General features: G+C 49.6%; 59 protein-coding genes, 1 tRNA gene and 1 other RNA gene (1 of these 61 cut by a window edge). 21 read left to right on the forward strand and 40 right to left on the reverse strand.

The window, feature by feature from the left end:
- The 11 genes from rbfA to rlmE all read right to left on the reverse strand — a co-directional run.
- Window positions 1–316, reverse strand: partial view of a 30S ribosome-binding factor RbfA gene (rbfA, locus tag O9X78_RS11900; RefSeq protein WP_269619910.1) — the 5' portion only. Its footprint begins 71 nt before the window's first position; the window shows 316 of its 387 coding nt (coding positions 1–316); the start codon lies at window positions 314–316; its stop codon lies off the left edge, out of view.
- A gap of 28 nt (window positions 317–344) precedes the next feature.
- Window positions 345–3,131, reverse strand: coding sequence for a translation initiation factor IF-2 (gene infB / locus O9X78_RS11905; RefSeq protein WP_269619911.1), 2,787 nt, complete (start codon window positions 3,129–3,131; stop codon window positions 345–347).
- Between the two features lie 29 nt (window positions 3,132–3,160).
- Complete coding sequence (gene nusA / locus O9X78_RS11910) at window positions 3,161–4,663, reverse strand: transcription termination factor NusA (RefSeq protein ID WP_269619912.1); 1,503 nt, start codon at window positions 4,661–4,663, stop codon at window positions 3,161–3,163.
- Window positions 4,664–4,709: 46 nt separating this feature from the next.
- Window positions 4,710–5,165 (reverse strand): ribosome maturation factor RimP, encoded by a 456-nt coding sequence (gene rimP / locus O9X78_RS11915; RefSeq protein WP_269619913.1) that lies wholly within the window; start codon window positions 5,163–5,165, stop codon window positions 4,710–4,712.
- Window positions 5,166–5,484: 319 nt separating this feature from the next.
- Window positions 5,485–5,570 (reverse strand) — tRNA-Leu (locus tag O9X78_RS11920).
- 7 nt (window positions 5,571–5,577) lie between these two features.
- Window positions 5,578–5,958, reverse strand: coding sequence for a preprotein translocase subunit SecG (secG, locus tag O9X78_RS11925; protein WP_269619914.1), 381 nt, complete (start codon window positions 5,956–5,958; stop codon window positions 5,578–5,580).
- Window positions 5,958–6,713: a triose-phosphate isomerase gene (gene tpiA / locus O9X78_RS11930; RefSeq protein WP_269619915.1), complete on the reverse strand. Its 756-nt coding sequence runs from the start codon at window positions 6,711–6,713 to the stop codon at window positions 5,958–5,960. Before tpiA ends, secG begins: the two co-directional genes overlap by 1 nt.
- Window positions 6,714–6,785: 72 nt before the next feature.
- Window positions 6,786–8,120, reverse strand: coding sequence for a phosphoglucosamine mutase (glmM, locus tag O9X78_RS11935; protein ID WP_269619916.1), 1,335 nt, complete (start codon window positions 8,118–8,120; stop codon window positions 6,786–6,788).
- Window positions 8,113–8,994, reverse strand: coding sequence for a dihydropteroate synthase (folP, locus tag O9X78_RS11940; protein WP_269619917.1), 882 nt, complete (start codon window positions 8,992–8,994; stop codon window positions 8,113–8,115). The genes glmM and folP overlap by 8 nt, the downstream gene beginning before the upstream one ends.
- 7 nt (window positions 8,995–9,001) lie before the next feature.
- The gene (ftsH, locus tag O9X78_RS11945) at window positions 9,002–10,951 is read right to left on the reverse strand and encodes an ATP-dependent zinc metalloprotease FtsH (protein ID WP_269619969.1); all 1,950 of its coding nucleotides are present in this window, start codon (window positions 10,949–10,951) and stop codon (window positions 9,002–9,004) included.
- 111 nt (window positions 10,952–11,062) lie between these two features.
- Complete coding sequence (gene rlmE, locus O9X78_RS11950) at window positions 11,063–11,686, reverse strand: 23S rRNA (uridine(2552)-2'-O)-methyltransferase RlmE (protein WP_269619918.1); 624 nt, start codon at window positions 11,684–11,686, stop codon at window positions 11,063–11,065.
- A gap of 89 nt (window positions 11,687–11,775) precedes the next feature.
- On the opposite strand from rlmE, the gene yhbY reads away from it, so the two are divergent.
- Entirely contained in the window at window positions 11,776–12,084 is a 309-nt protein-coding gene (gene yhbY / locus O9X78_RS11955) for a ribosome assembly RNA-binding protein YhbY (RefSeq protein WP_269619919.1), read from the forward strand.
- Window positions 12,085–12,095: 11 nt separating this feature from the next.
- Here the strand turns inward: yhbY and greA are convergent, their stop codons facing one another.
- From greA to grpE, 8 genes are all read right to left on the reverse strand, one after another.
- On the reverse strand, window positions 12,096–12,578 hold the full coding sequence (gene greA, locus O9X78_RS11960) for a transcription elongation factor GreA (RefSeq protein ID WP_269619920.1): 483 nt from the start codon (window positions 12,576–12,578) through the stop codon (window positions 12,096–12,098).
- The gene (carB, locus tag O9X78_RS11965; RefSeq protein WP_269619921.1) at window positions 12,575–15,796 is read right to left on the reverse strand and encodes a carbamoyl-phosphate synthase large subunit; all 3,222 of its coding nucleotides are present in this window, start codon (window positions 15,794–15,796) and stop codon (window positions 12,575–12,577) included. Before carB ends, greA begins: the two co-directional genes overlap by 4 nt.
- Before the next feature lie 126 nt (window positions 15,797–15,922).
- Window positions 15,923–17,062, reverse strand: a complete 1,140-nt coding sequence (gene carA / locus O9X78_RS11970) for a glutamine-hydrolyzing carbamoyl-phosphate synthase small subunit (RefSeq protein WP_269619922.1) — start codon at window positions 17,060–17,062, stop codon at window positions 15,923–15,925.
- A gap of 295 nt (window positions 17,063–17,357) precedes the next feature.
- Window positions 17,358–18,164: a 4-hydroxy-tetrahydrodipicolinate reductase gene (dapB, locus tag O9X78_RS11975; protein ID WP_269619923.1), complete on the reverse strand. Its 807-nt coding sequence runs from the start codon at window positions 18,162–18,164 to the stop codon at window positions 17,358–17,360.
- Between the two features lie 23 nt (window positions 18,165–18,187).
- Window positions 18,188–19,585 (reverse strand): YihY/virulence factor BrkB family protein, encoded by a 1,398-nt coding sequence (locus O9X78_RS11980; RefSeq protein ID WP_269619924.1) that lies wholly within the window; start codon window positions 19,583–19,585, stop codon window positions 18,188–18,190.
- Between the two features lie 137 nt (window positions 19,586–19,722).
- A complete protein-coding gene (dnaJ, locus tag O9X78_RS11985) occupies window positions 19,723–20,850 on the reverse strand; it encodes a molecular chaperone DnaJ (protein WP_269619925.1) in 1,128 nt (375 codons plus the stop codon).
- A 188-nt stretch (window positions 20,851–21,038) separates the two neighbouring features.
- Entirely contained in the window at window positions 21,039–22,964 is a 1,926-nt protein-coding gene (gene dnaK, locus O9X78_RS11990; RefSeq protein WP_269619926.1) for a molecular chaperone DnaK, read from the reverse strand.
- Between the two features lie 121 nt (window positions 22,965–23,085).
- A complete protein-coding gene (grpE, locus tag O9X78_RS11995; protein ID WP_269619927.1) occupies window positions 23,086–23,649 on the reverse strand; it encodes a nucleotide exchange factor GrpE in 564 nt (187 codons plus the stop codon).
- Window positions 23,650–23,837: 188 nt separating this feature from the next.
- Between grpE and recN the strand changes: the two genes are divergently transcribed.
- Window positions 23,838–25,505 (forward strand): DNA repair protein RecN, encoded by a 1,668-nt coding sequence (gene recN / locus O9X78_RS12000; RefSeq protein WP_269619928.1) that lies wholly within the window; start codon window positions 23,838–23,840, stop codon window positions 25,503–25,505.
- A gap of 177 nt (window positions 25,506–25,682) precedes the next feature.
- Here the strand turns inward: recN and fur are convergent, their stop codons facing one another.
- Window positions 25,683–26,102 (reverse strand): ferric iron uptake transcriptional regulator, encoded by a 420-nt coding sequence (fur, locus tag O9X78_RS12005; RefSeq protein ID WP_269619929.1) that lies wholly within the window; start codon window positions 26,100–26,102, stop codon window positions 25,683–25,685.
- Between the two features lie 74 nt (window positions 26,103–26,176).
- Here fur and O9X78_RS12010 point away from each other — a divergent pair, with 74 nt between their 5' ends.
- Window positions 26,177–26,551: an outer membrane protein assembly factor BamE gene (locus tag O9X78_RS12010; RefSeq protein WP_269619930.1), complete on the forward strand. Its 375-nt coding sequence runs from the start codon at window positions 26,177–26,179 to the stop codon at window positions 26,549–26,551.
- On the opposite strand, the gene O9X78_RS12015 is transcribed toward O9X78_RS12010, so the two are convergent.
- From O9X78_RS12015 to O9X78_RS12025, 3 genes are read right to left on the reverse strand one after another with little or no spacing between them, the layout of a single operon-like run.
- The gene (locus O9X78_RS12015; RefSeq protein ID WP_332108528.1) at window positions 26,552–26,878 is read right to left on the reverse strand and encodes an RnfH family protein; all 327 of its coding nucleotides are present in this window, start codon (window positions 26,876–26,878) and stop codon (window positions 26,552–26,554) included.
- A complete protein-coding gene (locus O9X78_RS12020; RefSeq protein ID WP_269619931.1) occupies window positions 26,859–27,293 on the reverse strand; it encodes a type II toxin-antitoxin system RatA family toxin in 435 nt (144 codons plus the stop codon). Before O9X78_RS12020 ends, O9X78_RS12015 begins: the two co-directional genes overlap by 20 nt.
- 40 nt (window positions 27,294–27,333) lie before the next feature.
- Window positions 27,334–28,704 carry a sodium-dependent transporter gene (locus tag O9X78_RS12025; protein ID WP_269619932.1) on the reverse strand — a complete coding sequence of 457 codons (1,371 nt, stop codon included), beginning with the start codon at window positions 28,702–28,704 and terminating at the stop codon, window positions 27,334–27,336.
- 87 nt (window positions 28,705–28,791) lie between these two features.
- Between O9X78_RS12025 and smpB the strand changes: the two genes are divergently transcribed.
- Genes smpB through O9X78_RS12040 form a run of 3 tightly spaced genes read left to right on the forward strand, consistent with a single transcriptional unit; the run spans window position 28,792 to window position 30,446 of the window.
- Entirely contained in the window at window positions 28,792–29,268 is a 477-nt protein-coding gene (gene smpB / locus O9X78_RS12030) for an SsrA-binding protein SmpB (protein WP_269619933.1), read from the forward strand.
- A 23-nt stretch (window positions 29,269–29,291) separates the two neighbouring features.
- On the forward strand, window positions 29,292–29,789 hold the full coding sequence (locus O9X78_RS12035; RefSeq protein ID WP_269619934.1) for a SixA phosphatase family protein: 498 nt from the start codon (window positions 29,292–29,294) through the stop codon (window positions 29,787–29,789).
- 33 nt (window positions 29,790–29,822) lie between these two features.
- Window positions 29,823–30,446, forward strand: coding sequence for a class I SAM-dependent methyltransferase (locus O9X78_RS12040; RefSeq protein ID WP_269619935.1), 624 nt, complete (start codon window positions 29,823–29,825; stop codon window positions 30,444–30,446).
- An 8-nt stretch (window positions 30,447–30,454) separates the two neighbouring features.
- Here O9X78_RS12040 and ppk1 read toward each other — a convergent pair whose 3' ends face one another.
- Window positions 30,455–32,584 carry a polyphosphate kinase 1 gene (gene ppk1 / locus O9X78_RS12045; protein ID WP_269619936.1) on the reverse strand — a complete coding sequence of 710 codons (2,130 nt, stop codon included), beginning with the start codon at window positions 32,582–32,584 and terminating at the stop codon, window positions 30,455–30,457.
- Window positions 32,585–32,726: 142 nt separating this feature from the next.
- Between ppk1 and ppx the strand changes: the two genes are divergently transcribed.
- Together ppx and ssrA are read left to right on the forward strand one after the other, a co-directional pair.
- Window positions 32,727–34,226 (forward strand): exopolyphosphatase, encoded by a 1,500-nt coding sequence (ppx, locus tag O9X78_RS12050; protein ID WP_269619937.1) that lies wholly within the window; start codon window positions 32,727–32,729, stop codon window positions 34,224–34,226.
- A gap of 52 nt (window positions 34,227–34,278) precedes the next feature.
- Window positions 34,279–34,641: a transfer-messenger RNA gene (ssrA, locus tag O9X78_RS12055) on the forward strand.
- Between the two features lie 66 nt (window positions 34,642–34,707).
- Here the strand turns inward: ssrA and O9X78_RS12060 are convergent.
- From O9X78_RS12060 to O9X78_RS12135, 16 genes are all read right to left on the reverse strand, one after another.
- A complete protein-coding gene (locus O9X78_RS12060; protein WP_269619938.1) occupies window positions 34,708–35,007 on the reverse strand; it encodes a hypothetical protein in 300 nt (99 codons plus the stop codon).
- 500 nt (window positions 35,008–35,507) lie between these two features.
- Entirely contained in the window at window positions 35,508–35,708 is a 201-nt protein-coding gene (locus O9X78_RS12065; RefSeq protein WP_269619939.1) for a hypothetical protein, read from the reverse strand.
- The gene (locus tag O9X78_RS12070) at window positions 35,708–36,007 is read right to left on the reverse strand and encodes a hypothetical protein (RefSeq protein ID WP_269619940.1); all 300 of its coding nucleotides are present in this window, start codon (window positions 36,005–36,007) and stop codon (window positions 35,708–35,710) included. Before O9X78_RS12070 ends, O9X78_RS12065 begins: the two co-directional genes overlap by 1 nt.
- Complete coding sequence (locus tag O9X78_RS12075) at window positions 36,004–36,582, reverse strand: hypothetical protein (RefSeq protein ID WP_269619941.1); 579 nt, start codon at window positions 36,580–36,582, stop codon at window positions 36,004–36,006. Before O9X78_RS12075 ends, O9X78_RS12070 begins: the two co-directional genes overlap by 4 nt.
- A gap of 14 nt (window positions 36,583–36,596) precedes the next feature.
- The gene (locus tag O9X78_RS12080) at window positions 36,597–38,378 is read right to left on the reverse strand and encodes a hypothetical protein (RefSeq protein WP_269619942.1); all 1,782 of its coding nucleotides are present in this window, start codon (window positions 38,376–38,378) and stop codon (window positions 36,597–36,599) included.
- 1 nt (window position 38,379) lies between these two features.
- On the reverse strand, window positions 38,380–38,952 hold the full coding sequence (locus O9X78_RS12085) for a hypothetical protein (RefSeq protein ID WP_269619943.1): 573 nt from the start codon (window positions 38,950–38,952) through the stop codon (window positions 38,380–38,382).
- A gap of 3 nt (window positions 38,953–38,955) precedes the next feature.
- Window positions 38,956–39,318 carry a hypothetical protein gene (locus O9X78_RS12090; RefSeq protein ID WP_269619944.1) on the reverse strand — a complete coding sequence of 121 codons (363 nt, stop codon included), beginning with the start codon at window positions 39,316–39,318 and terminating at the stop codon, window positions 38,956–38,958.
- Between the two features lie 10 nt (window positions 39,319–39,328).
- Window positions 39,329–39,511 (reverse strand): hypothetical protein, encoded by a 183-nt coding sequence (locus O9X78_RS12095; RefSeq protein WP_269619945.1) that lies wholly within the window; start codon window positions 39,509–39,511, stop codon window positions 39,329–39,331.
- The gene (locus O9X78_RS12100; protein ID WP_269619946.1) at window positions 39,512–39,820 is read right to left on the reverse strand and encodes an LPXTG cell wall anchor domain-containing protein; all 309 of its coding nucleotides are present in this window, start codon (window positions 39,818–39,820) and stop codon (window positions 39,512–39,514) included.
- A gap of 67 nt (window positions 39,821–39,887) precedes the next feature.
- Complete coding sequence (locus O9X78_RS12105) at window positions 39,888–40,733, reverse strand: major capsid protein P2 (RefSeq protein ID WP_269619947.1); 846 nt, start codon at window positions 40,731–40,733, stop codon at window positions 39,888–39,890.
- Between the two features lie 278 nt (window positions 40,734–41,011).
- Window positions 41,012–41,701, reverse strand: coding sequence for a P-loop NTPase family protein (locus O9X78_RS12110; RefSeq protein ID WP_269619948.1), 690 nt, complete (start codon window positions 41,699–41,701; stop codon window positions 41,012–41,014).
- Window positions 41,702–41,705: 4 nt separating this feature from the next.
- On the reverse strand, window positions 41,706–42,101 hold the full coding sequence (locus O9X78_RS12115; protein ID WP_269619949.1) for a hypothetical protein: 396 nt from the start codon (window positions 42,099–42,101) through the stop codon (window positions 41,706–41,708).
- Window positions 42,102–42,103: 2 nt separating this feature from the next.
- Entirely contained in the window at window positions 42,104–42,460 is a 357-nt protein-coding gene (locus O9X78_RS12120) for a hypothetical protein (RefSeq protein ID WP_269619950.1), read from the reverse strand.
- Between the two features lie 163 nt (window positions 42,461–42,623).
- On the reverse strand, window positions 42,624–44,348 hold the full coding sequence (locus O9X78_RS12125) for a replication endonuclease (protein WP_269619951.1): 1,725 nt from the start codon (window positions 44,346–44,348) through the stop codon (window positions 42,624–42,626).
- A 261-nt stretch (window positions 44,349–44,609) separates the two neighbouring features.
- Window positions 44,610–44,984, reverse strand: coding sequence for a hypothetical protein (locus O9X78_RS12130; RefSeq protein ID WP_269619952.1), 375 nt, complete (start codon window positions 44,982–44,984; stop codon window positions 44,610–44,612).
- Between the two features lie 2 nt (window positions 44,985–44,986).
- Window positions 44,987–45,226, reverse strand: a complete 240-nt coding sequence (locus tag O9X78_RS12135; RefSeq protein ID WP_269619953.1) for a hypothetical protein — start codon at window positions 45,224–45,226, stop codon at window positions 44,987–44,989.
- A gap of 500 nt (window positions 45,227–45,726) precedes the next feature.
- Between O9X78_RS12135 and O9X78_RS12140 the strand changes: the two genes are divergently transcribed.
- The 13 genes from O9X78_RS12140 (at window position 45,727) to O9X78_RS12200 (ending at window position 55,987) form a co-directional block, all read left to right on the forward strand.
- The gene (locus O9X78_RS12140) at window positions 45,727–46,704 is read left to right on the forward strand and encodes a phage integrase (RefSeq protein ID WP_269619955.1); all 978 of its coding nucleotides are present in this window, start codon (window positions 45,727–45,729) and stop codon (window positions 46,702–46,704) included.
- A 302-nt stretch (window positions 46,705–47,006) separates the two neighbouring features.
- On the forward strand, window positions 47,007–48,224 hold the full coding sequence (locus O9X78_RS12145) for a tyrosine-type recombinase/integrase (RefSeq protein ID WP_269619956.1): 1,218 nt from the start codon (window positions 47,007–47,009) through the stop codon (window positions 48,222–48,224).
- Between the two features lie 107 nt (window positions 48,225–48,331).
- Window positions 48,332–49,207, forward strand: coding sequence for a hypothetical protein (locus O9X78_RS12150; RefSeq protein ID WP_269619957.1), 876 nt, complete (start codon window positions 48,332–48,334; stop codon window positions 49,205–49,207).
- A gap of 82 nt (window positions 49,208–49,289) precedes the next feature.
- Window positions 49,290–49,508: a helix-turn-helix transcriptional regulator gene (locus O9X78_RS12155; protein ID WP_269619958.1), complete on the forward strand. Its 219-nt coding sequence runs from the start codon at window positions 49,290–49,292 to the stop codon at window positions 49,506–49,508.
- A gap of 1 nt (window position 49,509) precedes the next feature.
- Complete coding sequence (locus O9X78_RS12160) at window positions 49,510–49,815, forward strand: helix-turn-helix domain-containing protein (RefSeq protein ID WP_269619959.1); 306 nt, start codon at window positions 49,510–49,512, stop codon at window positions 49,813–49,815.
- A complete protein-coding gene (locus O9X78_RS12165; protein ID WP_269619960.1) occupies window positions 49,815–49,997 on the forward strand; it encodes a hypothetical protein in 183 nt (60 codons plus the stop codon). The genes O9X78_RS12160 and O9X78_RS12165 overlap by 1 nt, the downstream gene beginning before the upstream one ends.
- Window positions 49,994–50,512, forward strand: coding sequence for a hypothetical protein (locus tag O9X78_RS12170; RefSeq protein ID WP_269619961.1), 519 nt, complete (start codon window positions 49,994–49,996; stop codon window positions 50,510–50,512). The genes O9X78_RS12165 and O9X78_RS12170 overlap by 4 nt, the downstream gene beginning before the upstream one ends.
- 293 nt (window positions 50,513–50,805) lie before the next feature.
- The gene (locus O9X78_RS12175; RefSeq protein WP_269619962.1) at window positions 50,806–51,384 is read left to right on the forward strand and encodes a hypothetical protein; all 579 of its coding nucleotides are present in this window, start codon (window positions 50,806–50,808) and stop codon (window positions 51,382–51,384) included.
- A gap of 481 nt (window positions 51,385–51,865) precedes the next feature.
- The gene (locus O9X78_RS12180) at window positions 51,866–52,660 is read left to right on the forward strand and encodes a PDZ domain-containing protein (RefSeq protein WP_269619963.1); all 795 of its coding nucleotides are present in this window, start codon (window positions 51,866–51,868) and stop codon (window positions 52,658–52,660) included.
- Between the two features lie 95 nt (window positions 52,661–52,755).
- Entirely contained in the window at window positions 52,756–53,280 is a 525-nt protein-coding gene (locus tag O9X78_RS12185; RefSeq protein ID WP_269619964.1) for a hypothetical protein, read from the forward strand.
- Between the two features lie 463 nt (window positions 53,281–53,743).
- On the forward strand, window positions 53,744–53,923 hold the full coding sequence (locus O9X78_RS12190; protein ID WP_269619965.1) for a hypothetical protein: 180 nt from the start codon (window positions 53,744–53,746) through the stop codon (window positions 53,921–53,923).
- A gap of 235 nt (window positions 53,924–54,158) precedes the next feature.
- Window positions 54,159–55,271, forward strand: a complete 1,113-nt coding sequence (gene fic, locus O9X78_RS12195) for a protein adenylyltransferase Fic (protein ID WP_269619966.1) — start codon at window positions 54,159–54,161, stop codon at window positions 55,269–55,271.
- Between the two features lie 284 nt (window positions 55,272–55,555).
- Entirely contained in the window at window positions 55,556–55,987 is a 432-nt protein-coding gene (locus O9X78_RS12200) for a hypothetical protein (protein ID WP_269619967.1), read from the forward strand.
- Window positions 55,988–56,036: the final 49 nt, after the last annotated feature.

Below are 56,036 nucleotides of genomic sequence, written 5' to 3' on the forward strand. Positions count from 1 at the left end.
GTTGGCCACGATTAACGCTGGTATCGTAATAAAATCGCAACTGCGGAGTAGTGCGAGCATTGTTGATCTTGGCGACTTGGCTTCGTAAAAAACCCGCGGCCTTATTCAACACATCGAGAGACTCTTTCGCCTCTTCAGGCGTATTTTTACCCATGACGGTGACGTAAATCTTAGCATGGCTCAAGTCACGACTGACCTGAGCGTCTATGACACTGACCATGCCAAGACGCGGGTCCCTAAGCTCCTTCTGGATAAACGTACCCAACTCTCGCTTTAAAAAATCCGCTATCCGCGCTGTACGGCTAAACTCTTTCAATTGACTCGCTACTCCGCAACGTCAGCCCCTAGAGGCTACGTGCAATTTCCTTCACTTCATACACTTCGATCTTGTCACCGGCGCGCACATCTTTGTAATTCTTAACGCCGATACCACACTCAAGGCCATTCTTAACCTCGGAGGCATCGTCTTTAAAGCGGCGCAAAGACTCTAGCTCACCTTCGTAGACAACAACATCGGCACGCAGAACACGAATACGCTTGCTGCGATAAACCGTACCCTCAATAACCATACAACCTGCAATGTCGCCAAACTTAGGTGAACGGAATACGTCACGCACTTCGGCAACACCGACAATTTCTTCACGCATTTCAGGGCTTAACATACCCGTCAAAGCGGCGGTTACATCGTCGATAACATCGTAAATAACGCTGTAATAACGAAGATCAACACCCTCGGTCTCAGCCAATCTACGCGAGCTAGCATCAGCCCGTACGTTAAAGCCGAACATTACTGCACCAGACGTCAACGCAAGATTCACGTCTGTCTCAGTAATACCACCAACACCCGCCGATACGATATTGACACGAACCTCGTCATTACCAATATCCATCAACGACGCCTGCAAGGCTTCTAAAGAACCGCGAACATCGGTTTTAAGAACGACATTCAGAATACGGCGCTCCGCTGATTCCATGCTTTCAAACATACGATCAAGCTTAGCTGCTTGTTGGCGTTTAATGCGCTGCTCACGGTCACGCACTTGGCGGAAATCTGCAACTTCACGAGCACGCTTGTCGTTTTCAACAACAACAAAGCTGTCACCCGCATCCGGTGTGCCATCAAGACCTAGTATTTCAACTGGAATTGACGGACCGGCTTCTTTAACAGGCTTGCCATTTTCATCAAGCATCGCACGAACACGGCCTGAACACTGACCGGCCAACACGATGTCGCCTTGACGTAAGGTACCGCTCTGAATCAACAGTGACGCAACCGCACCACGCCCCTTATCCAAGCGCGATTCGATAACCAAACCTTGAGCAGGTAAATCTGCCGCCGCTTTCAATTCAAGCAATTCTGCCTGAAGTAAAACTGCGTCTAATAATTTATCTATGCCTTCACCAGTATGCGCAGAAACGTGCACAAACTGAGTATCGCCACCCCATTCTTCAGAAATAACGTCTTTCGCAGACAGCTCATTCTTCACTCGGTCAGGGTCAGCGCCTTCTTTATCCATTTTATTGACGGCAACAACCAAGGGCACACCAGCCGCCTTCGCGTGGACAATTGCCTCTTCGGTCTGTGGCATCACACCGTCATCCGCAGCAACCACCAAGATCACGATATCGGTACTCTTAGCACCCCGTGCGCGCATCTGCGTAAACGCTGCGTGGCCCGGTGTATCAAGGAAGGTGATCATACCGTGACCGGTTTCAACGTGATAAGCACCAATGTGCTGGGTGATACCACCCGCCTCACCGCTGGCTACCTTCGTTTTACGAATATAGTCGAGCAGCGATGTCTTACCGTGGTCGACGTGACCCATAACGGTAACAACAGGAGCGCGCGAGATCATGGTACCCGCGCCACGAGAACCCAATGTTTCCTCTAGCGCTTCTTCTACCGCATCCTCGGAAACCAACTTAACCGTATGCCCCATTTCCTCAACGACCAATTGTGCCGTCTCTTGGTCGATAGGCTGATTGATGGTGACCATCATGCCCATTTTAATCATTTCTTTAATAACTTCCGCAGCCTTAACTTTCATTTGCTGAGCAAGTTCTGCCGCGGTGGTGGTCTCACCAATATTAACGGCATAGACAATTTTATCCGTCGGCGCTTGGAAGGCGTGACGCTGCGCATCATCTGGCAATTTCAAGGTCTTCTTCTTACGACGACCGCCGAAAGAACCTGCGCCATCTATATCATCACGCTTATTACCACGTGATTTGCCACCCTTACGACGCGGACGATCATCATCTGTGGCAGCTTCTGTTGGCGCTGCACGACGGTGATGACGTGGCGCTGGCTTTTCTGCAGCCTCATTACCACTGTCTTTGGACGCTGGTGCGGCCGCAGCAGGGGCAGGCGCCTTTGCCTTCACTTTACGCTTTTCTTCATCGCGTTTTTTGTCAGCCAAGACTTCAGCGCGACGCTCTTGAACACGCTTCTCTTCTTCTTTGCGACGCAAAATAGCGCGCTGACGAAGAACTTCCGGATCGACGTCTAATACGTCTTCGACCACTTCGCGGTATTCATCTGTTTTATTCGCTGGTGCAGCAGCAGGCACAACTGGCTCAGGCTCTTGCGCGATAACGGCCGGCTCTTCTTTAACTGGCTCAGGAGCCTTCTCTTCAACAACAGGCTCTGGCTCAGGCTCAGGCTCCGGTGCTTTCTCTTCAACAACAGGCTCAGGACTAACAGGCTCAACCTTAGGTTCAGGAGTAGCTTCAACAACTGCCTCTACCTCGGGCGCTGCGTCTACATCAGCTGTATCATTTAATTCTGCGCGCAAACGCTCCTCAGCAGCAGCTTCCGCCGCCATCTCCGCAGGATCGCGCTTGATATAAGTCCGCTTTTTACGAACTTCAATATTAACGGTTTTCTTACCCGCACCAGACCCGGTTTTGAGCGTACTTAAGGTCTTACGCTTCAAGGTAATCTTCTGTGGCGCCTCGGCTGATTCTCCGTGGCTCCGCTTTAAGAAAGTCAGCAGGGTTTGCTTGTCTTCATCAGACACAACTTGCCCAGCAGCGCTGTGCGACAGCCCTGCCTCTTTCATTTGCCTTAATAATCGTTCTACTGGCGCGCCAACGACTTCGGCAAGCTGGCTCACGGTAACTTCAGCCATTCATCATTCTCCTAAACGGTACGACTCGCTTACTTTGCAGTTTCGTCTTCGTCTGCAAACCACGGAGCACGGGCAGTCATTATTAACTCACCAGCCCGTTCTTCAGTCATATCTTCAATATCGAGAAGATCTTCAACAGCCTGTTCGGCTAGATCTTCCATCGTTACAATGCCGCGGCTGGCAAGGATAAAGGCAAGGTGTTTTTCCATGCCATCCATTGTCAATAAATCTTCAGCGGGCTCTGCGCTCTCTAACTTTTCTTCACTGGCTATCGCCTGGGTCAACAAGGCGTCTTTAGCGCGGGCTCGCAGCTCTTGCGCAATCTCCTCATCAAAACCTTCAATAGACATCATTTCTTCAAGTGGTACGTAGGCAACTTCTTCCAAAGTTGTAAATCCTTCATCCACCAACACTTCTGCAATGTCTTCACCCACATCGAGGGCGTCAACAAAAAAGCTTATTATCTGACCAGATTCTTGCTCGTGCTTAGCACCCATTTCTTCAATGCTCATCACATTGATGGTCCAGCCGGTTAGCTGACCTGCAAGCCGAACGTTCTGACCAGCCCGACCAATTGCCTGAGCAAGGTTATCGTCTGCAACACCAACATCCATTGTGTGAGTGTCTTCATCTACAACAATAGACTCGACTTCTGCAGGGGCCATGGCATTAATAACCAGCTGTGCCGGATTATCATCCCAAAGAATAATATCAACACGCTCATTGCCAAGCTCACCAGAAACCGCCTGCACACGCGAACCGCGCATACCAACACAGGCGCCCACTGGATCTATACGACCGTCATTCGTTTTTACAGCAATCTTAGCCCGCGAACCTGGATCACGAGCCGCCGCACGAATTTCGATAACATCTTCGGAAACTTCTGGCACTTCAATTTTGAAAAGTTCGATCAGCATTTCTGGGCATGCACGGCTAAGGAATAACTGCGGGCCGCGAGCCTCGGGACGAACATCAGCCAAGATGGCGCGAACGCGGTCGTTGATGCGAAACACTTCACGGCCAACCAACTCTTCGCGCGGCAACAAAGCCTCTGCGTTATTGCCGAGATCAACAATAATACTGTCGCGGGTTACTTTTTTAACCGTACCGTTAATGAGCTCGCCAACACGACTGCGATATTCATCAACGATTTGCGCACGCTCTGCTTCACGCACCTTCTGAACAATAACTTGTTTTGCAGTTTGTGCCGCAATACGACCAAAGCCGACATTCTCAACGATCTCTTCGTAAATGTCGCCCGCTTTTAAATCAGCGCTGTATTCATGCGCTTCTTCGATCGTTAATTGGGTACCCAGCAATGCCATTTCGTCGTCTGGCATAACTAACCAACTACGAAAAGTCTGATAGTCACCCGTGTGGCGATCAATCACGACACGAATTTCTGAGTCTTCGTCATAACGTTTTTTGGCGGCTGTTGCCAATGCCTGTTCAATCGCTTCAAAAATGATGGTCTTCGACACACCTTTTTCGTTCGATACGGCTTCAACTACCAGCAATATTTCTTTACTCATTATCCGCCTCTTTCCGCAGCCGGCTATCTGAAATCGTCACCCTCGATTAAAACCGAGGCACAACGTTCGCTTTATCAATTTGATCGTAAGGCAGCAAATAATCATGCTCCTCAACCATCAACACCACATCACCTTCCTCGATACCCATAAGACGACCGAGAAACTTACGACGCCCTTCAAAGGACGTGCGCAATCGAACACTAACATCACTGCCTACGTACTGCTCAAATTGAGCCAAGGTATACAGTGGTCTATCCATTCCCGGCGAAGAAACCTCAAGGTTATATTCACCAGTAATTGGATCTTCAACATCTAAAACACCGCTGATCTGATGACTCGCCTTTGCACAGTCATCAACGCCAATACCTTTTTCACTGTCTATGTAGACGCGCAACAAGGTATGGCGACCATGAGACTGATAATCTAAGCCCCAGAGTTCGTAGCCGAGCGCTTCCACACCCGGCCGTATCAATTCTTCTAACTTGACGTTCTTGTTGGACAAGTTCGCTACCCACCAATAAAAAATGGGCCCAAGGCCCACCAACGAAATTCTTTGACGCATACCTATTGGCTATACGAAAAAGCCCCTTTGGAAGGGGCTTCTAAAAACTTCTGATCTATATAAAAGCGAAGTCACCCTACGCTCAGAGTCGGCCACAAAAATACGCGATACCGCCCATATCAGGAGGCGCATTATAGTCGGCACCCACAACTAGGTCAAGCCAAACCCTTGGCAAGGAGCATAACACCCAGCTTATTTCAGGCAGGCATAAAAACAAAAAAAGGATAATTACTCATCGCAATTATCCTTTTCTATTTTTTGGTGCCGAAGGCGGGACTTGAACCCGCACGAGCTATGCTCACCACCCCCTCAAGATGGCGTGTCTACCAATTCCACCACTTCGGCTAATTTTTTACTCGGCGTCCGCCGGCATTTCACTTGTAACTGGCATCGCAGACTCAACCTCTCCCGCCTGCACAGGCATCGTCTCGTCGCCTACTGGCGCAACATCACGGCTTTCCTGCAATACCGGCACATCGATAATATCTTCATTAACGCCGCTGCGCTGCTTTGCAACATAGGCAAGCGACAAGCTAGTCACAAAAAACAGAGTAGCCAATACCGCTGTTGCCCGCGTTAGCGCGTTACCACTACCGGTGCTACCGAATAAAGTTTGGGATGCGCCCGAGCCAAACGAGGCCCCCATATCTGCGCCTTTACCTTGCTGAACCAGAATCAAACCAATAATAGAAAGACCAGCCAACACATGTACGATTAATATAATTTGTTCCATTACTCCGCCGCCCGACATATTGCGGAAAATTCCTGTGCATCAAGTGACGCACCACCAACTAAACCGCCATCAATATCCGCCTGAGCGAACAATTCACCTGCATTAGCAGCCTTAACACTGCCGCCGTACAGAATTCGCAAACCCTTCGCCAATTGCTCATCTTTCTTTGCAAAAAGAGCACGAATAAACGCGTGCACTTCTTGAGCTTGATCGGGGCTCGCCGTCTTACCAGTACCGATTGCCCAAACTGGCTCGTAAGCAATCACGATTAATCGCAACTGCTCAACACTTAAGGTCGAAAAAATCGGCTTAAGCTGGGCTGAAATAACTTCTAATGTTGCACCATCATCTCGCTGCGACTCGGTTTCACCGACGCACACCAATGGCAATAAACCTTGCAGTAAAGCCTGCTTTGCCTTTTGTGCAACCTGCTCGCTGGTTTCGCCATAAATAGCGCGACGCTCAGAGTGACCAACGATGACATAACGGCACCCGACATCAGCCAACATTGCAGCAGATACTTCGCCTGTAAATGCACCGTCACTAGGCTGATCGCATACATTCTGACTACCAACAGCAACAGGCGAACCTGACAAACCAGATAACACCTGCGGCAAATACACTGAGGGAGGAAACACTGCGATATCAACACCAGGCTCCGCAGGTAAGGACGTGTTTAATTCCGCCACCAACTTTCCAATGCTGGCGCTATCGCCATACATCTTCCAATTCCCTGCTACGAGATTACTCCGCATGCCATTTCCCTTAGCGCAAAATGGGCGCCAATCTTACATAAACTTATAAATACATACAAGAACCGCCACCACTTATGATGAAAGCTTTTGTACCTTGTCTGCTAGGCGCTGACATAAGTCCGCAACCTGCAGGGCATTCTCGCCCTCAACCATAACTCTCACCAAGGGCTCTGTACCTGAGGCGCGCAATAATACCCTGCCTCGCCCTGCTAATTCCAGCTCAACCTCGCCAACCGCGGCGCGTAATTCAGAATCATTTAAATCCATCGGTTTTTGTATGCGAATATTCTGCATAATCTGCGGAAATTTTCTCACCGGCCTGCGCAGTTCAAACAAACTTTTGCCACTTGCCACAACCGCCTGCACCACCTTTAGCGCGGCAACAATGCCATCACCCGTTGTACTGACATCACCACAAATGATATGGCCTGAATTTTCACCACCCAAGCTCCAGCCCAGAGCATTCATTCGCTCCTTAACGTAGCGATCGCCGACCTGCGCGCGCTCAAAAGAAACGCCCAGCGACTTTAATGCAAGCTCAAAACCAAGATTAGACATCAAGGTGCCAACCACACCATCACAAGACTCACCACGCCGCAGCTGCTCGGCAGCAATGATGTACAAGAGATCATCGCCATCTACTAATTCACCTGAAGCATCGGCAAACAGAACACGATCGCCGTCGCCGTCAAAGGCAATACCAAAATCAGCACACTCCTGCACAACCCGCGCCTGCATATCAGCGGGGTGAGTAGAACCAATATTCGCATTAATGTTAAGACCGTCAGGAGACGCGCCAATAACGATCACATTGGCACCCAGTTCAGTGAACACAGCTGGCGCGACGTGATAGGTTGCCCCATGAGCGCAATCGAGTACTATTTTTAAGCCTGCAAGCGAGAGTCCAGTCTGGCCCGTAGACTTACAATATTCAATGTAGCGACCGGCGGCGTCGTCAATGCGACGCACCTTACCCAATCTTGCGGACTCCACCGTAGTCATAGTCGCATCAATGGCTTCCTCAATAGCCATCTCTAATTCGTCAGGTAGTTTAGTCCCGTCGGCAGAAAAGAATTTTATACCATTATCGTAATACGGATTGTGGCTGGCACTAATCACAATGCCTGCGCGCGCCTGAAAGGTTCTCGTTAAATAGGCAATAGCAGGTGTCGGCATTGGCCCCAATAAAAGAACATCTACACCCGCCGCCACCAAACCGGCCTCTAAGGCAGATTCGAACATATAACCTGAAATTCGAGTATCTTTACCAATCAGCACTTTGCTGCGGCCTTCACGAGCGAACACCTGCCCCACCGCCCAGCCCAATTTAAGGACAAATTCCGGGGTGATTGCTCCCTCACCAACGCGACCGCGAACACCATCGGTACCAAAATACTTTCTAGCCATTATTACTTTTCTCAAACTTCACAGCGGTTGCGAGCTTTACCGCATCAACTGTTTCTTTAACATCGTGTACGCGAAGTATATGAACACCTCGCTCCACAGCCATTGCCGCCATCACGACACTCGCCGCCAATCTTTCTTCAACTGCACGCCCAGTAATAGCACCCAACATAGACTTGCGAGATACACCAACTAACAAAGGAAACCCCATCGCTGCGAAATCCGGCAGACGCCGAAACAGCTCAAAATTATGCGCGGTGGTTTTACCAAAGCCAAAACCGGGATCTAATAGTATTTGATCTTTTGAAAAGCCCGCAGCCAGACAAGCCGAGATTCGCTCCTGCAGAAAATTAGAAACTTCGTCAAAAATACTTTCATACTCTGGCTGTCGCTGCATCGAGTCGGGCTCGCCTTTCATATGCATCAGACATACCGGTAAGCCACTTGCGGCCGCCGCTGACATAGCGCCGAGTCTGGACAGCGCGCGCACATCGTTAATCATACCCGCACCCAACACCGCAGCCTCAACCATCACGCTGGGAGAGCTGGTATCCACTGATATGACAGTATCGAAACGCTCTGCAATAGCAGCAACCACAGGCAAGACTCGATCGCCCTCCTCTTGCACACTAACGGGGAGCGCACCCGGCCGCGTAGACTCACCACCAATGTCCACCAGCGTAGCACCCTGCTCACAAACCTCTTCGACCCGACGCAACACTTTTTCGAGCAATACGCCACCAGCGTGAAATTGACCGCCATCAGAAAAAGAATCAGGGGTAACATTGATAATCGCCATGACCTGAGGCGTACTCAAATCCAATAAGCGAACACCGCAGCGGAGCTGCGGTGAAGATAGGCTTGCGGTGAGATTCATACCAATCTCAGTGATCGCTCACCGAGCCGACGAAGGGATCTTCTGGACGATTTTTCTTGTCATCATTTGGCTCAGACTCCGGCTCCGCACCCGCCACTTTCGACTTGCGACCACCGGCAGTGTCGTCATCATCCCAACCCGCAGGCTTGCGCGGTTTACGACCTGCCATGATGTCGTCGATCTGTTTGGCATCAATGGTTTCATAGGTCATCAGCGCGTCAGCCATAACATCTAGTTTGCTGCGATGTTCTTCAAGGATTTTGCGCGCCGCCGCGTAACATTCATCGATAATACGACGCACTTCCTCATCTATCTGGCGAGCTGTTTCACCAGAGAAACTCTTGCCTTGCTGACCCGCAGACCGACCCAAGAACACTTCCTCTTCAGCGTCGTCATACATTAACGGCCCCATCTTGTCCGACAGCCCCCACTTGGTCACCATCTTGCGCGCTATATCTGTTGCACGCTGAATATCGTTAGAGGCACCCGTTGTTACGCCATCTGCACCAAGAGTCATTTCTTCCGCAATTCGACCGCCAAACAAAGAGCAAATTTGGCTGATAATATGTCGACGGCTCAGGCTGTAGCGATCTTCTTCTGGGAGGAACATTGTCACACCCAAGGCGCGGCCGCGAGGAATAATACTCACTTTATAGACCGGATCATGCTCTGGCATTTCGCGGCCTACAATTGCATGGCCCGCTTCATGATATGCCGTGTTCAGCTTTTCCTTGTCCGACATCACCATGGATTTACGCTCTGCGCCCATCATGATTTTGTCTTTCGCCAAATTAAACTGTTCCATACTAACAAGGCGCGAATTTCCACGCGCCGCAAACAGCGCTGCCTCGTTAGCCAAGTTGGCCAGATCTGCACCAGAGAAGCCGGGAGTACCACGCGCAATAATCGACGCCTCGACGTCATCACCCAAAGGCAATTTACGCATATGTACTTTTAGAATTTGTTCGCGACCGCGAATATCTGGCAAGCCAACCACAACCTGACGGTCAAAACGACCTGGACGTAATAACGCAGGATCGAGCACGTCTGGGCGGTTAGTTGCAGCAATAACGATTACGCCGTCATTTGCCTCAAAGCCGTCCATTTCAACCAATAGCTGGTTCAGTGTTTGTTCGCGCTCATCGTGACCACCACCCATACCGGCGCCGCGGTGACGACCCACTGCATCGATCTCATCTATAAAGATAATGCATGGCGCTTGCTTCTTGGCTTGCTCAAACATATCGCGAACCCGCGATGCGCCCACACCAACAAACATTTCAACAAAGTCAGAACCAGAAATTGAGAAGAACGGTACTTTGGCCTCACCCGCAATGGCTTTCGCCAGCAACGTTTTACCTGTACCAGGAGGACCAACCATCAACACGCCGCGGGGAATGCGACCGCCTAAGCGTTGGAATTTGCCCGGATCACGCAGGAACTCGACCAGCTCCTGAACATCCTCTTTAGCTTCATCAACACCCGCCACATCGGCAAAGGTGGTTTTAATTTGGTCTTCGCTTAACAGGCGCGCTTTGCTCTTACCAAAGGCCATCGGGCCGCCCTTGCCACCACCTGCACCACCCTGCATTTGACGCATAAAGAACATAAAAATGGCGAGAATAATCAAGATTGGGAAGCTAGCTACCAGCAACTGGGTCCACAAGCTCTGACGCTCAGGCTTTGTACCCTGAACCACAACATTATGCTGCAGCAAATCATCGATAAGTTTTGGATCATCCAGCAGAGGCCGCACGCTTTCGAAACGACTACTGTCATTACGCTCTCCACTGATCACTAAGCCGTCAATGACAACCTTGCGAACGCGCTCGTTCTGCACCTCAGTAATGAACTGAGAATAATTAAGTTGCTCAGTAGGCGACTGGACGCTGAAATTATTAAAAACAGTCAACAAGACCGCCGCAATAACCAGCCACAACAGTAAATTCTTTGCCATATCGTTCAAAAACCGATCCTCACGCTACACTTTTCGCAAAGCTTACAAAACGGGAATTAACCCGACATCTGCCCACTCTACTACATTAATTGGGCACCCTCTACGCAATAATTAGCTGCGAAGACCAGTGGCTACTAAGTACACTTCCCGTGATCTTGGCCTTGAAGCGGCCGGTTTACGGGTGACTACTTTACTAAAACGCTCACGAAGGAGGCGCATATACTCGTCGAAGCCCTCTCCCTGAAATATCTTGGTGACAAATCCACCGCCGGGCCTTAGAACTAAACCCGCCATATCCAACGCCAGCTCACAAAGGTACATAGATTGCGGCTGATCAACATCTCTCATACCACTCATATTGGGGGCCATATCTGAAATTACAAGATCTGCCTTCTGATTCCCCAAAAAAGCCATGAGCTCATTGAAGACCTCTTCGTCAGTAAAATCGCCCTGAATAAACTCAACCCCAGCAATGGTGTCCATTTCCAAGATATCAGATGCCAATACCTGACCATGATGACCAACTAGCATAGCGGCTACCTGAGACCAGCCACCAGGGGCACTACCGAGATCGACCACACTCATCCCAGGCTTAATTAGGCGATCTTTTTCCTGAATTTCCAATAACTTATAACAAGCGCGGGAGCGATATCCCTCTTTCTGAGCTAGTTTGACGTAGTGATCGTCAAAATGTTCCTTCATCCACGCGTTACTTGATGCTGTACGTTTAACCACACCCACCCCGTTAATAGTGAGAATTCATATTTCAGCGCAGAGGTGTTTCGAGTAAAATACGCGGCCACGCCTCTTTCGGTTTTTGTATTATGTCTAAGTTCAGCGCCAGCGATAAAAAACACCTACGCAGTATCGGTCACAAACTCAGTCCAGTTGTGATGATCGGCGACCGCGGCTTAAGCGAAGGCGTGATGACCGAAATAGAGCGCGCACTAGACGACCACGAGCTCATCAAAGTAAAAGTTAATATAGCTGAGCCGACCGAACGTCGTGCAATGATTGATCAATTTTGTGCCGCGCACAAGGCGCACTTGGTGCAGGCTATCGGCAAGATCGCATTGATTTACCGACCAGCCAAAAAACCTAACCCGAAGCTTTCTAACCTGCTTCGGGCCTAGGTACAACGCTCTTACTCGGCGAGGTGTTGCACCTTGTCGATTTCGTATTCGATAGTGCCGCCAGGCGCAGCAACCAAGGCGACATCGCCCTCTTCCTTACCAATAAGCGCACGTGCAATCGGTGAGGTAACCGAAATCTTGCCAATTTTCACGCTGGCCTCATCTTCGCCCACGATTCGGTAAGTGACCTCTTCATCTGTCTCGCAATTGATGAGAGTGACAGTCACCCCAAAAATGACTTTACCTGTGTATGGGATTTTAGAAATATCGATAACCCGCACACCGGCAAGCTTGCTTTCAATCTCTTGAATTCGGCCTTCGCAAAATCCCTGCTGCTCACGCGCCGCATGATATTCTGCGTTCTCTTTTAAATCGCCATGAGCACGTGCCTCCGCGATTGCCTGAGTAATACGCGGACGCTCAACAGATTTTAGATTCTTTAACTCATCCCGCAGCGCTTTTTCACCCGCAACAGTCATTGGCACTTGATTCATTGTATCATTCCCTCGTGTACGTCCTGTAAACGACGCACTGTTTTCTCTTCACCAAATGCTAAAGCCTGACAAATTGCTTCCGCACCAGCAAGTGTTGTGGTGTAACTCACCTTATTAACCAATGCACTTCGGCGAATCAGGGACGAATCGGCAATAGCCTGCTTACCTTCGGTGGTATTAATAATTAAGTCGACGTCGCCATTTTTAACCATATCGACGATATGTGGACGACCTTCCAATACTTTATTGACGCGCTGGCATTCGAGCCCCGCCGCAACGAGTACCTTGTGCGTACCGCGGGTAGCACAAAGGGTAAAGCCCTGCGCAACCAACTGCTTGGCAACTTCTATCGCGCCATCCTTGTCTGGATCTCGTACGCTAATAAAAGCGCGGCCGCTGGTCGGGAACACTTCGCCAGCACCTACTGCCGCTTTTGCAAAGGCTTCAGCAAAGGTTTCGCCCAAGCCCATTACTTCACCGGTGGATTTCATTTCTGGCCCGAGAATAGGGTCAACACCGGGAAATTTAGCGAAGGGGAATACCGCTTCTTTCACCGAGAAATACTTAGGCACAATCTCAGTGGTGAAGTTTTGCTCCGCCAAGCTGGTGCCAGCCATGCAACGCGCCGCAACTTTCGCCAAAGACACGCCAATGCATTTAGATACAAAAGGTACAGTACGCGACGCGCGAGGATTAACCTCTATCACATATATCTCGCCATCCTGCACTGCCAACTGCACGTTCATCAAACCAATAACGCCTAACTCTAGCGCCATCGCTTTCACAATCTCGCGCATGCGATCTTGCACCTCAGCACTCAAGGAATAAGGTGGCAAAGAACAGGCCGAGTCACCAGAGTGAACACCCGCCTGCTCTATGTGCTGCATGATGGCGCCAATCACAACCTGCTTACCGTCTGACACCGCGTCGAGATCCACCTCAACCGCCGCATTCAGGAAGTGATCTAATAGCACTGGCGATTCATTAGAAACACGCACCGCTTCGCGCATATAACGCTGCAATTCGTCTTCCTTATAAACGATCTCCATCGCACGACCACCCAATACATAGGACGGACGCACAACTAGTGGGTAGCCTATTTTTGCCGCTGCAACTAACGCCGCTTCTTCTGAACGCACGGTTGTATTTGGTGGCTGTTTTAATTCAAGCCGCTCGATCATTTGCTGAAAACGCTCGCGGTCTTCAGCGCGATCGATTGCGTCAGGCGATGTGCCGATAATTGGTACGCCAGCGGCCTCAAGATCACGGGCCAACTTCAGCGGAGTCTGACCGCCGAACTGCACGATAACGCCCTTGGGCTTTTCTTTGGCGACAATTTCCAAGACATCTTCTAGGGTAACCGGCTCGAAATACAAGCGGTCAGAAATATCGTAATCCGTCGATACGGTCTCGGGGTTACAGTTAACCATAATGGTCTCGTAACCATCTTCACGCATCGCTAGGGCCGCGTGCACGCAGCAGTAATCGAATTCAATACCTTGGCCAATACGGTTTGGGCCGCCGCCAATAACCAGAATTTTCTCACGATCTGAAGGCTGCGATTCACACTCTTCTTCATAGGTGGAATACATATACGCGGTCGATGTAGAAAACTCCGCCGCGCAGGTATCAACACGCTTGTAGACCGGATGAATATCTAGGCTATGACGCAAGGTGCGCAGTTGTTTTTCGCTTACTGCCAGCAATACGGCTAAACGCTGATCCGAAAATCCTTTGCGCTTCAAACGCCACATCAAATCTTTAGTGATATCGGTAAGCACTAGCGATTTCAGCGAGTTTTCAGTTTTGACAATGTCTTCAATCTGAACTAGAAACCACGGATCAATCCACGAATGCTCAAATACCTCATCAACCGTCATACCTGCACGGAAGGCATCAGCAACAAACCAAATGCGCTCTGGGCCGGGATTAGTCAGCTCAGCAATCAACACATCACGGGCATCATCACGATCAACATCAATTTGGTGTTCAAAACCTGCCGAACCTACTTCAAGACCACGTAGGGCTTTTTGCAAAGACTCCTGGAAGGTACGACCAATCGCCATCACCTCACCAACAGATTTCATCTGGGTATGCAGACGAGTTTGCGCCTCACCAAATTTTTCAAAGGTGAAACGCGGAATCTTGGTAACCACGTAGTCTATTGCAGGCTCGAAAGACGCAGGCGTTGCTCCGCCAGTAATATCGTTTTGCAACTCGTCTAAGGTGTAACCAATCGCCAATTTAGCCGCAACTCTCGCAATTGGGAAACCCGTCGCTTTAGACGCTAGCGCCGACGAACGACTCACCCGCGGGTTCATCTCGATAACCACTAAGCGGCCTGTGTGCGGTTCCATACCAAACTGCACATTGGAACCACCGGTTTCAACACCGATCTCGCGCAATACTGCGCAAGAGGCATTACGCATAATTTGATATTCTTTATCCGTCAACGTTTGCGCTGGCGCAACAGTGATCGAGTCACCAGTATGCACACCCATCGGATCAAAGTTCTCGATGGCGCAAACAATAATGCAGTTGTCGTTTTTATCACGCACAACTTCCATTTCGAACTCTTTCCAGCCAATCAAGCTCTCGTCGATTAGCAGCTCATTGGTTGGTGAAAGATCGAGACCGCGGGTACAAATTTCGATAAATTCTTCTTTATTATAGGCAATACCACCGCCGGAACCACCCATGGTGAAACTGGGGCGAATAATGGCTGGGAAGCCGATAGAATCCAGAACTTGCAGCGCCTCTTCCATACTGTGGGCAATTGCAGAGTTAGGTGTTTCCAAACCAATACGCTTCATTGCCCTATCGAATAACTGACGATCTTCAGCCATGTCGATGGAGGCTTTGGTGGCGCCGATCATTTCAACGCCGTACTTAGCGAGCACACCCTCGCGATCCAAATCCAAAGCGCAGTTCAGTGCGGTTTGCCCGCCCATCGTAGGAAGCAGAGCATCGGGACGCTCTTTCTCAATGATTTTAGCAACCGTTTCCCACACTACGGGCTCAATATAGGTCGCATCAGCCATTGATGGGTCGGTCATAATGGTCGCAGGGTTAGAGTTCACCAGAATTACTCGGTAACCTTCTTCCCGCAAGGCTTTACACGCCTGCGCACCGGAATAATCAAACTCGCAGGCCTGCCCAATAACAATGGGACCAGCGCCGAGGATAAGAATGCTTTGGATATCAGTTCTTTTTGGCATAAGTACTAATCATCTAACTCTGTGCTTCGTAATAAACAGTCTGCTACCGGAAGCTGAGCAACAGACACTAGCTGGGGTGTTCATTTTTCTCAGCCGCACAGGATCAAACGGCTGAGAGGTAACGCTTTATTTGGCCTGCTTAGCCGCCACAATCATGTCGATAAACTGATTAAACAGCGGCGCAATATCATGCGGGCCTGGGCTCGCTTCTGGGTGCCCCTGGAACCCGAAAGCTGGCGTATCTGTACGCTGAATACCTTGCAAAGACCCATCAAATAGCGACTTGTGACTCACCGCTAAATTGGCAGGCAATGAACCCTCATCAACCGCAAAACCGTGGTTTTGGCTGGTGATATGAACAACCTTAGTAGACAAGTCCTGCACTGGGTGGTTGGCACCGTGGTGGCCAAACTTCATTTTCACTGTCTTTGCGCCAGATGCCAGAGCCAATAATTGATGGCCAAGACAGATACCAAACACCGGCACGCCGGTAGCAACAATGTCTTTAATCGCGGCAATAGCGTAATCGCAGGGCTCCGGATCGCCGGGGCCATTGGATAGAAAAACGCCGTCGGGATTCATCGCCAATACCTCAGCGGCCGAGGTCTTTGCTGGCACAACCGTCAAGCGACATCCGCGGTCGGTGAGCATCCGCAAAATATTACGTTTAACACCGAAATCGAAGGCGACAACATTATGGGGTAGCTCTGCATCGCTAAAGGTTTTGTGACCCTTACCTAGCGCCCAACTACCTTCGCGCCATTTATAACTTTTGGCAGTGGTGACTTCTTTCGCTAAATCCATGCCCTTGAGCCCAGCAAATTCCTTTGCCATCGTCAGCGCCTTGGCTTCATCGATGTCACCAGCCATTAAGCAGCCACCCTGAGCACCTTTGTCGCGCAAAATACGCGTCAAGCGGCGAGTATCGATATCAGAAATACCAATAATGTTTCGGGCTTTTAGGTAATCAGACAGGCTTTGTTCACTGCGGAAACTCGATGCAAGCATCGGAAGATCGCGAATAACCAAGCCCGCAGACCAAATTTGGTCCGCTTCTTCGTCTTCGCTGTTCACACCGGTATTGCCGATATGGGGATAGGTTAATGTAACAATTTGGCGAGCATATGAGGGATCGGTCAAAATTTCCTGATACCCGGTCATCGCCGTATTAAATACGACCTCACCAACGGAATGCCCCTCGGCACCAATGGCGATGCCCCGAAAAATGCTGCCGTCTTCAAGGGCAAGTATGGCTGGAACCGTCAAGACTACCTCCTAGAGCAAACTTGCGGCCGAGAGCTACCGCCGACATACCCGCCGGAACGACAACCAAGGGACCACAGAGGAAAATACGCGTGCAAAAAAGCGAGATGAAGATTACCTCACCTCGCTTTCTGCGGGGCTGCGGAGCTTATTCAGCTCGGCACCCTAATCTGATGCGCGATTTTACGCGAAACTCCCCCCGCGCGTCCACCGCAATAAATACCGCTAATGTTGACTTTGCTGAGATTAATTCACATTTTCAGCGAATTCGGCGCGCAAAGAACTCGAACATGCAGAATTATTTTAAACCAAGTACATCCTGCATATCGTAGCGTCCAGCCTTCTGCGCACTCACCCACGCTGCCGCGCGCACCGCGCCACGGGCGAATGACATCCGCGAACTAGCCTTGTGGGTAATTTCGACGCGCTCGCCTTCCGCGCAGAACATCACCGTATGGTCGCCAACGATATCGCCAGCACGCACAGTGGCAAAACCAATCGCCTCGCGATCGCGAGCCCCGGTTTGGCCTTCACGGCCATAAACAGCAACTTTTTCCAGATCACGCCCCAAGGCATCGGCAACTACCTGACCCATGCTCAGCGCCGTGCCAGATGGCGCATCAATCTTGTGACGGTGATGAGCCTCGACAATTTCTATATCAACATCATCACCCAATACCCGCGCGGCCATATCTAGTAATTTAAAGCACAGATTCACGCCGGTGCTAAAGTTAGACGCCTGACAAATCGCAATTGGGGCAATTGCCGCCTCTAGCTCTGCCTTTTGCTCCGCGTTAAAACCGGTGGTGCCAATCACCATACCCTTGCCAGCTAAACCACAGGCCTTAGCATTCGCGAGGGTTGCGGCAGGCACGGTAAAATCGATGAGCACATCAAAATCACCCAGCACCGCATTCACGTCACCCACTATTGCCACGCCATTTTTACCCAAACCAGCCAACTCACCGGCATCGGCGCCAATCAGGGAGCTTTCGGGACGCTCAATCGCCGCCGTTAATGTGCAAGCTTCATTCAACGACACCGCCTCGATCAAAATCCGCCCCATTCTGCCTGCGGCACCGGTTACTGCTATCCGAACTGTCATATCACTTTCCAATATTAAATAATCTAATTCTGTTTTCTGTCGCGACTGTTGGCCCCGCTTGGCACTTCTTCGTCAAAATGCTCACCAGACTCATTTATCGCCATGTCTCGCACCGTCGTTGATGCCAACGCAGAGTCCAAAGCGGCATCGATTAACGCCGTTACCTCAGCAACACCATGCACCGGCTTACGAGGCACCCGCAATGCAATTAACTGCAAAGTGCCATCATTGCGCACCGCGTCGATAACCGTTTTTAAACTGGTCTTTTCAAGCGGCGCATTTGGCAGATAGCGTGGCGGATCTTCATGGTTTTCTGTTACTAATCCAGCGTGTTTTAAGGCGTTAAGCACCCGCGTCACACCCTGAATCTGAACCCGCAAACGGTAGACAAAATCGCTCGCCGAAAAAGGCTTTCGCGACTGATAATAACGCTGGGCGATTATCGCCATCACCTGCAAGGCCAGAGTCTCGCGCTGACGAATACTCAAATCACCACTGCGGCGCACCGGCGAAATATATTCGGGGTGCTGAACGTAAAATGCAACACTACTGCCAACCAACAAGATCAACCAGCTGATGTACATCCACATCATAAACAAAATCAAAATAGCAAAGCCGGAGTAAATCGCATAGGTGCCGCTGCCGCTCGCCGACACCACCACACTCCCAAAGCCCCAACCTAAACTCTGAAACAAAACACCAGAAACCAAACCCGCCACCGCACCTGCGCGGAACGTCACTCTAGTATTAGGAATAAACATATAGAAAAAGGTGAAGGCCGCAATAATCATCAAATACGGCGCAGCCTCAGTCACAAAAGCGATCAAATACTGCACAGCCGGCACATGCGTACTGATAGTTTGTACAAAACCACCACTCAATACACTGGCAGACAAACCTATGGCAGAAAATACCAAGAGCGGGCCAATCAACATCACACTGCCGTAATCGGCAAATCGGCGACCGATACTGCGATGCTGATCTAAGCGCCAAATATAATTAAAGGTCGCCTCTATTTTTTGAATCAATGAAATTGCGGTGTAAAACAGTAGCGCAACACCAAAGGTACCCAGTACACCGATTTTTACATTATCGATAAAGCCGATAATTTTGTCGGTAATCTCAACACCCTGCGTTCCCATCGGCGCAAGAAACTGCAGCATGATCGGCTCTAGCTGCTTATTGTGCATGCCAAACGCTTTTAGCACCGAAAAACTGACCGCCATCATCGGCACCAAAGACAACAAGGTGGTGTAAACCAAGCTCATTGCCCTAAGTGTTAGCTCACCCTTGGTTAAATCATCCAGAACCACATAAAGCAGACGCAGCATATCAATCAGCTTGCGCTGCCAAGCACTGTAATGAACCACCTTATCTGACCACAGATAATCGGCTACAAATTTGTTGAGGGTTTTGTCCATTATTAAAGGCGCCTCTAAATAGTTCGGAGCGTAGAATCGCCGAATTCACTTGTCGCCAAGAATGGAGAAAAAGTTAGGGGAAGTCGAGACCGGATTCTACCCGAAGGTAGAGCCCGGTTAATAGAAACAGTGAATTATCAGAGTTTCATATCGTCAAAAAAGTTTTTCACGCCGTCAAACCATGTTTTTTTTCGAGGTGACTGCTTGTCGTCACCTTCCATGCTGGCCTGAAACTCTTGCAACAACTCTTTCTGGCGTTTGCTCAACGACACCGGCGTTTCAACTGCAACTCGGCAAATTAAATCACCTGTACTACCGCCACGCACGGGGGTAATTCCCTTACCGCGCAAACGGAAGGATTTCCCAGTTTGAGTTTCCGCTGGGATTTTCAGCTTTACACGCCCTTCCAACGTCGGTACGTCTATCTCGCCACCCAAAGCCGCGTCAGCAAAGCTAATCGGCACATCGCAGTGCAAATTTTTACCATCGCGCTTAAATATAGGATGTGGACGCACAGACATCTGCACATACAAATCACCCGTCGGACCGCCGTTAGGACTGGCCTCGCCTTCGCCGGTTAGGCGAATACGGTCGCCGGTATCAACACCCGCTGGCACTTTCACCGACAAGGTTTTGGTTTCTTCGATCAGACCTTGGCCATGACACTCATTGCATGGGTCGGAAATAATCGTACCCTTACCTCGACAGTTAGGACAAGCTTGCTGCACGGCAAAAAAGCCCTGCTGCATACGCACCTGGCCCACACCGTTACATGTGCTGCAGGTCATAGGCTTCGAACCGGCTTTCGCGCCACTACCGTCGCACGGTTTACACGCAACCAAGGTAGGAATACGAATTTTGGCCGTTGAGCCGTGAACCGCCTGCTCCAAATCAATCTCTAGCGTGTAACGCAGATCGGAGCCGCGCTCTGGCCCGCGCTGCCGACCACCGCCGCCACCGCCGAAAATATCGCCAAATACGTCACCAAAAATATCACTAAAGCCGCCAGCACCGCCGCCACCGCCAAAACCACCGCCAGCGTTTACGCCTTCATGACCGAAGCGATCGTATGCGGAGCGCTTCTGCTCATCAGAAAGCACTTCGTAGGCCTCGGTAGCCTCTTTAAAAATATCTTCAGCCTTCGGATCATCTGGGTTGCGGTCAGGATGATTCTTCATCGCTATACGACGGTAGGCTTTCTTAATATCCTTACTGTCGGCGTCCCGCGACACGCCCAAAATTTCGTAATAATCTCGTTTTGCCATAGCTTCGTTTTACACTGTTCAGGAGAGGGTGGGCGCTAAAACACCAAACCGCTCTGCCAGATTAATTGATGACTGTTGTTAAACGCCAAACGGGAAATCGCTAGAACACTTCAAGAACTTGATAGTTCCAGCGTCTCACGTCTCCCGTTAGGCAGAATGCAAGTTTGGGGCCCCTTCGGCCCCGCACTTTACTTCTTATCGTCGTCTTTTACTTCCTCAAACTCGGCATCAACCACATCGTCAGCGCCAGATTGGGGCTGTTCTGCACCGCCGCCAGCTGCTTCCGCTTGCGCGGCCTGCTCTGCGTACATTTTTTGTGCAAGACCACCAGATGCTTCAGTTAATTTTTTAGTGGCTTCTTCGATTTTCTCGACGTCATCACCTTTAACCGCCTCATCAAGTTCTGCTAGCGCTGCTTCAATTGCCGCCTTTTCTTCGTCGGTAGCTTTATCGCCAGCTTCTTCCAGCGTTTTACGGGTCGCGTTAGCCATGCCTTCGGCAGTATTGCGAGCAGTTACCATTGCCTCGAACTTCTTATCTGCTTCGGCATTCGCCTCTGCATCGCGTACCATTTTCTCAATCTCTTCCTCATTCAAACCGCTTGATGCAGTGATGCGGATAGATTGCTCTTTACCTGTTGCCTTGTCTTTAGCAGACACATGCAGAATACCGTTGGCATCAATATCGAAGGTAACTTCGATTTGCGGCAACCCGCGTGGCGCTGGCGGAATATCAGCTAAGTCAAAACGACCCAATGATTTGTTTGCCGCAGCTTGCTTACGCTCACCCTGAACAACGTGAATAGTTACCGCGGTTTGGTTGTCATCAGCTGTTGAGAACACCTGTGATTTCTTAGTTGGAATCGTGGTGTTTTTCTCAATCAGCGGCGTCGCAACACCACCCATCGTTTCAATACCCAAGCTCAGCGGGGTAACGTCTAACAGCAATACGTCTTTTACTTCGCCAGACAGTACCGCACCTTGCAATGCTGCGCCCATGGCTACGGCTTCGTCAGGGTTTACATCGCGACGAGCTTCTTTACCAAAGAACTCAGTAACCTTGGCTTGCACCAAAGGCATACGAGTCTGACCACCAACTAAGATGATTTCATCGACTTCAGACGCTGACAAACCAGCATCCTTCAGTGCAACTTTCATTGGCTCAAGTGAACGAGCAACCAAGTCACCAACCAGAGCTTCTAACTTAGAGCGGCTCAACTTCACAACCAAATGCTTAGGACCAGTCGCATCTGCAGTGATGTATGGCAGGTTGATCTCAGTTTGCTGGCTTGAAGACAATTCGATCTTCGCCTTCTCAGCTGCTTCTTTCAAACGCTGAACAGCTAGCGAATCACCTTTCAGATCAATGCTGTTTTCTTTCTTGAACTCTTCCGCCAAATAATCAATCAGGCGCATATCGAAATCTTCACCACCTAAGAAGGTGTCACCATTCGTCGACAACACTTCAAACTGGTGCTCGCCATCTACCTCTGCGATCTCGATAATAGAGATATCGAAAGTACCACCACCAAGGTCGTAAACCGCAACGGTGCGATCGCCTTTGGCCTTGTCCATACCGTAGGCTAATGCCGCAGCAGTTGGCTCGTTAATGATACGTTTTACATCTAGACCCGCAATACGACCCGCGTCTTTGGTTGCTTGACGCTGTGAGTCATTGAAGTACGCCGGTACAGTAATAACCGCCTCGGTCACTTTCTCGCCAAGGTAATCTTCGGCGGTTTTCTTCATCTTCTTAAGAACTTCAGCCGAAATTTGTGGCGGTGCTAATTTCTCGCCCTTCACTTCAACCCAAGCATCACCGTTGTCTGCTTTGCAGATACCGTAAGGCACCATTTTGATGTCTTTTTGCACAACATCATCTTCAAAGCGACGACCGATCAAACGCTTAACCGCATACAATGTATTGTGTGGGTTAGTGACAGCCTGACGCTTGGCGCTCTGACCAACCAAAATTTCTTTGTCGTCGGTGTAGGCAACAATCGACGGCGTAGTACGCGTACCTTCAGAGTTCTCAATAACGCGAACTTTGTCGCCATCCATAACCGCCACACACGAGTTGGTGGTCCCCAAATCTATACCAATAATTTTACCCATGATAATTCTCCGCATTACTAACTGTCGCCACGTCAGGCGAAATTCTTTGTCTTGTTGACAGATATTGGCCCTTATCCACACATTTCAAGTGGGCATAGGCTATTTTTAATACAAATTCTATTTATGGCGCCTTAGCGATCACGACCATTGCTGCGCGCAGCAAACGGCCGTTAAGGGTATAACCTTTCTGCATCACATCCAGAACCGAATTCGGCTCCGCATCTGGATTAGGCACCATCGCCATCGCCTCGTGAAACTCTGGATTGAATGGCTCGCCAACGGGGTTTAACTGCTCCACATTATGACGCGCCAAAGCATCAACCAATGTTTTGCGAGTTAACTCCACCCCTTCTAATATGGCTTTCAAAGATTCATCAGCCATATCAGCCGCCGCCAGCGCGCGATCTAAATTGTCTACGACGGGCAACATATCGCCGGCAAACTTCTCAAGCGCAAACTTGCGCGCGTTTTCGGCATCTTTCTCAGCTCGGCGCCGAATGTTCTGCGCCTCTGCCGCCGCACGCAACGATTGCTCATGCGCGTCAGCTACAGCCTGCTTTGCCTCCGCCAACTGATCTTCAAGGCTAAGTTCCGACTCAACGCCAGACTCATCATCTTCTTGCAGCAGCTCGCCAGATTGAAGCTCTTCATCCTGCATTGCCGCTTTGTCTTGTTCCTCTGTCACGTATCCAATCTCCGTCACACGTATTAGGCCTTGCGGACAATCGCCGCGTTGTCGCGTATATGGGGTTTAGCGGCGTGAATTCAAGGCAAAGACAAATATTTTTACGGCGGGTGATTGACGATGATGACGAGCCGCAGTATTTTACTGTATAAATATACATGCAATTTTTTACACTGCGAGAGACCACTATGCTGAGCCATCTCACTATCAGCAACTACGCGATCACCGAACATCTCGACATTGAACTTAAAGGCGGCATGACCGTGCTCACCGGCGAAACCGGTGCCGGCAAGTCAATTATGCTAGACGCCCTTGGGCTCGCCCTTGGCGATCGTGCCGAAAGTAATATTGTGCGCAGCGGCGCAGATCGCGCCGACATCCACGCCCTGTTTGATATTGGCGCGATTCCACCCGCACTAAAATGGCTTAAAGAGCGCGACCTAGACGACAGCAACGAATGCATGCTGAGACGAGTGATTTCCGCCGACGGCCGCTCACGCGCCTACATCAACGGCCAACCAGCAACCCTGCAAGACGTGCGCGAACTTGGTTCCTACCTCATCGACATTCACAGCCAGCACGCGCACCAGTCACTTCTCCAAAAGCCCTATCAACGCGAACTTTTAGATGCTTACGCAGGGACAACCGCCCTCGCCAGACAAGTGAGCGAGCACTGCCAGCAATATCAGCACTGCAGCAAAACCCTTCTGACACTGGAAACCAATCTTGCTGAACAAAATGCGCAAGAGCAGCTATTGCGATACCAACTCGAAGAACTACATAGACTTGATTTAAAAGCAGGCGAGCTCGACGAACTAGAAGACTTACAAAAGCAATTAGCGAATGCCGAGCAAATACTGGCGGCCAACCACCATAGCTTAAACCTGTGCCGCGACGGCGAAGTCAACGCCATGGGTATTCTTCACCAAGCATTATCGTCGTTGTACAGCAGCCCACACCGCAGCAGCGTGCAGGAAAATGCCGCTCAATTATTAGAAAGCGCAAGAATTCAAATTGAAGAAGCTGCTGGCGAACTGCAACACGTCATTGATGGCACAGAATTAGATCCCGAGCGCCTCATTGAGGTTGAATCGAGACTAGACACCATATACCAAACCGCCAGAAAACATCGTATACAAGCCGATGAGCTAATAGCACTGCAAACTTCACTAGAAGAGCAGCTCGACGGATTGAGTGCCAGCGATGAAAAAATTGATCAATTGCGAAGCGATCAACGTCAGGCATTAAAAGCCTACCAAACCACCTCATCTGACTTGAGCAAAAAACGCGCGAAAGCGGCCAAGTTAATGAAGCAAGGTGTAGAAGAACAGCTTCAAGCACTGGCAATGAAACATTGCGAAGTCGAATTCGCCATGCACCCACTGAACGACAGCGAACCGCACAGCAATGGGCAGGAAGAAATCGAAATATTAATCAGCACTAACCCTGCTGCGCCGAAAGGCCCTCTTAACAAAATCGCCTCTGGCGGCGAGCTGTCTCGCATCAGCCTTGCTATTCAGGTCATTACCGCAAAAGTAGCCGCCATCCCAACCGTTATTTTTGACGAAATTGATGTCGGCATCGGCGGCGCCACAGCTGAGATTGTCGGCCAACTCCTAAAGGCACTTGGGCAACGTAGCCAAGTACTCTGCGTGACTCACCAACCGCAGGTTGCCAGCCAAGGCGACCACCATATTAAAGTACAGAAGACCGGCAACAAGACCAAGATGACGACCACGCTCGAACCGCTAGGTGACAATCAGAAAATCGAAGAAATCGCCCGTATGCTTGGTGGTATTGCTATTACTGAGAACACCATTGCCCACGCACGCGAAATGCTCGGCGTAAGACACTGAATATTTTTGGATTAACAAAACGGAATGGTACGGTGAAGCGGGCAATGAGAGGGTATATCTTCCACTTTAATACACGCTCAGCGGACAAACTCTTTGAAGCGGGTTGATCGCCGATTAAGAAGGCAGCGGCCCACACAGATGGTCGCCGCTGACAGATTGCGCTAAAGCAGGCTTCGTTTAGCTCTTCTTTTTTGGGCGCACATATAAAACAAGACTGTGATCCACCAAATCAAAACCGCGCTCTTCCACTAATTGGCGCTGACGGGATTCAATGACTTCGTCAAAAAACTCGATAACATCGCCAGACTCCATGCAGACAATGTGATCGTGGTGATCACCCTTTTCTAGCTCAAACACCGAGTGACCGGTCTCAAAATTATGTCTAGTCACCAAGCCTGCTGCCTCGAACTGAGTCAGTACGCGGTAAACCGTTGCCAAACCAACGTCTTCACCAGACTCCATCAATGCGCGATAAACGTCTTCCGCGCTAAAATGTTGATTTTCGCTCTCCGCTTGTTCGAGTAGCTGTAAAATCTTTACTCGCGGCAATGTAACTTTGAGTCCCGCTTTACGAAGCTCTTGATTTTCTATAGACATATGCCTGGACCTTAGCGTTGCGATTGGGTTTGCGCTATTATCCCACGCCTCTATAAGCGATTGGAACCCTTAGCATGTATAGAAGACTTGCCTCAGCCTGCTTACTCGTATCGTTGGCCGCCTGCAGCTCTATGGAATTTCCCGGTGTTTATCGTCTCTCGATCGATCAGGGCAACATTATTACCCAAGAAATGGTTGATCAGCTTAAGATCGGCATGACCCGCAGCCAAGTTGAATATGTCATGGGCACGTCGTTAATTCGCGACACCTTCAGCCCAAATCGTTGGGACTATGTTTACACATTGGATGATCGCAACAACGACAAGAAAGAACACCATCACCTAACGGTGATCTTTAAAGACGACAAGCTCAGTGAATTCACCACTGACATCCAGCCCACGGCGCAGCAAGATGCCGCCCCAGCTACAGAAGTTCAGGCCGCCGAATAACTACTGCGCTTCTTTGCGGGCCTTCACTTTTGCGGCCCGCTGTTTGCGTACTTCTTTCGGGTCAGCAATGAGTGGACGGTAAATTTCAACGCGTTCGCCATTTTTCAGCGCCTGAGAATCTGGAGCGCTAACAGATTTACCAAAAATACCTAAGTCCGCGGTAGCCAAATCCAGCTCAGGAAACTGCTTATCTAAACCTGACTGCAGCGCTGCCTCACGCACAGTGCAGGTCTCAGGTACTTCTAAGGCCACAATGCGCTGCTGATGAGGTAGGGCATACGCCACTTCAACATGAATAGTATTGTCTTTATTTTCCATATTGTTCATTCGCTCTCTTAACAAGGGCATCAACCAAATTATTAGCAACCGAATTGAATAACTGCCGCGTAGCGAGGCCAACCACACTATTCGCCAAAGCAAAACGCAGATGCAAACTGACCTTACAGGCATCGCCACCTAAGGCGAGTAGCGACCATTCGCCCGTCAGATTTTCAAATGGGCCATCAAGAAGAGTCAAGCCGACACTACGGCCGGGGGTCAGGCTATTGCGGGTAACAAAACTCATACGAATACCCGCGCGCGACAAATCCAAACGCGCATCCATAGATCCTTCGGTTTGCGACAAAATTTCGGCACCAACGCAGCCATCCATATACTGAGGATACGCCTCAACATCGTTTATCAGCTGATAAATAAACTCTGCCGAATAGGGCAATAATGCACTGCGTCGAATCTCATTCATTACTGGGTCCTGAATCACTACACCGTATTATGCGTAAATCTTAACTTTTAACACGCAAATACAAACCTATGATTAACACCGCCAACACGGCTGGCGGCGCAATATACCGCAACAATGCCTGCCAAAGCCAAAAAAATACCCCCTCAAACCAGCCGTCCCTCACCCCATAAACTAACTTTGGCACCCGCCATGCGGCAAACAAAACAAAGCACCACGCGCACAGCGGCAGCAAAACATTGGCGGCCAGAATGTCCAGCCACTCCATTAAACTGCGAGAAAACCAGCGCAAATCTGAATCAGGCATCATTGACGTTATCGACAGATCACCGACAATAAATACCAAGCCTCCGGTAAGTAGAGCGGCCAACCAACGCATAAAGCCCCAGCGCTCCACCAAATAGGCGACCACCGGCTCCATCAGCGCCACCACGGTGGTCAACGACAAAATAGACAGCAACAGAAAAAAGCTCGTCCCAGCAATATCACCAAAAACCAAATTACCAAACGAAAAAGGAAGGCTAATAAATAGCAATGCTGGCCCAGAACCCGAGACAATATGCTGATCAAACACCAAGGCCAAAATAGCCACACCGGCAATCACTAGTACCGCCGTATCAAATACCGCCAAGGCGATTAGCTGACGTGTCACCGACCTCCCCGACGGGAAATAAGCACCGTAAGCCATCAATGCCCCGGTACCAATACTCAGCGTGTAAAAAGCATGCTGAAGCGCAGAAAAGCCCGCCCGCCAGGTTAAATCAGCCACCCGAAGATCAAACATCCAACGCAAGGCCGACGGAAAGTCGCCCAAGACGTAGCCGTAGTAAAGAAGCCCCAATAAGACCAGTAAAAGAACTGGCAACAAAACCCGCAACACGGCAGCCATGCCACGCACCACGTTGAGCGCCGACAAACCAATTGCCGCTACAAGAAAAACTCGCTGCCAAAACCGCATCACATCTGGTGATGCCAATAAATCTTTAAACTGCCCTGCGACAGAATCTAAACTCGCGGCCTCCATCACGCCTGAGCCCATTTTTGCCACATAAACCAGCAACCAACCCGACACTAGCGAATAATTGGCCGCTAATAGCAGAGCCGCAATGCAGGCTATTTGAGTTACCAGCGACCAATGCTTACTTGCCTTGGAGTAATGGGCCAACTGATCTATCGCGTGCACGGGATTGCCACGAGCGCGCACAGCAATACGCACCTCGGCCACTGCAATCGGCAACATGATAAGGAACAAACACGCCACATAGGCGATGAGGTAGGCACCGCCGCCATTCTGACCAAGCTCCTGCGGCGTCCTCCAGAAATTCCCCAAACTGACCACCAAACCAGTGGCCGCGGCGAGAAAAGTCCAACGGCTAGACCATATTCCTTGAATTTTTCGTTTTCTTAAGGCCATACGTCGGCAACATCAATTTTGCAAAGCAGCGGTCTTTTTACCTGACCCCAATAGGTTTTGCCAGCAACTCCCTCTATAATCGCGGGTATGAGCAAAAACAAATCAAAAAATACCAGCGGTACGATAGCCCAAAACAAAAAGGCACGTCACGATTACACCCTCACCGACAAGTTTGAAGCCGGCGTTGTACTTCGCGGCTGGGAGGTCAAAAGTCTACGCCAAGGTAAAATTCAAATCACCGATACCTACGTCATATTAAAGGACGGTGAGGCGTTTTTACTCGGCTGTAACATAACGCCGCTCCTTACTGTGTCCACCCACTACGTTACTGATCCGACGCGAACCCGTAAACTCTTGCTACACGCCAAAGAACTAAGCAAACTGCAAGAGGCTGTTCAGCAGAAAGGCTATACCTGCGTATGCACCGCGCTGTATTGGAAAAAGCATTTGATAAAGGCGGAAATTTGTCTTGCCAAAGGCAAACAGGATCACGACAAACGTGAAACTGAGAAAAACCGCGACTGGGAAAGACAAAAAATGCGCATTGTGCGCGATCATAACTAATACGAGCTGCCCGTCCCTAGATCATGAAAACTCTCTATTTACTGCGCCACGCTAAATCCGATTGGAATGACGACAAGCTCACCGATGCCGACCGTCCCATCACTAAACGGGGCAAGCGTGACTGCCAGCTTGTTGCCGCAGAACTGCAACGCACTGGACGACGCTTTAAGCACGTTTACTGCAGCACTGCCAAGCGCTCACAGGAAACGCTCAAGCGATTCCAAATCGACTCGGATGTATTTGACGACGCCGACATCACCCAAGAAAACGCGGCATACACATTTGAAGCAGCCAAATTACTTGCTTGGCTGAAAGAATTACCACAATCACAAGACAGCGCTTTTATCATCGGGCACAACCCCGCGATAGCCGAGCTGGCCAATTATTTATATGATGGCAAACTTGGCCACGTTGGCACCTGCACCTTCATGGAATTAGAAATTAATATTGAGTATTGGGACCAGCTTAGAGCCGACAGCGCTAAACTCACCGATATCATTCGACCAAAGCAATTTCGCTAAATCGCCATCTGCGTCAAAGGACACCAGCTGACAATGACCGCACATCCGGCATTAAAAGATATAAGCATTGTTAATGACGTACTCATACTCAAGAAAAACCACAAAATAATTCGCCGCATGCAGCGGGTGCTGCCGGGGCCTGAGATACACGGCTACCAAGTGTGGGGCTCGTCGTTTCTCATCATGGATTATCTACTCGAAAACCCACCCAAGAAAAAAGCCAAAATCACCGAGATCGGCTGCGGTTGGGGAATTTTAGGTATTTCCTGCGCACAGCATTTCAAAGCAAAAGTCACTGCCATAGACGCAGACGAACATGTTTTTCCCTATCTCGACGCACACGCAATGTTAAACGACGTAAACATCGCAACCCGCATAGCCCGCTACGAACATCTAAAACCAGCAGACCTAAAAGGCCATAGCCTTATGTTGGGTGGCGATATTTGTTTTTGGGATAATTTAGTTAAACCGCTATTCTCAGCAATAGAAGCCGCGCGCGAAGCGGGCGTTGGCACCATTATTATTGCTGACCCCGGCAGGTCGCCCTTCCACAAATTGGCAAAGCGCTGCCAAAAAGCCTTCGGCGCGACACTGGTGACCCGAGAAATCAGCAGCCCTAAAAAATTAAGCGGCGAACTGCTAATTATTACTCAGTAAAAACACGCTTATTTTTTAGACTTACCCTTAGATGCTTTTACCTTAAACCGCGAGCGATAATCCAGCTTAGCCAAACGCGGCAATTTACCCGTGCTCAAAAACTGATGGGTTAAAAGCTGTGAGCGAATCTTCGCCGCACTCTTCTTTCGTGGCTTAAAGGCATTACTTTGCGCCACATCTATAATCCGCGCCTTCACATTGTCTGCCCACTGCAAATCGATAATTGACTGCAAAGTTTCCTGCAAAGGCTTGCTATAAACGGGGCACGTCACCTCCACCCTGAAGTCAATATTTCGGGTCATCAAATCCGCAGAGGAAATAAAATAGCGCGGCTCGCCAGCGTTACGGAAAATATACACACGGGGGTGCTCCAAAAAACCATCCACAATACTAATGGCTTCAATATTCTCACTAAGCCCTTTAACACCGGGAACTAGCGAACACATCCCACGCACAATCAAGCGCACAGGCACACCAACTGAACTAGCTTCGTATAATTTATCGATCAATTCGCGATCAACTAAATTATTGCACTTCAGGGTAATACCACACTCACGCCCTTTCTTGCCGTTGTGAATCTCAGTTTCTACTAGCCCAAGCAAACGCTCGCGACTATTCAGCGGCGACACACCCAGATGCTTAAACTCGTGGCGCTTATAGTTGTAGGCGATAAAATCAAAAACCTTCGCCACCTCGTCGCCTAGCGCTTGGTCGTAGGTTAACAAACTAAAATCGGTGTAAACCGTTGCGGTCTTCTCGTTAAAGTTACCCGTGCCGATATGGGAATAATACTTTTGAACGCTGCCCTCCTGCCGCACAATCGAGATTAACTTACTGTGCACTTTAAGCCCCGGCACACCCAAAATAACATTCACGCCGCCGTCGGTAAGACGCTGCGACAACGCGATATTCGCCTCTTCATCAAATCGCGCCTGCAACTCCACAACAACCGTCACCTCCTTATGATTCGCCACGGCATTCAGCAAAGCGTCCACCACGTGGGAGTTGGAGGCAACCCGATACAGACTCGCCTTAATACTTTTAACCGCCGGATCTATCGCTGCTGTCTTGAGCAAATCCGTCAGGTAATTAAAGCTGTGATAAGGATAGTGCAGCAATATATCTTGCTCACGGAGACAGCTCAGAATATTCGCCGCCTGATCAATCGCGGGAACCGGAATAGTTGGGAGTTGCTTATTATCTAAGTACGCAGGTCCCAAATTAGGAAAGCGCATAAAATCTTTAGAGTTGTGGTAGCGGCCACCCGGAATCATCGAATCCAAGCGACCCAATTCCAAGCGCTTCACCAGATACTCCAGTAAATCATTCGGCATGGCGCTGTCGTATACAAAGCGCACCGGGTCACCTTTTTTACGACGCTTCAAGCTTTGGGTCATTTTTTCGACGAAGGTATGCGTTACTTCCTCGCCCAGCTCCAAGTCCGCATCACGGGTTAGCTTTATGGTATATGCTGCCGTTTCGTCCATGGGGAAAATGCCACGAAACACCTCGGGTAGGCATACCCGAATCATGTTCTCTAGCGCAATAAGAACCTTGCCGCGCTTACCTTTGCGACCGGGAATACGGATAAATCGATCAAGTCGCACTGTCGGTATTTCAAGCAATGCAAAGCGCGTTTGCTGCTCACTACTCAGCTTAATAGCGAGATAAATTGAAGCGTCGTTGAGTTCTGGAATCGGATTGGCGTCATCCAATATGATCGGCACCAACTCCTGCTGAATATGCGAATGAAAGTATCCACGCACAAATTTAGTCTGGGTCTCATCTAGCTGCCGCTCATTGATCAAATAGATTTTACGACGACGCAGCTCTTTCAGGTTTTCACGATACATCGTGTCAAAACGATGCTGAAGCTTCATAACCGTTTGACGTATCTCTTCTAAAAGCGCCTTATACTCTTCTTGCTTTGACGCTGGCGAAAATGCTGCCAAGCGACGCACATCCGCAACACGCACACGGAAAAACTCATCGAGGTTATTTGAAAAAATCCCCAAATACCGAATGCGCTGAATTACCGGCACGTCGGGATCCGCCGCCTCTTGTAATACCCGTTCATTAAACGAAAGCCAACTCAGCTCTTTAGCAACCCATGACGTTACTTCGCTCTGCCCGCTCATTTCTTACCCTTTCACCAAAAATGTAATTAAACCAACACATCAGCTTAATAAAATATCATGTCACTAATATGACACATTTAAGCAGTCGATTTTGCTCTGTCCAGCCGATACACTAAACAATCATTAAGGAACCAATATTACAATGGCTCAAAACAGCGACTCTTACGCAGCTCTAGACCTCGGCTCAAATAGCTTCCACTTGCTCATCGCCAGCTTCCAAGACAACAAGCTCCGCGTCATAGATCGCCATAAAGACATGGTTAGACTCGCCGCCGGCCTCGATGACGACGGTCGCCTAAGTGACGTCGCCCAAGACCGCGCACTAGAGAGCCTAGCAAAAATGGCCGATCGCCTCCGCGGTGTGCCGCGCCGGCAAATCCGCATCGTCGGTACCAATACCCTGCGCGCAGCCGTCAATGCCAGCGAATTTATGGCCAAGGCAGAATCTGTACTCGGCTTACCTATCAACATTATTTCAGGCACCGAAGAGGCTCGCCTCGTCTACCTCGGCGTCGCCAACGACTTTGCGCCAGAAAAACAGCGCAGACTGGTCATCGACATTGGCGGCGGTTCAACCGAATTAGTTATTGGCACCAACACCCCGCGCCAGCTCGAAAGTCTGCCAATGGGCTGTGTTAGCTTTAGCATGCGCTACTTTAAAAATGGCGACATCAGCGACAAGGCCTTTAAAAAAGCCGTAAACGCAGCAAGACAAATGATCGGCCCCTACGTAGAACCCTTTCGCGCTCAGTGGGACGAAGCCGTTGGCTCCTCTGGCACCATCCGTAGTATTGGCAAAATTCTGGCTGATCAACAATTCAGTGAAGCCGGTTATATTTCAGCGGAAGGTTTAGAAAAACTCAAAGACCAAGTACTGTCAGCAGACAACAATCGCAATCTAAATATCCCCGGCCTCAGCGAAGACCGCAAAGACGTATTCGTTGGCGGCTTCGCAGTACTTTACGCACTATTCCAAGAATTAGACATGCAAGGCCTGCACGTGTCTGCCTACGCGATACGAGAAGGTATCGTCCACGACCTTGCCGGACGGCTGCATCATCGAGATAAACGCGAAGACACCATCAAGCAATTCATCGTTCAATACGGCATAGACAGCGCCCAAGGCGATCGCGTTGCGGATTTATGCTCAAGACTCTTACCCGCCGTTGCACCACATATCAACACACCAGAATCCGAAGCCGAATCGTTGCTGCGCTGGGCCGCTCAACTGCATGAACTTGGCCTTGCCATTGCCCACGGCGGCTACCATAAACACGGCGCCTACATCCTCGGCAATGCCGACATGCCAGGGTTCTCCCGACAGGAACAAGCGCGCCTCAGCTTTTTAGTGGCCAACCATCGCCGCAAACCCAAGCAACCTAGTGTACTGACCTACGGCGTCACTCCTGACTGGCCACTCACCTGCGTACTGCGCCTAGCCTGTATTTTTTATCGCCGCCGACAGCCGAAGAAACTACCCGACGGCATAAGCCTACAAAGCTCGAAAGCAGACGAACTCCTACTGTCCATTCCTGAAAATTGGCTTAGCATCAACCCACTCATTGCCGCCGACCTTGAAGACGAAGCAGAACTGCTAAATAAGTCATTAAACATTAAGCTCAGCATCGAACGAATAAACTAAGCGAGCGAACACGCTGGCCGCCGCCAACGCAAAGCGTTACACTTACCCATCTGGGGCCGATTTGGATTCGACGCCGGTTACAACGCTCTGAGGTGCATGCCGTGATGACAGCGAATCACGTAAATCCAAAGCTGTAAACCTAATAGTTGCCAACGACGACAACTACGCTCTAGCCGCTTAAACCCCGGTTAGCGGTCGCTACCAGATGCTTGTAAATGGGACGCGACTGTCATATAGAACAAGCTAGCGAGTAAGGCATGTCTGAGGCTGAGCCGCGAAACACTTTATCAGAATCGCCAATAACGTCCTGACCGTCGGGCTGTTTGCGGTTAAATCAATTGACGGAGACCAAGCATGTGAAGAGCCCTGAGTGGCGGACTGACGGACGCGGGTTCAATTCCCGCCGGCTCCACCAAAATTTATTATATTTATCAGTAGTTTAGAAAGGTTTTAAATAGCAGGCGTCCACAAACTGACCACATTACTTTATCAGTCCACGGCCCAAGGTTGCGAGTATGTAACCGGCCACGCCCCACACTAACGCGGCTTTTAGCCAGTTTGTGGGCGCGGGATTGCCTAGCGTGGTTATGACTGTTCCGTTTTTGTCGGTAATGACTATACCGCCTTCAATACCTAGCGCGGATATTAAGCCTTTGCCGCTGCTCGGCCCCGTATATAGCGGGAATGCCGGCCCGATATTGGTTTTTGCGTAGACTTTGTAATCTTTGCCGACCTTATCGAATGCACTGGCGGTAATCTCTGCCAGTATGTCGCGGCTCATTATTTGCGACCACGTTTGGCTTTTCTAGCACCTTTGCGGCCTGCCGATTTTGCCGCCGCGCTGCCTTTGGTAAAGCGTCCTGATTTGGTTCTGCCTTTCATAGTCTGCCCCTTAGTTCTACTTTGTCTTCAACTCGGTCTATTCGCGCATGGGCGCGGCTTAGTGACTGTTTTAGCCATGTAATGTCAGTGCGGATCGCGGCCACTGTTGCAACTGAGGAAAATACACCTGTTCCCAGTGAAATTATTATGGCTTGCCAAAATTCCACGGTTCACCGCTTCAACAAATAGCGCGTTAGGTATGCGGCAAGTACGCCACCCGCTGCCGTTATCGCTATTTGTTTAAGTATGCTTTTGGTTTCTTCGCTCATTGGCACCCCACCACTGCGCAAACGGCTTGCGTGATGACTGGTGCAAGGCCAAGGCTACCACCGGCCACGGTTAAGCCTAGCGCGACAATTGCAGCGATGACTGGCCGTGATTTTAGTCGTGCTGGGATTTTCATTTGCTCTGCTCTTTGCGGCGATTGTTTAGGCTGCCGATTGCGTCTAGTCGGTCTGCCGATTCGATGCCATGCGCTGCAGCCATTGCCACGGCCTCGGCCTCGGTTAGCTTTTGCAGTTCGGCCCATGCCGGTATGGTTTCTGGCTCGCTGTTATATGCGTGGTCTGTTGTGTGCTTGCGTCGATGCAATATGCTCATTAATAAAGTTCCTCTGGAAGGTTTAGGGCTTGCACGTCTTTCCGATAAGCAAACCCGTCATAAGGGTGTAAAAAATCATAAAACCACGAACCCAATGAAAAAGAGTCGTTATCTATTCCATCGTCGTAATTGTCACCCAGCGCATTTACCGCACCATAAACGACATTATTAGGATCGGCGGGGTTTACTGCCTGACCTATTGCGACCGCGTTTTTCTTCGCGTAATAACCCGCCGCGACCAAGGCAACACCGCCAGCGACTACAAGCCATGCGGCCGTTGGTATGCTTTTTAATGTCATGCGAGTGCGACCCCTTTTTTTATTACGTCAATATTTAGTGATGGATGCGTGGCCCACTTTGCGCCGTTCTCAACAATAGCCATCGCCTGAAAAATTACGGGTAAATCTTGCTTAGCCACCGGCCAATATGGAGGCAAGCCGGTTTTATCAGATACGGTTTTTAAATATGCCGCTGTGTTGTTCTCTGACTCCGGCGCCCATGCGCCGATAATTTCCGATAGTGTTTGCAATCCTCGGCGCTGGTAACTGGCAACGATTTTTGCCGCTGCTCGATAGCCGTACTCTGGCGCGTCAAATTCTTCAAAAGCTGAATCTGTATTTTCTGCGCTTTCGCCCTGCCACTGATCGCCACCGTTCGCCGCTTCGCGAATGTTTAACGGATTGTTTGCACGTATGCCACGCGGTAAACCGGCAATAGGCCCAAGTATAGAATTGACCACATCATCCAGCGCGGTTTTTGCTGCCGACTGCGGCGAACTTGTCGCCACGGTTTGACCGTTAGCCGTTGGCGCTTTGGCGCGTGATGCGGCCATTAGTAAAGCACCGGCCATGGTAAGAAGTAGAATAATTGGCATATCATTTTAAATCCTCAAACAAAAATAACATCTTCGGCCACGTACTCGGTTTTTGTGTCGAATTCCAATGTATATGAACCACTTCCGCCCGTGCGGTTTTCGATATACAAATACGCTGCGTCGGTGCGTCCGGCGATTGTTAATTGCCCGTCAACGCCAGTCGTACCACTATGGGCGCCGACACTGCCGGTCACCGTCGGACCAGTGCTGCTAAGAATGTTTACAAATGCGTTGGCGTCGCCTGTTCTAAAGTGAGCAACCGCCGAGCCACGGTCAGCGACATTTGCGCCCAATGTAATGACACCGTGCACCGTGTCGGAAAAGCGGATATACATTGCTGTATTGTCGGCAAGCACAAAAGTGTCACTCGATTTTAATTTATCGAAGTTGAAATAATCTTGGTTTTTTACTTTGACCGCCAATCGGTTGACTGACGCGTCGAGTATTGCTATCGCTATCGGGTCGCCAGCACTAAGACCAAGCCTAAATGTGCCTACGTTAATATCTCGGTTACTTAATTCGGCATCATCGACAACGCGCACACAATAGCTGCTAGGGTCAATGAATCGGTTGTTGTCTATATTGATACTTCGACCGCCTACAGTCAGGCAACTGACCGTACGCGCCCCCTGCCCGATATAAGGAACGGGGTCGTATGTGTAGCCGTTAAACGCGTTTAATTCGATGTCTATATTTTCGCCCACTAAATACGCGCATGTTACTTCTTTACGTACCCCAGCGGCCAATGCGCAGCGGAATTGATCGACATTAAATAACTTTATTCTATAGGCATGGTTGTCGTCTTCACCATACGCGCCGATTGCTACGCTATGGCCCACGCAATCCTGAATTACACCGTTTTTAATATCAACACCACCTAGTCGGCGTTTGTATGTTCGGCCTGTAACCGTACCGTTGTCGCCGATGAATCCATGACCGCCGCAACGCTCAACTTTAAAGTTATTTAGTGTCCCACCGTAATAACCTGCTACCCAACCGATACCGTGGCCGGGCTGATTTCTGACAAGTATCTGCGACACATCGACCATTTTGGCCTCTGCCCCGTCGCTATCCGCTGGCTCGACCAATAGACCGAAATTAGTACCCAGTGTCGCCGCCATGCGTGTGGCGTCTGCATCGATGGTTATACCTTTTAATTTCTGAAAAAAATCATTCATGCGCAATACTGCGCCGGTTTCGCTTGTGCCGACTAATTTACTTGATTCAACGCCCGCGCCTTCTATTTGCTGTCCTACGCGTTGATAACTGACAACGCCCGACGTGTAAAATTTGCCCTCAGGAATAATAAGGCGTGACGCGTCTCCCATAATATTATTGAGTAACGCATATTGATCGTCGGTGTTTTCTTCGGCCCTTGCCGCTGCATAGTCACTTTTTGACATAGCGCGCCCAACACTAAACGGTTCGCCGCCGCGCATTTTGGACAGTTGGGGCAAGTATTCGCCGTATTGCGCAAACTCGGGTTGATCCTGTCCGACTAATTCCCACGCGCCACTCGCGCCGGTTTTGTCATCGCCGAATGCTATCCACTCGGCGCCGTCGCCCTCGCCTAAAGTTACCTCGTCGGCGGCGACTTGCGCGGAGTAATCGCCAACGCGGGAAATATATTTACCGCCACCAATGCCCGCACTAATACGGCCTTTTGTTTCTACACGTATATCGGCGGCGACTGTCCCCAGTCCCTGCAAAGTGGCGAGAGTATCGGTTTGCGCGAATACGCGCCCCCTATTAATTAAAGTCTCAGGATGCGGCACCGATACACTAGGAAAGCCCATATTAAATTACCTTCAACGGTACGATTGAAACGACAACATCAGCCGCGCCGCGATTGCGTGCTGTGATTTCTGCGCTCACTGCGGCGACCTCTACCATGCCCACGCCAAGCCAGCCGCCCTCATCCGCTGCCAAGCCTGACGCGGCCCAGTAAATCCCGTTTGGTTGATCGTCTGGTATGGCAATTCGCACCGCTTGACGTGTTGCATCGCTGGCGATTAGTTGCGCTGTGCCGCCTGCTGGCACTGTCACCTCTGTGATATTGGCTAGCGCGTTAGCTGGTGTTATGTCTGCCGTGGCCGATACGGTAAAGCTCTGCGAGTCGTCCGATTGCGGTACGCTGGAAATTCCTAATCGTATCGTTTGAGCAATCAACGATTTTACGCGTATGGTTCTAAACCCTTCATCACTCGACACTTCTGCACCCTGCCGGCGCTTTAGATCTGGCGTGTCGTTGTTAATGCCTAGGTATACATCAGAATCCGCTTCTAATACGCGAATATAGCGCCCTACTGCTGGTACGTTTTGTTCACCCGCACCCGCAAATGTAATGATTTTATCTATCGGCCCCGCCATGATTTACGCCTTAAATAATTTGAGAACGACAAAACCCACGGCTGCAATGGCCGCGTATGTACCAAACTGATTAATTATATTTTCTGCGCCGGTTCGGACGGATTCAGATACGGCTTTTACCGCTTCTTGAGTTTGTCGCCCTGCATTTTCTGCCACACCTGATACGACATTTATCGCGTCGCTGTTGGTTCGCTCGGCAAAGCTGAACGCCTCTTTAATTGCGCCACCGTCCAAAAAACTGACCGCGTTACCGTCGCCCTGAATACTCGCGGCATTGCCGCCGCCCAATTCTGAAAATGATGTATTTTGTGTGGTGTTGAAAACTTCTGTCGTGCTTCGCGAATTGCCACCCGAAAAAAGGCCCATGATTTACTCCTTAATTGCGAGTGAAAATAATTAACGCGGCCACCGCCACGGCAGACACGGCAATAATCGGCAATTGCGCCGTGAAGCTCTGCGCGTTTGGGTTTAGGTTTAGCCCGCCAATGGAAAAGCCGCCGGTATTTGCGCCCGCGCTTGATGCACTATTTATATTTAGTGGTGGTAATGGAATAGCCATTTAAACCACCTTTTTGATAAGTATTAACGCGGCAACGCCGGCTAATGCAAAACCTGCATACATGAGCCAATTTTGCGGCGTGGCTTGCCCGTAAGTACCGCCCAGCGCATCGCTCGAAGCAATCCCCGCTGATCCGTTTACTAGATCATTTTGATCTGGAATGTTTCTGTCGCTGTAGGTCGTTTCTACATCGATCACTTTTGACTTTCCGTAGTCTAAAATTAGATCAACAAGACCCGAAGCGCCTTGTTTCGCTAACCCGATCCAAGAACCACTTTCGCTGTTGGTAGCGTCTGAAATATCAGCCATTTTAAAAACCCGCCGTTAATATAAGGCCCGCCACCGGCAGGCCTTATTCTGTTTTAGAATCGCGCTATTACAGCAACGGCCAAGGGATATACACATCAGCAAACGCTGTGATTGTATCGCCTGCACTGGTCGTTAAGTTTAGCTGCTGATTCCAAGGGCGACCGTTTGGATCGACGGTAGTTTCGGCGCTGCCCTGATTACCATCCGCAACACGATCTAGCACATAAACGCCCGACTGTGGCACGCGTGCAAATTGCTTTTGGAAATTGGCATTAGCCGCCACGCTCACATCGTCCCATTTAACGAAAGAGCCCTTTTTATATTCAAGGCTTGTTAAATTGGTGTGGAAGTAAACTGCACGACGCAAACGCGCACCCGGCGAACCGCCCAAACTTAGGTTATAGCTTTTGCGTGATACCGCTGCCGCTGGCTGAATAACCGTCCGAATTAAAGCCCGCATTTGAGCCACTTCTGCCGCATCAAAGCCGATACCTAGTAACGATTTCGGAACGTCGTGGTATGCCCACGCTTGCAATGTTGGCGCGGTAGCACCTGCAATGGTGATTTCAATTTCTAGCGGCTTACGATATACAGACAAATCCATCGCGCCTAAATACTGGCCGCGAATAGTTCGCGCCGTATTATCGCCAAACGGAATGTATAGGTAATTGGTGTCGGCTGTTAAGCCTTCGTAAGTGCTGATTTTTTCGAGCTGCGTGGCGCTGATACCGTTAATAATATCTTTACCGTCCAGACGAATACGCACATTGGTAATCATCGCTTTGGTAAAGGTAGTACCGCCCAGCTCAAGCACTAACGCGTAAAGGCTGCGATCCACTAATTCATCAGTAACTAGCGACGCAATACCTGTAGTCGGCACTACTGGGAATTGATTTAACTTTTCATAATCCATTGTGGTTTATCCTCTGGAATTTTCAGGAAGGCGAAAACGCCAGCGAATTAACCGTTAATCAGCGCACGAGTCTGAGGAACGCGGTTAAGCACTGCGATAGCGACTACGGCAAGAGCTACAGTCATTAAGCGTGATTTAGTCATGGTCTTTATACCTGTTGGTTTAAAAGTAAAATTGGTTAATGTTCAACGGCCCCAATCTCACCACCACGACGCGGTTTTTCGTCAACAAAAAAGGGCGCACGAAGCGCCCTTAATACCTATAGGTTTAATTTAGTTTTATTCGATGTAATTTAGCTGCACTTTTTCGGCTGGTCTGCCGGTTTCCTTCAGGTAAAAAGTAAGGGTATCTGGCTCAATTTCTAGCAATTTATCCCACGACACACCCGCGTATTTCTGCGCAGACTTAGCATCATCCTCACCGTCGACCAAGCCAACATACCGAAAGCGCGAATTCTGGCGCGCCGTTGATGGCACCTCTGCCGACCTCTGCGCCACGGTGTACGGTATACACCCATACTTCCGACCACGGCGAAGCAAATCACCGTAATCCGCCAACGCTGGCCCGCTCGACGCGGTGAACTGCCCCACCTCCTCTAAAATCACATGAGTATCAACATCACCGTCTAAAATATCCCACACGCCCAAACAAAACCGCTCAAAATCTACGGGTTTTTTAGCCCCCGTATACGCGATCCTGTAGGGTTTACCGCTGAGATCGGCCTGTCTCAATGTCTTGCTAAATTGAGCCATCGAATCAAACCCGATACACGGTTTCCATTTTCGCTTACCTGCAAACCTATCAGGTTTACCATACGGTATTGAATGGTCGCCATCTGGATCAAAAGCGACCAATCGAACACCGCTGCTAGGTATTCGGTTTTTGCAAACCTGCGACTTACCCGCGCCGGTAGTACCAATTACCAAATGGCCCTGCGGCTTTCTGGATGGATCAGCATTAATTGCCATGGCGTCAAGCCTCTTCCTGTTCGGCTGCTAACTGCTGATCAGTCATAATGCGCGGTAGCATTACCATCGCTGCGGTTAACACAAGCGCCACCTCTGGCCCAGTCTGCAAATCCGGTAAATACTTCTGCAAAACCTTATCAGTCGCAGTGCCAAGCTGCGCAGCCTCTTCGCTTTTCAGCTTCCAGTGATCCCCGCGCCGCGATGCCACCACACCGAAACCTATTTCAAGAATAAAGGCGATTTCTTCACCGCCTAGCTGTGGCTGCTCTGGCTCCGGCCTTGCCTGCGCACCCTCACCATTAGGTATATATTCAGACTCAGCGGCAAACCTGTCTAAGCTGTCATAGGTTTTCTGCTCGGTATTTGCTGCGGTTTCTTCGGTTTTAATTTCATCGCTCATGGCTATTCATCCTCGTCTAGTAATTTAGAAAAGAAACCGCGCTTTTTCGGTTTCTGCTCGGTTTGTTCTGGCTCGGGCGTGTAGTCTTCCACGGTTTCCGCTACTGGTTTCGGATCGTCTACAACGGGCGCGGCACTAGGTTTTTCCGGTTCATTGGCTGCGGCCTGCATTGGCTCAAAATTCGCAGTTATAAACCGCTGCCCTTGCGGTTTCCAAGGCTGAACGGTTCCACATTCACACCGCCAGTATTTAGCCTCCGCACGACTACCGCGACCAATCGCGCAAGCGTGAACCGTGGCCCGTGTTTCGCACATTGGGCAATTAATCCACCCTATTTGATCTCTATTTTTTACTGCCATCACTCACCCCCAAAATCAATTAATGACCTTCCGCAATCAGGACAACTACACGTTTCTGTATCGCCACCCTCCCAGCACTGAGGCGGGTCTGGCTCTTCATCCAAAACAACTTTGCAAACCTCATCCATTTCTCACCCCGTACAGTTATTGACACAAGTCCAAGTTAAGCAGGCGCCAAAGGCGGCGCCCTACAACCAACATCAGGCAAGCGCTCTCGCGCCCTGACCGTCCACGAGTGAAACCGGCTCCTAATCATTGGCCCGACAAAATGACTCCACAGACCGGCCAACACCATCACGGCATCGCCATACTTGCCCAAGGTGTCGCGCACGAACTGCGCCGCCTGTAAGGGCCTCAAAACACGCGCACAGACCGCGCCACCCATCTGGTCGGTGTACTCGCACCAATCTGACTTGTCGGCGGCATCCATGAGCAACTGCAGTTGCTCGCATTCTTGAACTTCAACCGGTAAATTTTCTTTATTCCGCGCAGCTCTGCGCAGCTCTCGGTAAGGTGTAACAGGTGGCCCGCCTATCTGCTGAAATTGGCGAATTCCCCAAACGCTGGCCCATGCCTGAACCCGCGCAGAAGTGACCACGGCATAATCGTCTGCCTCTTCGTCAATACCTACGCCGATACCCTTAATATTTTTTGAAATGTATTTGACGATGTAACCGGCTGGCCCGCCCTTAGCAGGATCAATCGCCACCACATCAAAACGGTACTTATCGGCGCCCGCTTCGTCGCCATCTTCAGCCATGACATAAGCGCGCAAAATATCGGTCAACTGCGCAGCCTGATAACAGCGAACAAACAACATAATGTGCCAATGAGGCGTTCCGTCATGGTGTGGCTCTGCCACTCTGAACCCGAAAATTTCCAAACCTTCGCGCTTAATTGCCGCGCGCGCTTTCTGCCACTGCTTATTCAAATATTTCATGGCGTCAACGGGGGAAGCACCGGAATACTTTGGATTGATAGCACCGTCATAATTAACAGCGTGATACTTACTAGGCGTAGTCCACGTGTAGAACATGCACACGAAACCAGAACTTGGACCAACTTGCGGCTGGTACTTATTTTCTTTTTCTACCCACTCTTCAAAGCCGCGATTGCGCACCATTAATTCAGCAAAGCGGTTATGCGGATTCGACACACCCAAATCGGACAACTGAGCAAGAGTGAATGACTCACCATCTTCATTCTCGGCTTCCAAATTTTCTAACAGCAATCTATTTCGGCGCTGCTGTTCCAAGTACCGCCGCAACGTCACGTTGGACACATAGGGCGCCCGCTTCTTGCACACGGCGCCCAGCTCACGCAAAACGCCTTCTGTTCCCCTATGCGCTGTTTTACGCAACAACTTACGCCACCAAAGATGATCAGCGAGCCTATGACCCGCGCCATCTTCGCCGTATTTTTTAACCATGGCGGCATAATCCAACCCCAGCGAATAGCGCGACTCCAAGCGCTCTGCTGCTGCCTCCGTGGGCGATTTATCAACCAATGCGGAAAGTGTGTCACCCCAGCCCCTCGACTCAATAACGCGCTTAGTCCCACCGTCTGACCACCCACCGGCAGACTGGCGCTCACCCATGGCAGCATCACGCAACTTAATAAACTTGGATGGCATCGACTCTGCCAGCTCGCAAAGCTCACTGTCATAGGCCGTAAGGTTAAAATCAGCACGACTAAGACGATTGATATAACCAAGCGTTTCCTGATTAACGTCATATAGCGTTTTTCCCCTCTGCAACTGCCCCTCATGCCACCGGCCCAATGCACCCGACATATAGCGAGTACGACGCAAGGCATTATCTAGCCAGCGCCGTTGTTCGCACTCAAAACGGGGATTGTGATAAACAGCAGGAACCGCCACGGCATTCATGCAGACTTGACCGGCTTAGGCTTAGGATAAACCGGCAATAATTGCGGCGAGGCCATCATTTAAGATACGCCCGCACAATGATAACTATCTCAATCGCCAACACACTCTCGACCCGTTCCAATCGATCATATTCACGCCAGCAGTCCAAACCCTCCCGATCCCCCAACGCGACAATTCTTGCCAATTCCGCTTTTTTTGCTGCTCCAACTTTCGAAAATCTAGACACTTTTTCTTTGAGCCGCTCACACATTTCCAAACACATCACGAAGCCCTCCGCAACATTGGACGATTAGCGTCTTCTTGAGATTGACGCTGGTATTCCTGCCCCAGCGCGGTTAATAAAATTCCGTGGCCGTTACAATCTGGACACGGCAAGAACACGCCGCCTTCACAAATCACTTCACCATCGCCGCGAATGTATCGACGCTGACACCGGATAAATCCCGTACCGCGCGATTGATCCTTTCCCGCACAGGTTAAGCAGCAAACGAAGTGGTGCGGCGACAAAGGCAACGGCGACACCCGCGCCCTGTCAATCTGGTCTTTGGTTTTAAAATTGGTTTGTTCGTGATTTTTGAAAATAGCCGCCGTGGTGCGGTCTTGGTCTTTGTAGCTGGCTCTTAATGGCTCGTACATGTTCAGCCCCCGTTAACGCTTTTGCGCGCACTATAGGATTCAATCTCGTCGGCTTGCTTCTCAGCCAAACGCTGGAGATAAATTATGTTTACAAATCTCTTACCTCGACGCCCCTCCTCAGTGAAATTAATAGTCGGCAATCCACCACCATCCACCATCTTTGATACCGCCGCCTCGGTCATTCCCCACATACGCGCCACCTCTCGCACAGGAATAACCGGAAGCAAATTTTCTGAGGCCATAATTATTAGTTCCATTTGGTTGTTTAGATTTTTCCTGAAAAATACTAACAGCCACGAATTTCCTGAATTCCCCCCCGCTCTGATACCATTGAGAGACAGGAAACGCCGTGAAGCATCAGGAAGCATCGTTACGTCAAAATCAGTTCACGGTATCAACGGAATGCTATGGTAGACAAATGATATGTATGAATCAAATACCACTATAGGTCAAAGAATACGAATGATAAGGGAGAGCGAAGGTCTCGGAAGAACGAAATTCAGCCGGTTGATCGGGTGCAAACAAAACTCTCTTACAGCAACCGAAAATCAAGCACTTTCATGCAATTCGACACTTTTAGAGTCAATATGCAGGGAGTTTCCACAATATACGGTTTGGCTAATCACTGGCTCTTCGACACTTTCAGCAGATCAAACCAAACCCGACAACACCGCCATCGAGAACTACAGGAAGCATCTAAAGGCTTAAAAACACAAACTTATATATTAAAATGGTCTAAAAAATGCCCAAGAAAACCGAAAAAGGCTGGCTAGTAGACATGCGACCAGACGGACGCGACGGTAGACGAGTGCGCCGCACCTTTGAAACCAAGGCCGAGGCCCTGCGCTTTGAAGCCTTCACCAAAGCCAAAGCGGATAGAGGCGAATGGAACCCCAGCGCAGCAGATAACCGGCGGCTTTCTGAGCTTTGTCAGCTCTGGTTTGATAACCATGGCAAGCACCTGACCGATGGCGTGAGGCGTCTTAGCATCTTGAATTTAATTACTGCCGCGATGCGTGACCCGATTGCCTGCCAGCTCAAGCCCGAAAATTACCTACGATATCGATCTAAGAAAGAGGCGAAGCCCAAAACCCACAACAATGAACTTGGGTATTTAAACTCGGTATATAACGAGCTGCGCCGCCTCGAGTTTATCGACTACGAGAACCCGATTGGCCGTATCAAGCCGATCAAGCTCTCTGAAAATGAGCTTTCGTTTTTGACCAAGCAACAGATTACGGAATTGCTCGATGAAATCCGCGCTAAATCCGACAACAAGCATGTACTGCTAATCACTAAAATCTGCCTGTCTACTGGGTGCCGATGGGGGGAAGCCGAGGGATTACATAGCCGCCACATTCACGCGGGGAAGATTACGTTTAACGATACAAAGTCTAAGCGGAATAGAACTGTCCCGATATCCTCGGAGCTTGAAAAAGAGATTGCAGACCACGGCGACGGTCAACTGTTTAGCAGCTCAATTACCGCGTTTCGGCGCGCACTGGCCCGCACATCCATTGAACTTCCCACGGGGCAAGCCGCTCACGTATTGCGGCACACTTTCGCGAGTCATTTTATTATGAATGGCGGCGATATCATCACGCTTCAGCGCATTCTAGGCCATGCCAGTATCACCATGACGATGCGCTATGCTCACCTGTCACCGAGCCACCTAGCCGCCGCCGTAAAGTTCAACCCACTAAATACCCACAGCGCCTAAATTGTCCACAAATCGTCCCCATTAGTGTCGCTTTATGGGGTTTCCTGTCGTTTCCTGATTTTTTAAGTGCCTGATATTTCTGTAAGTCATTGATTTTAATATAGTATCCTCGGGGTTCAATTCCCGCCGGCTCCACCAAAATATCTTCCAAGGGAGACCAAGGAAGGCCTGAAACCCCAGTAAATCTGGGGTTTTTTGTGTCTGTAGCGTCCATAAGTGTCTGGGGGCATCTATTGCAATCCAGTCCAAAGTGGGGGCACAATCGGGGGCATAAACGGATTTCACCAAACAGGTGCCCCCAGATGCCCCTAACAGACCCCGCAGTAAAACTAGCCAAGCCCAAGGACAAACCCTATCGCCTAACTGATGGCGAAGGCATGTACTTGGAAGTATCTCCCAAGGGCGGCAAATACTGGCGCATGAAATATCGCTTTGGGGGAAAAGAAAAACGGCTTTCTATTGGTGTCTACCCAGCCACATCCCTAAAGAAGGCCCGCCAACTTCGCGAACAAGCTCGGCAACACCTTTCTAATGGCGTAGACCCCTCTGCACTTAAACAAATCACCAAGCTCACCAACACTACCGCCGCGGCAAACAGCTTCAAGCTTGTCGCCTTAGAATGGTTCAGCAAACAAAAACCGATCTGGGCAGAAAATCATTGGTCAAAAGTCGAGCGAATGATGGAGCGGGACTTATTCCCCTTCCTTGGCTCCCGTCCACTTAATGGGATCACACCTCCCGAATTACTCGCCGTATTGCGAAAAATTGAAAGCCGTGGCGCTCTTGAGTCTGCCAAGCGCACAAAGCAGATAGCCGGACAAATATTCCGCTACGGCGTGGCTACAGCTCGATGTGAACGCGATCCCGCCCAAGACCTGAATGGCGCGCTGGCCAACCCAATCAAACAACACCGATCCGCAATTACTGACCCCAAGTTAGTCGGCCCTTTACTAAACGCCCTAGATGGCTATCAGGGAACCGCTGTAGTGAATGCAGCTCTTCGCCTTGCCCCACTAACCTTTGTTCGCCCCGGCGAGTTACGCACCGCCAAATGGGCTGAAATTGACTTCGACAAAGCTGAATGGCGCTACTATGTAACCAAAACCAAGTCAGACCATATCGTGCCACTGTGCAAGCAGGCCATCGACATACTACGAGAGCTGCAACCGCTGACCTGTAACAGTGAATATGTATTCCCTAGCGCGAGAACCCTTAGCCGCCCAATGAGTGACAACGCAGTGTTATCGGCTATGCGCCGCATGGGGATCGGCAAGGATGAAATGTGCGGGCATGGCTTCCGCGCTATGGCGCGCACCATACTGGATGAAGAGCTGCATTTTCGGCCTGACTGGATCGAACACCAGTTAGCCCATGCGGTGAAAGACGTTCACGGTAGAGCCTACAACCGAACGGCCCATCTACCGGAGCGAAAAAAGATGATGCAAGCTTGGGCGGATTATCTGGACAACCTTAAAGCCCAAACAGTGAACAACAATGTGATTGCAGCTAAGTTTGGCTAAGGTCGCCAGCCAGAATATTTGCTACCTCATACCCGACTGGGGACAGGCCGGAAACCCTCACCGGCATGGAGTGGCAAGTCATTGAGAGCAGGGCAAAATGGTGTCTAGTGACAAAAGTGAAGCGCGGTGAGTTTTATAGTTTTGATGATGAAATTCTACAATCCCTTAGGGAAGAGGCCAAAAACCTCGATGAATTTGATCGCAGTGACTGGATTGAAAGCACTAATCTTTGCGAAGTCGAAGACGCGTGGCATTTAATTAGAAACGGGCTACAGTCGCCAAACTTATTCTCGACAGCAGATTGGATGAAAGAGATCGCAGCTCGCCTCCAGGACATCCCAAATAGTCCGACTTTGTTAAGCGAATACACGGACGCCGTCACGTACGCCCTAGGTATTGAGCGGCAATTACCAAAAGAAAAACTAGATTCAAACTTCGATATTTACAGGTCTAGCGAGGAGAGCTTCACTTCTCTGGAAGCGGCTTGGATGAGAGCGCACCCAGATGCATCCGAGCCACACCCAGTATTTGGATTAAGCCTAAGAGAAATGGAAAACGACATCCCCAACTTACGGGAACTGACAACAATAGAAGCCTTTATCAATCTAGTAAATACAGGACGGTACCCAACTCCGGAACTAATGCTGTCTCTCGCCAAATCTTTCCAACTTTATTTTGAGGCCGACGGCAAGCTGTCATTAGAAGAAGTATTTTTTGGAAAACCAAAACAACGATCTGGAAATTACGCACAACAATCGCTAAACGAAAATCGGTATCTTTTATTCCATGACTGCGTCAACAGAGAGCTTGGGGAAAACTCGATATTCAACGCGTTCACCTCAGTCCAGGAACTCGCAGAAAAATTTTTACAATCCCATGCTACTGACGAAGATTTTGACGGAGAAAACATAATTGATTTGGACACGTTCTTACGCGGTTACCGACGCTGGAAACAACGACGGAGTGGCCTAACGGACAATTAACATATTTATTTGACCTCGCCACAGAAGAAAATATGACAATAATAGGTAGCCATGTTCCACAACATACCCAAGGGGTAACAACATGGCAGAGCAAGTCCGAGAAGTACTATTACGCCGTAAGCAAATCGAGGCCCGCACCGGGCTAGCCCGCAGCACTATCTACGCATTAATGAGCGAGGAGAAATTCCCCAAACCTGTGCCACTCGTTGGGCGCACTGTTGCGTGGACATCAAGTAGCATTGACAAGTGGATTGCTGGGCGTATCGCCGCCGGCAAAACCCAAGCAAAGAGAGGGTGCTAAAATGAAAAAGGCCACCCCGAAGAGCAGCCAATCACACACCACCCATTCTACTGCTAGCAGCGACCAACGCCAACGCCTTTTAGTGGCCTTACGTAAAGTAGGCAACGAGGGTCTGACAACGATCCAAATAAGAGAACAGCTCGATATTATGATGCCCGCCGCAAGGGTTCATGAATTACGCTGGAATTACGGTTACAACATTCAGGCAATCCCAGATCATGATTACAACGCCCAAGGTAATCACCACTCCTGCAAACGCTATGTGCTGTTTTCTGGCCGATGGGACAAAGTACGGAGGGCTGCATAATGGGACGCTACATAGTGGAAGTCCGCCAAGAAATCACCACCCCCGTCACTATCTATGCCGACAACGCAGACGACGCACAGAAGCGCGCAGTTTACGGGCTAGGCGAATTTGGCGACCCAGCTGCCAGTGAACTGCAAATAACCTCCACACGGCTCCTAGAGGAATTTGGAGCGGGACAATGAGCAGAAAGCTTACACAGTACGACGAACACTGGAGGGGCGTTGCGCACATTCGCATCCCCCTCACAGTTCTCGATAGCCCAGCGTGGCGAGTTCTATCTTTTTCTGACAAAGCACTGTATGCCGATTTGCGCGCCAAATTGCGCTCGACCAATAACGGCAATATCAATGCCACACTTTCAGAAATGAAACATCGTGGCTGGAACTCGTCAGCAACATTATGGAAATCACTTCGCAATCTCGAGCGCATGGGCTTAATCGCCCAAACGCGGCAAGGTGGTATCGGCGGGATGTCGAAGATATGCAATTTGTATCGCTTTACTGACCTTCCGGTGCATGACTTCCCCAAGCAGCGAATTGCAGCCAGAAAACCGACTAACGAATTTTCAGCATTCGATTCCGTAAAAGCGGCGCAAGCGGAAATTGATGCACTTAAGCGAGAAATCCAATGCAAAAAAGATATGCGAAGAAAATCAAAGGTTCAAAAATTAAAGTTAGTAACTTCAAGTACTGAATAAGTGAGGCCGTTTAAAACTTCAAAAGTTGAACATCGAATTTATCAAAGCTTCAAATTATGAACACTGGATAAATCGCCCTGCGCCTTATGCACCTAGCATTTCAAACGATTTTAGAAGTTTTAGAGGAGGAACTCCCACCATTCAGAAATTGAACACCTTATGTATATACCAACCCCTATACAGCTTAAGCAATCAGAAAATAGAAAGATCATATAAGCACAACACCATGAGCACACGAAGATTAAAACAGGCTATTCGCTAATGTTTTCGGAAATAAACTGGAGAATTATCTTATGGGTGGATATGGAAGCGGACGACCATCGAGCAACCGCGACACAGTAGATAACACCCGCTGCGTAGATATTCGTTTCATGCGGCGAATGGGGTGGCTACAAGCAGGCATTGCTGGCACCTTAAGGTGGAATTGCAATGGTCAGCCCTCCGGTGACATCCGTTACCGAGTGACTGAACATAGTCTCGTTCTAAACTATCGGTATCGCATTAACGGTGGCAATTGGGATAGCGTAGAGCAAACAGTCGCGCTAGAAACAACGCCCTGTCATTACGGCGGCCTCCGCTACTGGTTTACTTGCCCACGCTGCGACCGACGCTGCGCCTTACTATGTGGCGCGGAGAGGCTGTTCTATTGCCGGCAGTGCTATAACCTTCCCTACCAAACACAACTGGAAGGGGCACACGGAAGAGCCTGCATGAAGCGCAACAAGCTGGAAAAGAAGTTGTTTGGCCCTAATCGCCGGCGTATGTGGGCACAGACAAGAGACCGACTAATTAACGAGCTAGTAAAAGCCGAGGATGCGGCCAACCAAGCCCTAATTGCTCATTTCAAAGATTTATGTAGTGATATATTCTGACCCGTGAAAGGCAACACTCATAGCCAGAGAACAGCTAATGAAAAAAGATAACGATAAATATGAGTACCTAGACATTCCTGACTATTTAATGCCCAGCCCAAGAACAAACTGGCGGTTACCCCCGCTTTGGTGGCCAGCCTCAATTATCAAATATTCACTACTACCTTACCTTTACCCAATCGGGGTAATACATTGCCGATGGGTTTCAGACATAAGAGCTTGAATTGACTACACAGACTAAGCCTTACCATCCCTAATCGCTTCTTTCAGAGAGATAAACAGAGAGGCTTACTAGCTGGAAACACCCGCACAACAGATACTCACCATCAAACCGGCCTTTGACGCACAATAAAGGCGACAAATAGCATAATCGGTATTATTGTTCAGGCTGTAGCTTTAAGAACTCTATGACGGAGCGGCCTTTTTTAACGACAAGCAATTTTCCGCAGCGATGCAGGACTGAGTGAAGGGACTTACACTAATGAAAATGATTTCGGTATTTGTAATATGCCTAGGCTTGATTGGGTGCGTGAGTGGGTATCAGCAGTTTTACAAACCCGTTTCTAATCTGACGCCAGAAGCCCTAGGCAAAATCCGGGCAACACCAGCGCCAATCGAACCAGTTGTGTCGCATCAAGCCTCACCCCCTACTGAGCGAGAAATAAGCAAGGCAGGATATATTGTTTTAGGATATTCATCGTTTAACAGTGGCCGAAAAGAAACTGACGCAGACGCAATAAAGCAAGCAAAAGCACTCCGAGCGGATGCAGTCGTAATCATAAATCCGCAGCATACTGGATCGACTACCAGCGCCATTCCAATCACCACACCAACGACATCCACGGCCTATACTTCAAGCAATGCGACGGCTTATGGTTCCGGTGGAAGCGCAACTGCGTACGGGAACTCCACAACAACTACCTATGGAAGCCAAACGAACTACATCCCGATTACTACCCATCTTTATAATTACGGCGCAATTTACCTTGTGAAAATCCGATATGCACTTGGACTTACTCATCGTCCGTTGAATGATGATGAGCGGGTACAATTGCAGTCCAACCGAGGAGTCAGCGTTACGTCCATCATTGATGGAAGCCCTGCATTTAACGCGGACATCCTTCCCGGTGACATTATTACTAATATCAATGATGAGCGCATAAGCACCGGAGAGTCTTTTAACGAAAGACTGAATACCCTTCGAGGCCAAGTTGTGACACTGACTGTAAATCGGAATGCAAAGGAACTGAAAATTAATGTCGCTCTTTCAGAATAACAAACCCTAATAGCGGCAATACCCACCAAACAGATCGCTCCGAGCAAAGTTTGATTCCGCCGCCCTATTTATATCACCGGACCTTGGAGGCTATTATGGCAGCGCTAGCTACGTTTATAGTTGTGTTTATAGTTACCCTACTGGCACAGCAAACATGGAAAGGCTGGAACGACCCCGCATTCGTGTTAGGCCGCCAAGCGGCGAAAATGAATTGGGCGAAATCTCGATACGTTAGTGAAGACGGCTACAAAAACATGTGCGTTATGCGAAATGGTGTCGAGGTTATGATACGACATCACCCCGCACAAATAGTGCTTATTAAGCCTCAAATAGAAAGGCAGTTCCATGACTTTGAGGAATTGGAGCACTGGCTTTCCGAGCACCTTAACCACTCAATAGAAGTTGACCACTCTACGCACAGCGAAAAATATAACCCCACGATACTTGCGGAATTTGCTGCAGAACTTGATAAGTGGCCGACCGACCAGGCTCAAGCTGCAAGTTACGTAGTAAAGGAAGTGATCGAACACGGCAACAATGACATTGACGACGCAATGAACCAGTTAACTGCACATCAGATGCAAGTTGTCGCTGACGTTATTTCAAAAATTCGCGGGTAAATGATTACCACCTTCACAACTACCCAACTAAACCTAACCACCTCTAAAGAGTGGAATTGTCTCAAATGAATGATCAAATCACCTTCAGCAGCCAAGCTAGAGAGCAATCTTGGGGGCATTTATGGGGGCACAAACAAAACAACAAATAAAAAACTCATTTAATATCAATAAGATATATATTGTTTTAAAGTGACGCCGGCCCACCAAATATCAAACCTCAACTCGAAAGAGTTGGGGTTTTTTATTGCCCTTTTTCTAATAAAAATATGCCGAAAGTAACTTGTCTCAAAATTGCTTACTTGCGAAAAACGCAGATCGTAAAAACTCTCCACCGGCTTTCATGTCGCCAAGCAGTCAGTACAGCGCTCACAATGCCTCGTAAATATTTGTTCCAGCAAAGAGATTCCCCTATAGTCGAACGCAGAACACGGAAGTAAGCATAAACACCCGCACTGAGGGAATAATGGCAATAGCATCAGACGCGCCACAAAGCAGCAATTTCGCCTTTTTAAGCGAACGCGACCCTATCCTAATTCAGCTCGCCACCACCGCTGAAAATACCTTTTATGCCAATCCGAACCGAATTCAGTGGAAAAAATTCTTAGCCAACATAGCTAGACGGCACCCCAGCGCAATTGGCTGACTCGGCTTGACAAACAGCTCACGCACTAATTCATCATCAACCGTGACACCATAAACGACGAACTGTGGGTCGCGTATTAATCCAAACCAACGCAAAATATGTATAGAAAACGCAATTTTCTATACACGTCGACATAACGTGTACATTTTTCGCAATTTTTTATACATATCAGCTTGTCATGTCGATACCATCGACCTATGCTAAGAAAATGTCGACAAAACTGGATTATTTAAACATGACATGGCAAGCCGACCGACCTTACAACAACCTTTCGCTACTGCCACCACCGCGAGAAGCGGTAGAAAACCTCAGCACACTTAAGGCCTGCATTCCAGCACGCGCGGCCTTGGCCGAGCTAAAACAAGCGGGCGAGCTACTGCCCAACCAAGGTTTACTGATCAACCTGCTACCGCTATTGGAAGCCAAAGGCTCATCTGAGATCGAAAACATTGTCACCACCACCGACAAGCTCTTTCAGTACGCCGACGAAGACAGCAACGCCGACCCCGCCACCCGCGAAGCGCTGCGTTATCGCAGGGCATTGGCTAGCGGCTACACCAAACTCCGTGAACGCCCTCTCACCGCCAACACCGCCATAGACATATGCAGCACCATTAAATCGGTAGACATGCAGGTACGGAAAGTACCCGGCACCAAACTCATGAATCCCGCTAGTGGTGAAGTGATTTACACACCGCCAGAGGGCGAAGCCCAACTCAATACACTGCTCAGCAACTGGGAGAGATTTCTATATAGCCAAGACGACCTAGACCCACTCATTAAAATGGCCATTGCCCATTATCAGTTTGAAGCCATTCACCCCTTTACCGACGGTAATGGTCGCACCGGCCGCGTATTGAACATTCTTTACCTTATCCAAGAAGAGCTCCTCAGCCTGCCCATACTCTACTTAAGCCGCTACATTGTGGAACACAAGGCCGACTACTACCGTCTGCTGCTCGGTGTAAGTAACCAGCAAAACTGGCAAGAGTGGATTTTATACATACTGGCCGCAGTAACAGACACGGCGCAGTGGACAACCGCTAAGATTGCCGCGACCCGGCGGCTCATGATGATTACTGGCGACCATGTGCAGCGCCAGCTCCCCAAAGCCTATAGCCACGAGCTAATCCAGGTCATCTTTCAACAACCCTATTGCCGAATTACTAATTTAGTCGACGCCAATATCGCCAAACGGCAAACCGCCTCGGTATACCTCAAGCAACTCTGCGAGATTGGTGTGTTAGAAGAGCGCCAAGTTGGCAAAGAAAAATTATTCATACATCCCAAGCTGGTTCAGCTGTTAAGTCAGGACAGCAACATAATTAAGGATTACCCCCAAGCATGACCAACAACAATATTATTCAAAAACTCTGGAATCTCTGCGATTCAATCCGCGACGACGGCATTAACTGCAGCGACTAAGTCACCGAGCTGTTTAGGCACACCTAAAACATTCTACCAGCGGCAAGAATCCTCTCTACCTCCGCCACAGCCTATGTCGCCCCGGCACTGAAATTTAGATCTCTCTGACTATTTCCTAAAAGCCTCTACTTAAGTCGTATTCATACGCCCCGATGCCGGTGCTAATATGCCGCCTCGTTCCCGCGCATACCGAGTTGAAATCCGCCAATGACCTTTTTTCTTGTCGCTCTGGCTCTTGCCGCCCTGTTGTTAGTTATTTTCGAAGACCTGATTCATATCAATAAAGCCAAAACCACGCTGTTCATCGGCACGCTGAGCTGGCTGCTCGTCTATATTTTCGGCTTAAATGGTCTGTCACACGCGGAGATCTCAGAAAAACTCAACGAGAACTTATTAGAAATCGCCACGCTCTGGCTGTTCCTAATGTCGGCAATGACATTTGTCGCCTACCTGAACAGCCGAGGATTTATCTCCAATCTTATCCAGATGATGTTGCCCAGCAGCCTGCACGAACGAACCCTGATGCTACTGCTCGGCGGGTTCGCGTTTCTATTTTCATCGTTATTAACCCGGCGATCAAAAGTATCTGATATAATGCGCGAATGGACGAAAAAATTGATGCAAGAAAATTATCCTTAGAAGTTCTTGAAGAAAAACGCCGACAGGCGCATCGACTTCGGAAACGCGG

The sequence above is a fragment of the Zhongshania aquatica genome (assembly GCF_027257955.1).
GTDB lineage: Bacteria > Pseudomonadota > Gammaproteobacteria > Pseudomonadales > Spongiibacteraceae > Spongiibacter > Spongiibacter aquatica.

Coding starts and splice junctions, on each gene's coding strand:
- O9X78_RS12145 (WP_269619956.1), top strand. CDS start 47,007: ATGCCCCTAACAGACCCCGCAGTAAAACTAGCCAAGCCCAAGGACAAA.
- O9X78_RS12135 (WP_269619953.1), bottom strand. CDS start 45,226: ATGGCCTCAGAAAATTTGCTTCCGGTTATTCCTGTGCGAGAGGTGGCG.
- fic (WP_269619966.1), top strand. CDS start 54,159: ATGACATGGCAAGCCGACCGACCTTACAACAACCTTTCGCTACTGCCA.
- infB (WP_269619911.1), bottom strand. CDS start 3,131: ATGGCTGAAGTTACCGTGAGCCAGCTTGCCGAAGTCGTTGGCGCGCCA.
- dnaJ (WP_269619925.1), bottom strand. CDS start 20,850: ATGGCAAAACGAGATTATTACGAAATTTTGGGCGTGTCGCGGGACGCC.
- O9X78_RS12120 (WP_269619950.1), bottom strand. CDS start 42,460: ATGGCAGTAAAAAATAGAGATCAAATAGGGTGGATTAATTGCCCAATG.
- O9X78_RS12175 (WP_269619962.1), top strand. CDS start 50,806: ATGGGTGGATATGGAAGCGGACGACCATCGAGCAACCGCGACACAGTA.
- ftsH (WP_269619969.1), bottom strand. CDS start 10,951: ATGGCAAAGAATTTACTGTTGTGGCTGGTTATTGCGGCGGTCTTGTTG.
- O9X78_RS12110 (WP_269619948.1), bottom strand. CDS start 41,701: ATGGCAATTAATGCTGATCCATCCAGAAAGCCGCAGGGCCATTTGGTA.
- O9X78_RS12130 (WP_269619952.1), bottom strand. CDS start 44,984: ATGTACGAGCCATTAAGAGCCAGCTACAAAGACCAAGACCGCACCACG.
- O9X78_RS12100 (WP_269619946.1), bottom strand. CDS start 39,820: ATGGCTGATATTTCAGACGCTACCAACAGCGAAAGTGGTTCTTGGATC.
- O9X78_RS12080 (WP_269619942.1), bottom strand. CDS start 38,378: ATGGGCTTTCCTAGTGTATCGGTGCCGCATCCTGAGACTTTAATTAAT.
- O9X78_RS12125 (WP_269619951.1), bottom strand. CDS start 44,348: ATGAATGCCGTGGCGGTTCCTGCTGTTTATCACAATCCCCGTTTTGAG.
- O9X78_RS12140 (WP_269619955.1), top strand. CDS start 45,727: ATGCCCAAGAAAACCGAAAAAGGCTGGCTAGTAGACATGCGACCAGAC.
- O9X78_RS12165 (WP_269619960.1), top strand. CDS start 49,815: ATGGGACGCTACATAGTGGAAGTCCGCCAAGAAATCACCACCCCCGTC.
- O9X78_RS12040 (WP_269619935.1), top strand. CDS start 29,823: ATGACCGCACATCCGGCATTAAAAGATATAAGCATTGTTAATGACGTA.
- glmM (WP_269619916.1), bottom strand. CDS start 8,120: ATGGCTAGAAAGTATTTTGGTACCGATGGTGTTCGCGGTCGCGTTGGT.
- O9X78_RS12090 (WP_269619944.1), bottom strand. CDS start 39,318: ATGGGCCTTTTTTCGGGTGGCAATTCGCGAAGCACGACAGAAGTTTTC.
- O9X78_RS12015 (WP_332108528.1), bottom strand. CDS start 26,878: ATGAACAATATGGAAAATAAAGACAATACTATTCATGTTGAAGTGGCG.
- fur (WP_269619929.1), bottom strand. CDS start 26,102: ATGTCTATAGAAAATCAAGAGCTTCGTAAAGCGGGACTCAAAGTTACA.
- O9X78_RS12085 (WP_269619943.1), bottom strand. CDS start 38,952: ATGGCGGGGCCGATAGATAAAATCATTACATTTGCGGGTGCGGGTGAA.
- O9X78_RS12065 (WP_269619939.1), bottom strand. CDS start 35,708: ATGAGCATATTGCATCGACGCAAGCACACAACAGACCACGCATATAAC.
- O9X78_RS12180 (WP_269619963.1), top strand. CDS start 51,866: ATGAAAATGATTTCGGTATTTGTAATATGCCTAGGCTTGATTGGGTGC.
- O9X78_RS12035 (WP_269619934.1), top strand. CDS start 29,292: ATGAAAACTCTCTATTTACTGCGCCACGCTAAATCCGATTGGAATGAC.
- O9X78_RS12200 (WP_269619967.1), top strand. CDS start 55,556: ATGACCTTTTTTCTTGTCGCTCTGGCTCTTGCCGCCCTGTTGTTAGTT.
- O9X78_RS12075 (WP_269619941.1), bottom strand. CDS start 36,582: ATGCCAATTATTCTACTTCTTACCATGGCCGGTGCTTTACTAATGGCC.
- secG (WP_269619914.1), bottom strand. CDS start 5,958: ATGGAACAAATTATATTAATCGTACATGTGTTGGCTGGTCTTTCTATT.
- O9X78_RS12020 (WP_269619931.1), bottom strand. CDS start 27,293: ATGAATGAGATTCGACGCAGTGCATTATTGCCCTATTCGGCAGAGTTT.
- O9X78_RS12105 (WP_269619947.1), bottom strand. CDS start 40,733: ATGGATTATGAAAAGTTAAATCAATTCCCAGTAGTGCCGACTACAGGT.
- O9X78_RS12070 (WP_269619940.1), bottom strand. CDS start 36,007: ATGACATTAAAAAGCATACCAACGGCCGCATGGCTTGTAGTCGCTGGC.
- recN (WP_269619928.1), top strand. CDS start 23,838: ATGCTGAGCCATCTCACTATCAGCAACTACGCGATCACCGAACATCTC.
- O9X78_RS12155 (WP_269619958.1), top strand. CDS start 49,290: ATGGCAGAGCAAGTCCGAGAAGTACTATTACGCCGTAAGCAAATCGAG.
- dapB (WP_269619923.1), bottom strand. CDS start 18,164: ATGACAGTTCGGATAGCAGTAACCGGTGCCGCAGGCAGAATGGGGCGG.
- ppx (WP_269619937.1), top strand. CDS start 32,727: ATGGCTCAAAACAGCGACTCTTACGCAGCTCTAGACCTCGGCTCAAAT.
- folP (WP_269619917.1), bottom strand. CDS start 8,994: ATGAATCTCACCGCAAGCCTATCTTCACCGCAGCTCCGCTGCGGTGTT.
- tpiA (WP_269619915.1), bottom strand. CDS start 6,713: ATGCGGAGTAATCTCGTAGCAGGGAATTGGAAGATGTATGGCGATAGC.
- O9X78_RS12060 (WP_269619938.1), bottom strand. CDS start 35,007: ATGAGCCGCGACATACTGGCAGAGATTACCGCCAGTGCATTCGATAAG.
- yhbY (WP_269619919.1), top strand. CDS start 11,776: ATGTCTAAGTTCAGCGCCAGCGATAAAAAACACCTACGCAGTATCGGT.
- carB (WP_269619921.1), bottom strand. CDS start 15,796: ATGCCAAAAAGAACTGATATCCAAAGCATTCTTATCCTCGGCGCTGGT.
- dnaK (WP_269619926.1), bottom strand. CDS start 22,964: ATGGGTAAAATTATTGGTATAGATTTGGGGACCACCAACTCGTGTGTG.
- O9X78_RS12010 (WP_269619930.1), top strand. CDS start 26,177: ATGTATAGAAGACTTGCCTCAGCCTGCTTACTCGTATCGTTGGCCGCC.
- O9X78_RS12025 (WP_269619932.1), bottom strand. CDS start 28,704: ATGGCCTTAAGAAAACGAAAAATTCAAGGAATATGGTCTAGCCGTTGG.
- ppk1 (WP_269619936.1), bottom strand. CDS start 32,584: ATGAGCGGGCAGAGCGAAGTAACGTCATGGGTTGCTAAAGAGCTGAGT.
- greA (WP_269619920.1), bottom strand. CDS start 12,578: ATGAATCAAGTGCCAATGACTGTTGCGGGTGAAAAAGCGCTGCGGGAT.
- O9X78_RS12190 (WP_269619965.1), top strand. CDS start 53,744: ATGGCAATAGCATCAGACGCGCCACAAAGCAGCAATTTCGCCTTTTTA.
- O9X78_RS12185 (WP_269619964.1), top strand. CDS start 52,756: ATGGCAGCGCTAGCTACGTTTATAGTTGTGTTTATAGTTACCCTACTG.
- O9X78_RS12115 (WP_269619949.1), bottom strand. CDS start 42,101: ATGAGCGATGAAATTAAAACCGAAGAAACCGCAGCAAATACCGAGCAG.
- O9X78_RS11980 (WP_269619924.1), bottom strand. CDS start 19,585: ATGGACAAAACCCTCAACAAATTTGTAGCCGATTATCTGTGGTCAGAT.
- O9X78_RS12095 (WP_269619945.1), bottom strand. CDS start 39,511: ATGGCTATTCCATTACCACCACTAAATATAAATAGTGCATCAAGCGCG.
- O9X78_RS12160 (WP_269619959.1), top strand. CDS start 49,510: ATGAAAAAGGCCACCCCGAAGAGCAGCCAATCACACACCACCCATTCT.
- smpB (WP_269619933.1), top strand. CDS start 28,792: ATGAGCAAAAACAAATCAAAAAATACCAGCGGTACGATAGCCCAAAAC.
- O9X78_RS12170 (WP_269619961.1), top strand. CDS start 49,994: ATGAGCAGAAAGCTTACACAGTACGACGAACACTGGAGGGGCGTTGCG.
- nusA (WP_269619912.1), bottom strand. CDS start 4,663: ATGAGTAAAGAAATATTGCTGGTAGTTGAAGCCGTATCGAACGAAAAA.